This window comes from Nitrospirillum karajorum, assembly GCF_036348415.1.
Lineage (GTDB): Bacteria > Pseudomonadota > Alphaproteobacteria > Azospirillales > Azospirillaceae > Nitrospirillum > Nitrospirillum amazonense_B.
Genome location: NZ_JAZBQB010000004.1, coordinates 400486 through 458156 on the forward strand (window position 1 = coordinate 400486; position 57671 = coordinate 458156).

The following is a 57671-nucleotide window of genomic DNA, read 5'->3' on the forward strand; positions in this document are numbered from 1 at the left end:
GCCAGAGCAGCGGCACGGGCCTGACCAGCACGGACAGCACCCACTACACCCTGACGGCCAGCACCGCGTCCGCCCTGCAGACCGCGCTGCAGGCCCTGGTCTTCACCCCCACCGCCAACCAGGTGGCCGCCGGGTCGACCCAGCAGACCACGTTCACGCTGACGCCCAACGACAACCTGGGTGTCGCCGGCACCGCCGACAGCACCAGCGTCATCACCGTCACCTCCATCAACGACGCGCCGGTTCTGGACGCCAACAAGTCCCCGACCCTGATCAGCGAGCCCTACACCACAACGGCGGCCCCCACAGGTTTGGGCGCCGTGGGCACCCTGGTCTCATCCCTGGTCGCCAACGGCACGGGCATCGCCAACGTCACCGACGCGGACGCCAGCGCCCAGGTGGGCATGGCCATCACCGCCACGGACACGGCCAATGGCACTTGGTGGTACAGCACGAATGGCGGCAGTACCTGGACCAGCGTGGGCAGCGTCGCCGATAACAGCGCCTTGCTGCTGAAGGCGGATGCCAACACGCGCCTGTATTTCCAGGTCACCACCAGCAACTATACCGGGACGGCGACCGTCACTTTCCGCGCCTGGGACCAGACTGGAGGGACGACAGCCGGCACCAAGGTTTCCACCGCCAGCAACGGCAACACCACCGCCTTCTCCTCCGCCACCGAAACGGCCAGCATCACCATCACCGGCCCCAACGCCGCCCCGGTCATCACCAACCTGGGCGGCGACACCGTCGCCTGGGTGGACGCCAGCACCGCCGTCCGGCTGGATTCGGGCACGGCCGCGTCCGTCAGCGACACGGAGAACAACTCCGCCGGCTGGGCGGGCGGCAGCCTGGTGGTGCAGCGCGTGACGTCCGGGTCCGCCGACGCCACCGCCAATGACGTGTTCAGCTTTGACAGCAGCGTCAGCGTCAGCGGCAGCACGGTCACCGTGAACGGGCATGCGCTGAGCTTCACCAACACCGGCGGCGTGCTGACCATCAACCTGACCGCCAGCGCCACCAGTGGCGATGTGGCGACGCTGATGCATGCCATCCAGTACAGCAACGCCACCCCCTACGGCAATGCCACCATCCGCTATGCCCTGAACGACGGGTCCGGCAACACCACCAACGCCGACGTGACGGTGACCAGTTCCACCATCTACGTCACCACCGCCAGCGACCAGAGCAGCGGCACCGCCGCCGATGGCTTCAGCCTGCGGGAGGCGCTGGCCCAGTCCGTCAGCCAGACGGGCGCCGACACCGTCGTCATCGGCGACAGCGTCACCGGCACCATCACCTTGGCCAGCGGCGTCACGCTGGGCGCCGGCGACACCCTGAAATACGCGCCCAGCACGGCGGGCAGCCTGACCATCGCCGCCACCACCGGCGGCCTGACCCTGGGCGGCGCCGGCACTATTTCGGTGGGCAGCGGCGACGCGCTGACCATTTCTGCCGGCCTTTCCGGCACCGGCAGCGCCCTGACCAAGACCGGGGCCGGCACCCTGACCCTGTCGGGCACCAACACCTACACCGGCGCCACCACGGTGTCGGGCGGCACGCTGGCGCTGGGCAGCCTTGGCCAGACATCCGGGCTGACCCTGGATGGCGGCACGCTGCAAGCCACCGCGGGCTTCACCAGTTCCACCGCCATCACCGTCAACGCCGCCGGCGGCACGGTGGATTCGACCGGGCTGCTGTCCTTGAGCGGCACCGTCTCCGGCACGGGTGCGCTGACCGCGAAGAGCACGGCCGGCAATGGTGTCCTGAAGCTGTTGGGCAACAACACATTCAGCGGCGGCGTCACGCTGACCAACGGCATCCTTGACATTTCCAGCAACACCGCCCTCGGTACCGGCACCCTGACCATCAACGGCGGCAAGATCCGCAGCACCACGAACCTTACCTACAACCTGGCCAACAATCTGGTGCTGAACACCGATCTGTTGATGGCCGGCAGCTATGCCCTCGCCTTTTCCGGCACGGTCGATTTGGGCGGCGCCACCCGCACCATCAATGACCAGTTGGGCCACGGCTTCGATCTGACCTTCTCCGGCGTGGTCAGCAACGGCAGCTTGAACATCGCCTCACAGAGCAACGGCAGCCCGGCCACCTACGCCTCGGTGATCCTGAGCAACACCGGCAACACCTACACCAACGCCACCGTCACCTCCGGCACCCTCAGCATCGCCGGCGCCGGCAGCCTGGGCAGCGGCAGCGTCACCCTGGCCGGCGGCACCCTGCTGGTCAACGGCGCCGCCACCATCGCCAGTAACATCGCCGTCACCGCCAGTTCCACCCTCCAGGTGGCCAGCGGCAACGCCGCCACCCTGTCCGGGAACATCACCGGCAGTACCGGAACCCTGACGCTGACCACCGGCACCGGCGCCGGCGACGGCCTGACCCTATCCGGCGCCAACAGCTACAGCGGCGCCGTCAGCATCAGCGCCGGCAAGGTGACCGCCAGCGGCGGCAGCGCCATCGGCGACAGCAGCGCCGTCACCGTCGCCAGCGGCGCCACGCTGGCCCTGGCCGCCAGTGAGACCATCGGCTCCCTGGCGGGTGCCGGCACCGTCAGTCTCGGCAGCTTCAACACCCTGACGGCGGGCAACAACACCAGCACCACCTTCTCCGGTGGCATCACCGGCACCGGCGGCCTGACCAAGACCGGCACCGGCACCCTGACCCTGTCGGGGGTCAACACCTACACCGGCGCCACCACCATCAGCGCCGGCCAGATCACGGTGTCCGGCGGCAGCGCCATCAGCGACAGCAGCGCCGTGTCCGTCGCCCAGAATGCGACGCTGGTGGTGAGCGCCAGTGAGACGGTGGGTTCGTTGAGCGGCGCCGGCACGGTGACCATCAACGGGGCGACCCTGACGGCGGGTGGCGACGCCACCAGCACCACCTTCTCCGGCGCCATCACCGGCACCGGCGGCCTGACCAAGGCCGGCACCGGCACCCTGACCCTCTCGGGCAACAACAGCTACAGCGGCACCACCACCATCAGCGCCGGCACGGTGGAGGCCGCCAGCAACACCGCCCTGGGCAGCAGCACCGGCGGAACGACCATTGCCTCCGCCGGCACCCTGTTGATCGACGACGGCGTGACCATTGCGGACGCGGTGAGCACCGCCGGCAACGGCTCGCTGACCCTGAACACCTCGACCGGCAGCGCCACGGTGTCGGGCAACGTGACCCTGACGGCCGACGCGCGGGTCAACGTCAGCGGCACGGGCACCCTGACCCTGAGCGGCGCCGTGGATGGCGCCTACACGCTGTACAAGAATGTCGGCACAGGCACCTTGGTCCTGAGTGGCGGCAACGGCACCGGCGCCACCAACCTGAACATCGCCAGCGGCACCCTGTCCATCACCGACAACACCAACCTGACCGCCGGCACGCTGACCCTGAACGGCGGCGCCTTGGCGGTGACCGGGTCCGCCGTGACCGTGAGCAAGGCCATCACCCTGGGCAGCGGCGGCGGCACGATCAGCGACGCCAACACGGTGACCCTGTCGGGCGTCATCAGCGGCACCGGCAACCTGACCAAGAGGGGCGCCGGCACCCTGACCCTGTCGAACACCAACACCTACACCGGCTCGACAACGATTTCGGCCGGCACGCTGGCCGTGGCCGGCCTAGGCAGCACCTCGTCCCTGATCTTCAACGGCGGCACCTTGCTGTCCACCGGCGCGTTCACCAGTTCCACCGCCATCACCGTCAACGCCGCCGGCGGCACGGTGGATTCGACCGGGCTGCTGTCCTTGAGCGGCACCGTCTCCGGCACGGGTGCGCTGACCGCGAAGAGCACGGCCGGCAATGGTGTCCTGAAGCTGTTGGGCAACAACACATTCAGCGGCGGCGTCACGCTAACCAGCGGCATCCTCGACATCTCCAGCAACACCGCCCTCGGTACGGGCACCCTGACCATCAACGGCGGCAAGATCCGCAGCACCACGAACCTTACCTACAACCTGGCCAACAATCTGGTGCTGAACACCGATCTGTTGATGGCCGGCAGCTATGCCCTCGCCTTTTCCGGCACGGTCGATTTGGGCGGCGCCACCCGCACCATCAATGACCAGTTGGGCTCCGGCAACGACCTGACCTTCTCCGGCGTGGTCAGCAACGGCAGCTTGAACATCGCCTCACAGAGCAACGGCAGCCCGGCCACCTACGCCTCGGTGATCCTGAGCAACACCGGCAACACCTACACCAACGCCACCGTCACCTCCGGCACCCTCAGCATCGCCGGCGCCGGCAGCCTGGGCAGCGGCAGCGTCACCCTGGCCGGCGGCACCCTGCTGGTCAACGGCGCCGCCACCATCGCCAAGACCATCGCCGTCACCGCCAGTTCCACCCTCCAGGTGGCCAGCGGCAACGCCGCCACCCTGTCCGGGAACATCACCGGCAGCACCGGGACCCTGACGCTGACCACCGGCACCGGCGCCGGCGACGGCCTGACCCTATCCGGCGCCAACACCTACAGCGGCGCTATCAGCATCAGCGCCGGCAAGGTGACCGCCAGCGGCGGCAGCGCCATCGGCGACAGCAGCGCCGTCACCGTCGCCAGCGGCGCCACGCTGGCCCTGGCCGCCAGTGAGACCATCGGCTCCCTGGCGGGTGCCGGCACCGTCAGTCTCGGCAGCTTCAACACCCTGACAGCGGGTGGTGACAACACCAGCACCACCTTCTCCGGCGCCATCACCGGCACCGGCGGCCTGACCAAGACCGGCACCGGCACCCTGACCCTGTCGGGCACCAACACCTATACCGGCGCCACCACCATCAGCGCCGGCCAGATCACGGTGTCCGGCGGCAGCGCCATCAGCGACACCAGCGCCGTGTCCGTTGCCTCGGGCGCCACCTTCCTGGTGAGCGCCAGCGAGACGGTGGGTTCGTTGAGCGGCGCCGGCACGGTGACCATCAACGGGGCGACCCTGACAGCGGGCGGTGACAATACCAGCACCACCTTCTCCGGCGTCATCCAGAACGGCGCCAGCGCCGGCGCGTTGAGCAAGGCCGGCAGCGGCACCTTCACCCTGTCGGGCGCCAACACCTACACCGGCGTCACCACCATCAGCGCCGGCACGCTGGAGGCCGCCAGCAACGGCGCCCTGGGCAGCAGCACGGGCGCCACCACCGTGGTCAGCGGCGCCACCTTGCAGGTGGACGACGGCGTCACCATCGCCGACGCCCTGACCATCGCCGGCAGCGGCACGTCCAGCTCCGGCGCCATCAACCTGTCCTCCGGCAGCGCGACGGTGTCGGGCAATGTCACCCTGAGCGCCGCCAGCAGCATCTATGTCGCCGACACCGCCACCCTGACCCTGGGCGGAACGCTGGCCGGCGCCTTCACCCTCACCCGCAACTTCGGCAACGGCGCGGTGGTGCTGACCGCCAACAACAGCGCCGGGACCACCAACCTGAATATCCAGGTTGGCACGCTGTCGATCACCGACCAGACCAACCTGACCACCGGCACGCTGACCCTGAACATGGGCAACACCGGCGTCGGCGGCCTGCTGGTCACCGGCAACAATGTCACCATCAGCAAGGCCATCACCCTGGGCGCCAGCGGCGGCATCATCAGCAACGCCAACGCCCTGACCCTGACCGGCAACATCACCGGCGGCGTCAGCAGCAACTTCAGCAGCAACGTCAGCCTGACCAAGGTCGGCGTCGGCACGCTGACCCTGTCCGGCACCAACACCTACACCAGTTCCACCGGCGCGCTGGGCGCCACCATGGTGTCCGCCGGCACCCTCAGCGTCACCAACGCCACCAACCTGGGCAGCACCACCATCAAGGGCGCCGTCATCCTGAACGGCGGCGCCCTTGAGGTGACCGGCAGCGCCGTCACCCTCGCCAACAACATCCTCCTCAACGCCGACAGCGCGATCACCGTCGACAATAGCGCCATCCTGTCCGGCGTCATCTCCGGGGCCCGCAACCTGACCCTGGATGGCGTCGGCACGCTGACCCTGTCCGGCACCAACACCTACACCGGCACCACCACCGTCATTGACGGCACCCTCAGCATCGCCGCCGCAACCAACCTGGGCAGCGGCGCCCTGACCCTGAACGGCGGCACCCTGACGGTCACCGGGTCCAGCGTCAGCCTGAGCCAGGCCGTGGCCCTGGGCAGCAATGGCGGCACCGTAAGCACGGTCAACGCCCTGACCCTGTCCGGTAACATCACCGGATCGGGCGATTTGGTGTTGAATGGCGGCGGCACCTTCACCCTGTCCGGCACCAACACCTACACCGGCGATACGGTGGTGCGTGACAGCGCGTTGAGCATCGCCGCCGCCACCAACCTGGGCGGCAGCGCCCTGACCTTGAACGGCGGCACGCTGACCGTCACCGGGTCCAGCGTCAGCCTGGGCCAGAATATCAACCTGTCCGTCAACAACGGCACCATCAACACCGACAACAGCCTGACCCTGTCGGGTATCGTCGGTGGCTTCGGCGACCTGCTGACCGGCGGCGCCGGGTCCGTGACCCTGTCGGGCAACAGCGGCACCTACACCCAAGCCGCTCACGTTGTGTCCGGCACCCTGGTCCTGACCGGCGCCCTGGGCGGCGATGTCAACGTCCAGGATGGCGCCACCCTGGGCGGCACCGGCACGGTCGGCGGCAATCTGGTGGTCTATGGTGGCGGCACCCTGGCCCCCGGCGTCAGCGGCGTGAACAACGGCATCGGCACGCTAACCGTCACCGGCAATGTCAACCTGGGTGGCGCCCTGCAAATCCAGATCGCCGGCGCCTCGGCCAACAATGACGTGTTGAGCGTGGGTGGCAACGTCGTGCTGAACGACGGCGTCGGCAACACCGGCACCCTGACGCTGAGCACCGTTGGCGGCTATACCGTCAGCCTGGGCGACAGCTTCACCGTCGTCAACAACACCGGCAGCGGCACCACCGACACCACCGCCTTCGGCAACCTGGACAGCAATGGCCGGGCGGACGTGGGCAGCAGCGGCAAGGCGCTGATCACCAACAGCGGCGGCACTGGCAACGACATCGTGGCCAGCATCCTGAACGCCGCACCGACCCTGACCACCACCCCGGCCACGGCCCCCAACTTCACCGAGGGCGGCAGTGCCGTGTCGCTGTTCAGCGGCACCACCATCAGCACCGTGGAAGCCGGGCAGAGCATCCACGCCCTGACGCTGACCGTCGGTGGCGTGGTCAACGGCACGTCGGAGGTGCTGACCGTCGACGGCAGCGCCGTCACCCTGACCAACGGCACCACGGTCACCACCAGCACCAACAGCTATGCCGTCAGCGTCTCGGTCACCGGCACCACCGCCACCGTCACCATCACCAAGGGCGGCGACTTCTCCGCCACCGACGCCCAGACCCTGGTCAACGGCCTCACCTACCAGAACAACAGCCAGGACCCCACCGCCGGCACCGGCCGCACGGTGACCCTGACCAGCATCCAGGACAATGGCGGCACCGCCAACGGCGGCACCGACACCACCACCCTGACCGCCAGCACCACCGTCACCATCACCCCGGTCAACAACAGCCCGACCCTGCCCAGCAGCGGCGCCACCTCCACCATCCCGGCCACACCGCTGAACGCCGCCAGCGACGCCGTCAGCGTGTCCAGCGTCCTCACCGACGCCGGCTATGTCGACCCCGACGCCCACGGCCATTCCGGCATCGCCGTCACCGGCCTGACCGGGTCCGGCACCTGGCAGTATTCCACCGACGGCGGCACCAACTGGATCGACGTCGGCACCGTTTCCACCACCGGCGCCCTGCTGCTCGACAGCACCGCCAAGCTGCGCTACGTCCCCAACGGCGCCACCGTGGAAACCGCCACCGTCACCTTCAAGGCCTGGGACGAGACCACCGGCACCGCCACCAGCGGCGCCACCCGCCAGACCGCCGACACCACCACCAGCGGCGCCGCCACCGCCTTCTCCGGCAACAACGGCACGCTCAGCGTCACCGCCCAGGGCGCCACGGCCACGGCCGGCGGCACCAGCGGCTACACCGACGGCGGCGGCGCCGGCGTCATCGACAGCGGCATCACCCTGGCCGACAGCGCCAGCACCACCCTGACCAGCGCCACCGTCACCATCGGCAGCGTCGTGGCCGGCGACGTCCTGGCCTTCGTCAACCAGAACGGCATCACCGGCAGCTACGACGCCACCACCGGCGTCCTGACGCTGACCGGCACCGCCAGCATCGCCGACTACCAGGCGGCCCTGCGCTCCGTCACCTTCAACTCCACCAGCCGGGACCCCACCCTGGGCGACACCCGCACCAGCCGCACCATCAGCTGGTCCGTCAACGACGGCATCGCCCCGTCCGCCCCCGTCACCAGCACGGTCACCATCACCGCTGTCAACGACGCACCGACCCTGACCGTGCCCGGCGCCCAGACCATCACCGACACCCTGGCGCATAGCCTGAGCGTCAGCGTGGCCGACCCCGACGCCTGGACAGGCACGGAGACGGTGACGGTGAGCGCGGGCAAGGGCAATCTGGCCGTCACCGCCTCGGGCGGCGTCAGCGTCAGCGGTACCGGCACGGGCAGCCTGACCATCGCCGGCACCCTGGCCGATGTAAACGCCACTCTGGCCAGCCTGACCTACACCACCACGGTGACGGGCAGCGACAGCGACACCGTGACCGTCACGGTCAACGACGGCGGCAACACCGGCACCGGCGGCGCGCTGTCGGACAGCAAGACCATCGCCGTCACCCTGACTGGCAACGCCGCCCCCACCATCAGCGTTGCCGGCACGCAAAGCTTCACCGATACCAACAGCCACGCCATCACCGGCGTCGGCGTAAGCGACAGCCTGGCCGGCGGCACCGTGACGGCCACCGTCTCGGACTTGCATGGCAACCTGGGCTTCACCGCCGCGGGGTCGGCCAGCGTCAGCGGCACCGGCACGGGCAGCGTCACCATCACCGGCACCCTGGCCGATGTGAACGCCACCCTGGGCACCCTGACCTATGCCACCACGGCGACGGCCACGGGAACGGACACCATCACCGTCACCGTCAACGATGGCGGCGGCAGTCTGATCGGCGGGGCGAAATCCGCGACGCAGACCATCGCCGTCACCCTGACCGGCAACGATGTGCCGTCCCTGGCGCTGGCAGGCGCGCAGAGCTATGTCGACCAGGCCGGCCATGCCATCACCGGCGTCGCCATCACCGACACCCTGCCGGGCAGCACCGTCACGGCAACCGTGTCCGACCTGCACGGCAATCTCAGCTTCACCGCCGCGGGGGCGGCCACCGTCACGGGCGGCGGCACGGGCAGCGTCACCATCACCGGCAGCCTGGCCGATGTGAACGCCACCCTGGCCACCCTGACCTACGCCACCACCCTGTCGACCGCGGGCAGCGACACCATCACCGTCGCCGTCAACGATGGCGGCACCGCGCGCATCGGCGGGGCCAAGTCCACCAGCGGCACCATCGCGGTGGCCATCGCCACCAACGACACGCCGGTCCTGAGCGTGGCGGGGGCGCAGAGCTATACCGACACCAACGCCCACGCCATCTCCGGCGTCAGCATCAGCGACACCTACAACGGCACCGTGACGGCCACCGTCTCCGACCTGCGCGGCAACCTGGGCTTCACCGCCGCCGGGGCCGCCAGCGTTACGGGCGCCGGCACGGGCAGCGTCACCATCACCGGCAGCCTGGTCGATGTGAACGCCACCCTGGCCACCCTGACCTACGCCACCACGGCGACCACCACGGGCACCGACACCATCACCGTCACCGTCAACGATGGCGGCGGCAGCCTGATCGGCGGGGCGAAAGCCGCCGCCCAAACCATCGCCATCAACCTGGCCGGCAACGACACGCCGGTCCTGAGCGTGGCGGGGGCACAGAGCTATAACGACACCACCGTGCATGCCATCACCGGCGTCAGCGTCAGCGACACCCTGACGGGCAACACGGTCACCGCGGCGCTGATCGCCACCCAAGGCACCATCACCGTCAGCGCGGCCGGATCGGCAACCGTGTCGGGCAGCGGCAGCGGCGTGGTGTCCATCACCGGCAGCCTGGCCGACGTCAACGCCACCCTGGCCACCCTCGGCTACGCCACCACCGCCACCACCACCGGCACCGACACCCTGACCATCGCGGTCAGCGACGGCGGCAGCGCGCGCATCGGCGGGGCCAAGTCCACCACCCAGACCATCGCCATCAGCCTGACCGGCAACGACACGCCGATCCTGACCGTAGCCGGGGCGCAGAGCTACACCGACACCAATGCCCACGCCATCACCGGCGTCAGCATCAGTGACAGCCTGACGGGCACCGCGGTCACCGCCACGGTGTCCGCCACCCAGGGCAACGTCGCGGTGACGGCGTCGGGCGGCGCCACCCTGGCCGGCAACGGCACGGGCAGCCTGACCATCACCGGCACCCTGGCGGATGTGAACGCCACCCTGGCCAGCCTGACCTACGCCACCACCGCGACCACCACGGGCAGCGACACCATCACCGTCAGCGCCAACGACGGCGGCACCAGCCGCATCGGCGGGGCCAAGTCCACGACGCAGACCATCGCCGTCAGCCTGACCGGCAACGACACCCCCGTGGTGACCGTGCCGTCCGCCCAGAGCTACAACGACACCAACGCCCACGCCATCACGGGCATCAGCGTCAGCGACACCCTGTCGGGCAACGCCATCACGGTGGCGCTGCTGGCCGGGAAGGGCAATGTCACGGTCACCGCCACCGGCGGGGCGACGGTGTCCGGCAACGGCAGCGGCGTGGTGTCCGTCAGCGGCAGCGTGGCCGACGTCAACGCCACCCTGGCCACCCTGACCTACGCCACCACCGCCACCGGAACCGACAGCGACACCATCACCGTGGCGGTCAGCGACGGCGGCACCAGCCGCATCGGCGGCGTCAAGTCGGCCGTGCGCTCCGTCGCCATCAGCCTGACAGGCAACGACACGCCCGTGCTGACCCTGCCGGGCGCCCAGAACCTGTCGGCCACGGGCAACCAGGCCATCACCGGCATCCGCGTCAGCGACACCCTGAACGGCGGCGCCATCAGCGTGACGGTGAGGGACGGCTTCGGCGGTCAGTTGGTCATGGCGGCGTCCGGTTCCGCGACGCTGTCGGGCAACGGTACGGGCACGGTCACCGTGACCGGCAGCGTGGCTGACGTGAACGCCACCCTGGCGAGCTTGAGCTTGACGCCGGCCACCACCGGCAACGACATCATCACCGTGACCGTCAATGACGGCGGCACGACACGGGTTGGCGGCGCCAAGACGGCCACCGGCACCGTGGGTGTGACCATCAACCCGGTGGTGGTGCCGCAGCCCGCCACCCAGACGACGACCACGACGACGACGACCACCACCACGCCGGTCACGACCACCACCAGCAGCCTGATCGTGACACCGACGGTGGCCGCGACCAGCACGGCGGCGACGACGGTGTCCCTGACCCAGACGGTGGGCACGGGCAACGCCGGTGTCAGCGGCACGTCCAGCGCCGGCCTCAGCGGCAACAGTGTCATCAGCACCAGCGCGGCAACGGCCACAACGAGTACGACGACGACCAGTACCGTCACCTCGCTGACCACCGACACGACCACCAGCAGCCGGACGACAACCACCGGGACCGCCAGCACGACGACGGGGACGACCACCTCTACGGGGACGACCTCGACGGGAACCACGACGGGTACCGTGGCGACGGTCACCACGTCGACGGCGACCAGTGCGAGCACCACCGTCGTCAGCGCCAGCACAGGCGTGGTGTCCATCACCAGCGCCGCCACCGGTACCACCACGCTGACCCTGGCCACCCCGGTCAGTAATCAGGTGCTGGCCACCGGTCAGCAGACAACGTTCCAGCTGCCCCAGGGCACGTTCCAGAGCAGCGACCCCCAGGTTTCGCTGGAGGCGCGGCAATCAAATGGCGAGCCGCTGCCCGCCTGGCTGACCTTCAACCCGGCCACCGGCACCTTCACGGGCCAGCCGCCCGCCGGGGAGAGCGGCACCATCGCCATCACCGTCACGGCGCGCGACAGCAACGGCAACGTCGCCGAGGCGAAGTTCAACATGGCGGTGGGCCAGGACCAGCAGACCGGCACGGGCGCCAGCGGCGGCGGCCAGGCGCCGGGCAACCGCACCCCACAACAGCATGCCGCCAACGACCCGGCGACGGCTGTTCCCGCCGACCTGGAGCCCATCCAGCTGGCCGCCTACACCGGCCAGAGCGGCACGGCCGATGATTTGGCCGCCAAGACGGCCAACGGCCCAGGCCGGATGCCCGCCGGCAAGCTGTCGCTGACGGCCCAACTGCAAGCCGCCGCCCAGGCGCAGAAGGTGTCCAGCCTTCACGCCGGCGGTTTCGGTACCGGCACCTTCGGTGGTGCCGCCCACCACGGCATCGTCGATGACGCCGTGTCCCTTCTCGCCAGCTTGCTGGACGTGTTCGGGGGCGATGCCCCGCGGCACGCGCCGGCCCATCCCACCGTTCACGCTTCGACCACCACTACGACCGCCTGAGGCTCCATGACGTCCCTGCCTTACTCCGCGCCTGTGCGGCGCCCCTCTCTGCGTACCGCGGCGACGCCTCTTGTTGCCGGCGCCTTGGTGGCTTTGCTCGCGGGCTGTTCCGTCACACCCCGTCCGTTGACCACGGACGAAAACCAGACGCGCGCCGCCGATACGATGAAGCTGGTCCGCGACCGCATCGATCCGGTGACCACCACGGTGTCGCTGGACGAAGCCATCGCGCGCGCCATCAAATACAACCTGGACCACCGGCTGGCGCTGATGGACCAGGCCATCGCCAACCGCCAGATCGACGTGTCGCGCTGGGACCTGTTGCCCAAGCTGGTGGTGGACGGCGGCCTGACGGCGCGCAGCAACGAGCTGGCATCGTCCTCCTACTCCATCCTGACCGGCCGGCAGTCGCTGGAACCCTCGATCTCCACCGACCGTCGGTCGGGCACCGCCGACCTGCAGCTCAGCTGGAGCGTCCTGGACTTCGGCATCAGCTATTACCAGGCGCGGCAGAACGGCGACCGGGCCCTGGCCACGGCGGAAAAGCGCCGGTCGGCGGTCAACAGCATCGTGCAGCAGGTCCGCGCCGCCTATTGGCAGGCGGTGGCGGCGGAAAAGATCGGCGACCGCATCAACCCCATCCTGGCCGACGCCCGCCAGGCGCTGGAGGATACCCGGCAGGTGGAAAAGCAGCGGCTGAAGCCCCTGCTGGACGTCCTGCGGGATGAGAAGACGACCATCGACATCATCCGCCAACTGGAGAACCTGCAGGCCGACCTGGCGCTGGCCAAGACCCAGCTGGCGGCGCTGATGGGCCTGCCGCCGGGAACCCCGTACCAGTTGGTGTTGCCGGAGAATCCGACGGCCTTGCCGGAGATGAAGACCGCGATCGCCGAGCTGGAACACACCGCCCTGATCAACCGTCCGGAGCTGCGGGAGCAGGCGTACAACCGCCGCATCGCCACGGATGAGGTGCACAAGGCCTTCCTGAAGCTGTTCCCCAACCTGTCCATCCAGGGCGGCCTGGATTACGACAGCAACTCCTTCCTGGTGAACCAGCGCTGGGCGGAAGGCGGCTTGCGCCTTTCCTGGGGGCTGTTGAACCTGCTGTCCGGCAACGACTTCATGGGCCTGGCGGAAACCCAGCGCGACCAGGCGGAGGTGCGCAACCTGGCCCTGTCGATGGCGGTGCTGACCCAGGTGAACGTCGCCTGGCAGCAACTGGGCCGCGCCCGCACCCAGTACCTGGAAGCGTCCGAGCTGGACGGCATCGAAGGCCGCATTTACGACCAGATCCTGGCCCAGCAGGAGAACAGCGCCGCCGGCAAGGTCGATCGCGTGCGCGCGTCCGCCTCGCGCATCGTGGCCGAGCTGACGCGGGCCCGGGCCTATGCCGACATGCAGAACGCGCTCGCGTCGCTGTACGTCTCCGTTGGCATCGATCCGTTGCCCCAGTCTGTGCCCGACTACTCGCTGAAGACGCTGACCACGGCGGTATCCGCCGTGAACCGACGCATCGAAAGCGGCATGTTCGGGGCGGAGGAGTCGGTTTCCGCCCAGACGCCGACACTGGACGAAATCCCCGCGAAGCAATGACGCGGGTACCCCAAGGGGCCATGGCCAAAACGGCGCCGGGCGGGAATCCTTCCCCCGGCGTCTTGTTTTGGCGGATGGCGCCGGCCACCTTTGATTGCAATGATAGTGAGCGCTGCCTTGTCCCGTTCCTGGTTCCGCCTGATCCTGCCTGCGGCCGTCACCCTTGGCCTGGCCATCCCTGCCCAGAGCGCCGACACGGTGCCCGAGATCCGGGCCCAACTGGTGCCGAAGCGCAGCACGGTGCTGTCGTCGCAGATCGCCGCGCAGATTTCGGAACTTCCCTTGCGGGAGGGGGACAGCTTCAGCGAGGGGCAAAAGCTGGTGGCCTTCGATTGCGGCATCCAGCGGGCGCGCCTGGCAAAGGCCAACGCCCAGGAGACGGCCACCCGCAAGACCTATGAGGTCAAGAGCAAGCTGAACACACTCAACTCCATCGGCGTGCTGGAAGTGGAAACCGCAGCGGCGGAGCATGCGATGGCGGAGGCCGAGCAGCAGATGGCGCGGGAGATCGCGTCCCATTGCGTCGTCACCGCTCCCTTCGCCGGCCGGGTCGGCCCGGTGGAGGTCAAGCGCTTCCAATCTGTGGCCGAAGGGCAGAAACTGCTGGAGATACTGGACCCGACGGAGTTGGAGGCTGAAATGCTGGTGCCGTCGTCCTGGCTGAAGTGGCTGAAGCCTGGCTTCGCGCTGGAAATCGGGATCGAGGAGACCGGCCGCAAGTATCCGGCCAAGGTCTCGCGCCTGTCGCCGCGCATCGACCCCGTGTCGCAGAGCATCCGCGTGTTCGCCGTGATCGACGGCAAATTCCCGGACCTGCTGCCGGGAATGAGCGGCCGCGCCCTGGTCGCCGCCCCTAACTGAGGACCCGGTGATGCGCGTCGTGCCCCCGGCATCTGAAGACATCCCCCAGCGTCCCGATGCGGCCGAGCTGGCCAACCGGCAGCTGTTCGGCCTGACCGCTCTGCTGCAATTGCAGAAGCGGGCGCGCCATGCCCGCAGCGAACAGGAACTGGCCTTCCTGATGGTGAACGACACCTTCGGCCTGGTGCGTTACCGCCAGGCGCTGGCCTGGCAGCGGGCGGAGCGCGGGGGCGGCGCGGTGCTGGCGGTGTCGGGCCTGTCGTCCGCCGACGCCGACAGCCCCTATGCGCGCTATGCCTGCCGGCTGCTGAGCGCCCATGGCGATCCGGCCGGCATCAAGACGCTGACCACCGCCGACCTGCCGGAGGACCTGGCGGCGGAATGGCCGGACTATCTGCCGGCGCACGGCCTATGGCTGCCCTTGACGGCCCCGGACGACCGCCCGTTGGGCGGCCTGTTGCTGGCCCGGGAGGAGCCGTGGGCGGACGGGGAGCGCGTGCTGCTGGAAAACCTGGGCGACGCCTATGCCCACGCCTGGGGCGGGTTGGTCAAGCAGCAGCGGCGATGGCACCGTGACGCCGCCCGGCTTAAATCCCTGCGGACGCTGGGCTATGTGGCGGCGGGCCTGATCGCCCTGTCGCTGTTCCCCGTGCGGCTGTCGGCCCTGGCCCCGGCGGAGGTGATACCGCGTGACCCGACCGTGGTGCGGGCCCCGTTCGACGGCGTGGTCGACAAGTTCCTGGTGACGCCCAATCAGCCGGTGACCCTGGACCAGCCGCTGTTCCAACTGGACCCCGTGCGCCTGCAAAACCGGCTGGACGTGGCCCAGGCCACGATGGAGGCGGCGGAGGCGGAATACCGACAGACGGCGCAGCAGGCCGTGTTCGATGAAAAGGCCAAGGGCCAGCTGGTGGTGCTTCAGGGCAAGCGCGACCAGGCGATGGCCGAGGTCACCTATGTCCAGGATTTGTTGAAGCGCATCGTCGTCCATGCCCCCCGCGCCGGACTGGCCGTGTTCGCCGACGTCAATGACTGGATTGGCCGGCCGGTCACGCAGGGCGAACGCATCCTGATGGTGGCGGAACCCAAGGATGTGGAGCTGGAGATCAAGCTGCCGGTGGCGGACGCCATCGCCATGGACGCGGGCGATCCCGTCTCACTGTTCCTGAACATCGATCCGCAGCATCCGCTGGACGCCACGGTGCGCTTGACCACCTACCAGCCCGAGGTGGGTACGGATGGCGTCGCCGCCTATCGCCTGAAGGCCCGGTTCAATGATGGCCAGGCCCCCGTGCGCATCGGCCTGCAAGGCACCGCCAAGATTTATGGCGAGCGCACCACCCTGTTCTACTACCTGTTCCGGCGGCCGTTGGCGGCGCTGCGCCAGCGGCTGGGCGTCTGAACCATGGACGGCGAAACGGCCATGACCCCGGCGGATCCCCAGGCGCAAATCCTGCGGCTGGCCCCGTTGCGCGAGGAGTTGACGCTGCTGGCCGGGCCGGCCCTGGCCGACGGCTCCCCCACCTGGACCCTTCATGACCAAGTGGCGGGCCGCTTTTACCGCCTGGGCTGGCTGGAGTTCGAGATTCTGCGGCGCTGGCAGCTGGAGGTGCCGGAAGTGATCGCCGCCGACGTGGCGTCCAACACCACCCTGCGCGCCACGGTGGACGACGTCATGGCGGTGTCCCAGTTCCTGGCCATGAACAACCTGCTGCAGCGCCATGGACCGCAGGCGGTGGCGACGCTGATGCGCCAGGCGGAGATGCGCAAGCCGGGCCTATGGCAATGGCTGCTGAAGAATTATCTGTTCTTCCGCATACCGCTGGTGAAGCCGGATCGCTTCCTGGCCCAGGCCATGCCCTATGTGTCCTGGATATTCACCCGCGGCTTCTTCCTGGCGACCCTGGCCGCCGCGCTGGTCGGCATCTACCTGGTGACGCGGCAGTGGGATCAGTTCCGCACCACCTTCGTCAGCTTCCTGTCGCCTTCGGGCCTGATCACCGCCGCCCTCGGCCTGGCGGTGGCCAAGGTGGTGCATGAACTGGGGCACGCGCTGACGGCCAAGCGGTACGGCTGCCGGGTGCAAACCATGGGCATCGCCTTCATGGTCATGTACCCCCTGTTGTACACCGACGTCAGCGACGCCTGGCGCCTGCCCAACCGGCGCCAGCGCCTGGCGATCGGCGTGGCCGGCATGGGGGCCGAGCTGATATTGGCGGCCTATGCCACGCTGGCCTGGTCCTTCCTGCCGGAAGGGCCGGTGAAGGCCGCCGCCTTCCTGTTGGCCACCACCAGCTGGATCATGACCGTGCTGGTCAACACCAGCCCGTTCATGCGCTTCGATGGCTATTTCCTGCTGTCCGACCTGCTGGACGTGCCCAACCTGCATGAGCGCGCCTTCGCCCTGGGTCGCTGGTGGCTGCGCGAGCGGCTGTTCCACCTGGGTGAACCGGTGCCGGAGGACCTGCCAGCCAAGCGCCGCACCCTGCTGATCACACTGGCCATCGCCACCTGGATCTACCGCTTCACCCTGTTCGTCGGCATCGCCGCCCTGGTCTATCACCTGTTCTTCAAGGTGCTGGGCATCCTCCTGTTCCTGGTGGAGGTGTGGTGGTTCATCCTGCGCCCCCCTCTGAATGAGGTGTTGGAGTGGGTGCGGCGGCGGGAATCCATGACCTGGAACCGTCGGTCCGCCACCACCGCCGCCATCGGTTTGGTCCTGGTGGCGCTGGCCGTGATTCCCTGGCGCAGCACGGTGACGGCGCCGGCGGTGCTGCGGGCCGCGCAGGAAATGGAAATTTTCCTGGAGCAGCCGGGACGGGTGGACGCGGTGCTGGTCAAGGCGGGGCAGACGGTCACGGCCGGACAAGTGCTGTTCCGCCTGAGTTCACCGGACCTGGATTACAAGCTGGTCCGACAGCGCCAGAAAATCGAGACGCTGCAATGGGAAGCGGCCTATCGCGGCGGTGTGGACCCCAAGCGCCAGCGCATCGCGGCGCAGGAGCTTGAAACCGCCCAGGCCGAATTGCGGGGCCTTGAGGCGGAGCAGGCCAAGCTGACCGTCACCGCCCCGTTCGCCGGAGTGATGGCCGAAGTGGCGGAGCCGCTGTCGCAAGGCGAATGGCTGCCGGCGCGGGAGCGGCTGGGCCTGCTGCTGGACCCTGGCCATCCCATGATCGAAGCCTATGTCCGCGAGGCCGACCTGCACCGGGTGGCCGTGGGTGGTGAAGGACGCTTCCGGCCCGATCAAAGCGTGACCGGCGCGGTGGACGGCCGCATCCAGGACATCGATGACACCAGCACACGGGTACTGACCCGCCGCTATCTCGCCAGCCCCTATGGCGGGGACATTCCCGCGCGCGAGGACAAGCAGCACCAGATGGTGCCCGAGGAGTCGCTGTACAGGGTGCTGATCACGCCCGTCCGGGACGCCACGCCCGCCACGCTGGAACGGGGCCGCGTGACGCTGGAAGGGGCGCGGGAAAGCCTGCTGGGCAGCCTATGGCGTCGCACGGCGGCCGTCCTGCTGCGCGAGGCGGGTTTCTGAGACCGTACTACCATTCGGGCATGGAGCGGGGCGGTCGCCTGCGCTAGGCTTTTCCGACAATAAGAGATTGGGAGGAGTCCATGGTGCGCCTGTCGCGGATTCGCGTGTTGCGGCGCCTGTTGGTGATGACGGCGGTGGCAGGGTTGGCGATCATGCCGATGGCCACCGGTGCGGCGGAATCCAAGGCGAAAGGGGACCATCATCCCCGTTATGACTATCCCACCGCGGTGCGGGCTGATTACGTCATCGGCTGCCTCGCCTCCAACGGGTTCAAGCACGAACTGCTGGGCAAGTGCGCCTGCGGCATCGACACCATCGCCGACATGATGCCGTACGACGACTATGAGAAGGCGGACACCATCCTGCGCATGCAACAGGGCGGCCTGGGTGATCGGGGCGCCATGTTCCGCGACACGCCCATCGCCAAGGATGAGGTGGAAAAGCTGCGGCGGGCCCAGGCCGAGGTCAACCTGCGCTGCACCTGAGGCTCCCTATCGGCTTGCGTGTCTTGGGCCGAAACGCCACAATCGGTGATCGGTGACACTCAAGGACTTTTTCCGATGTACCATCCCGAGGCGCTGGCGCCCATCATCACCTTCCTGCACGATATCGGTATCGGGGTGGAGGTGGGCGACGGCGGCCGCGGCGGCTTCCTATCCGGGGTGAACATCCATGCCGGCGTGATTCACGTGCATCCGGAAACTCTGGCCGGTTCGGGTGACCTGCTGCATGAGGCCGGGCACATCGCCATCGTGCCCCAGCGTTTCCGCACCCAGTTAGGTTCGGACCTGCAGGTCGATACCGACGCCGCCATCGCGGCGGAGACGGGGTCCCCGCAGCCCGAGGACCCCGTCCTGGCAATGCCCATCCTGCAAGGGGAATTCATGGCGCAGGCTTGGTCCTACGCCGCGGCCCTGCATCTGGGCCTGCCCCCCGCGTGCATCTTCTTTCCCGGATCCTACAAGCATACGGACTACGCGGGCGCCCACCCCATGCAGCAATGGCTGGAGTCCGGCACCCATTACGGCCCGAACGCGCTGGCCCGGGTGGGCATGACCGGCTTCTCCGGCCTGTTCGCGTTCATGGGTGAGAACGGCCTACCGCCCTTTCCCCAGATGACGCGCTGGGTACAGGCATAGCGCCCTTATCCTTTGTCATCCCCCTGGAAGACATGGCTGAAGGTCGCGTCGGTGCTGTCGTGCACGGTGACCGACAGGGGGCCCTTCGGCTGATAGCTGAAGGTGATGGCCGGGTCCTCGCTCAAAGAAATGTCCGCCTCCAGCTGGAAGACCAGGGTATCGCCGCTTTTGACCGTGACGTCGCGGACGAAGCGGGCGGGGGTATAGTTGCGGGTCACCTGGTCCATCTGCATGCCGTTGTAATTGGGGTGGCTGATCAGCAGCTGGGCGGTGATCGCCCCCCTGGGCAGGCCGATCGGCCCTTCGGGCACGGTCTTCAGGCGCATCTGACCCAGGCGTTCCATGGCCAGGGCCGCGTCCTTGGTGGCGGGGGCGGAACAGCCGCCGGCGGCCTTGACATAGCGGTCGGTCACGAACCAGCGGCCATCCGTCGTTTCCGCCACCGCATGCATGTGGGTATAGGCATCGACACGAACGCGGGTCTTCACCTGCACCGGCACGGCGGCGGGGCCGAAATGGAAGGTGCCGACCAAGGGTGCCGGGTTGTTGTCCACCACCAGATACAGAGCCTTGAGCGGCAAACCAGGGTCCAAGGTCACCGTGACCGGCACCAAGGCCGCGTCCATGGCCCTGTCCGGAGCCTCCAGCGCGATCTGGCCCTTGGCGGGGGTCAGGGTGTGGTTGGCGAACAGAATCTGGCGCAAATCCTGCCAGCGGGCGGCATCGGCGGCCGGATCTTCCGCCCGGCCTTGGAGCGGTAGGGCGAGAACCAGGAGCAAGGCCAGGGCGAACAGGCGGGACGTCATGGCGGGTCCTCCCACTCCAGTTGCTTGAAGGCGGTGATGGCGTTGCGGCCGTTGTAGGCTTCAAACAGTTCCCAGCGGCCCTTTTCCGACTGTGCCACCGTGGCGGCGGCGGCATCGATATCCCCGCCCTTTTTCAGCAGGACGCGGACATCGCGAGCCAGCGTGGTGAGATAGCGTTCCTCATCCGCCACCCCGGCCGGCCAGGGCAATTGGGCCGGCCCATGGCCGGGGACGACGCGCACCGCCGGCAAGGCCTTCAATTGGCCCAGCACCTTAAGCCAGCCGATCAGGCTACCATCCAGCGCCGGGATACGGTCCTGGAACAGCAGGTCGCCCGCCCATAGGGTGCGCGTCTGGCCATCATAGACCGTCAGGTCGCTGTCGGTATGGGCGGCGCCATACGCCACCACATGCAGCACGCGGCCGCCCAGGTCGATGTCGGCGGTGGTGTCCACGACTTGGGTGGGCGGCAGCGCGTCCCCAGCCTGGGCCGGATCGCCGCCTAGGATGCGGGCCAGGCCCTGGCGGTAGTAGGCGCCCCGTTCGCCCCAGGCGGCGGCGAAGCGGGCATGGGCCACCACCACCGGATGGTCCGCCGCGAACGCCACGGCACCCAGCACATGGTCAGGGTGGACATGGGTATAGATCAGATAACGGATGGGCAGCGCGGTAATGGCCGTGATGCGCGCCCGCAGCCGCGCGCCGTCAGCAGCCCCGCCGCCCGGATCGATCACCGCCACTGCGTCACGGCCGACAATGAACCCGATATTGGCGATGGCATCATCGTTGGCGGCGGTGGCGTCCGCCACCGCGCCGGGCCGGACGTAAATGCCAGAGGCCACCTGGACCAGGGACATATCCGCCGCCCACGACGACACCGGCGGCAGCGCGGCGGCCACCACGCCCATAAATAGGACAGCGCGGGTCAGGGTTCGGCGGGCCATGCCTCCCCCACGGGTGCCTTGGCGGGCAGAGCCGGCATCGGCCCGTATTGGCGGTAGATGAAGTCCGGCACGGCTTCGCCCCGCGCCTCGATGGCCGCCAGCATGACGCCATGGTCCGGCGACCGGGCGCAGGCCGGATCGGTGCGCCCGGCGTCACCGGTGAGGGCGAAGGCCTGGCAACGGCAGCCACCCCAATCGATCTCCTTCCGGTCGCAGCCCTGGCAGGGCTGCGGCATCCAGGCGGTACCGCGATAGCGGTTGAACGCCTCGCTCTCATACCAGGCCGCCGCCAGGGAGCCGGTGGCGACCGAGGGCCAATCGAAGCCGGGCAACGTCTCGGCCGCATGGCAGGGCAAGGCTAGGCCGGCGGGGGAGATGTTCATGAACCGCCGGGCCCAGCCGCCCATGCAGGCCTTGGGGCGGGCGGCATAGTAGTCCGGTGGCACATAGTCGATCACCATGCGACCCTTCAGCCGCCCGCGCGCCGCCTCCACCACCGCCGTGGCCTGGTCCAGTTGCGACCGGCTGGGCAGCAGGGCGTCGCGGTTCATCAGGCTCCAGCCGTAATACTGCACATGGGCCACCTCGATGCGACCCGCCCCCAGTTCCAGCCCCAGCGCGATCATCTGTGGCAGACGGTCCAAGTTCTGCCGGTGGACGACGAAATTGAGGGTCAGGGGCAGACCGGCGGCGGTGACCAGTCCGGCCACCGCCAGCTTGCGGGCCTGGGCGCCCGGCATGCCGCCGATTCGCTCGGCACTCTCCCCCTCCACATCCTGGAAGCTCAACTGCACATGGTCGAGGCCGGCATCGGCCAGCACGGCCAATGACGCCGTATCCAGCAGCACGCCGGACGTGATGAGGTTGGTGTACAGGCCCAGGGTGGCCGCATGGTGCACCAAATCCGGCAGATCCTTGCGGGCGGTGGGCTCGCCGCCGGAAAAATGCACCTGCAGGATACCCAGCGCCGCCGCCTCGCCTAACAGGCGTTTCCAGGTGTCGGTGTCCATCTCCTCCCCCGCCCGCTGCAGGGCCACAGGGTTGGAGCAGTAGGGACAGCGCAGGGGGCAACGGTGGGTCAGCTCCATGAGCAAGCCCATGGGCGCCTCCACGGCGGGTGCGGCTGGCGATATCACAGCAGCACCACCCCTTTCTCGGCCAGGTCACGCAACATGCCGACCACGTCCGCCGCCATGTCGGCCCGGGGCACGTCGAAGCGGGTGGCGAGGTCGTCCACGATGGCGCCCAGGCTACGATCGCCATCCACCAGCTTCAGGATCTCGGTCGCGGCCTCGTCCGGCAGGAACAATCGTTCCGGTGCCAGAACCATCCAGCTTTTCCGGGTTTCATCAAAACGGAATTTCACGCCCCGGGCAAAGCGGGGCACGACCGCCTCATCCAGCGCTTTCGGGGCGGCGGTCATGACTTGCCACCCTTGGCGATATGGCCTTCCGGCACGAAGGCGCCGGGCGGAATATAGCCGGGATCGACATAGGCGAAATGCAGGGCGTCCAACTGCGCCCACAGGATGTTGCACTTCTCCGTCAGGGCGGCGATGGCGGCGCGCTGCTGTTCCGGTGTGCGCGCATGCTGTTTCACATAGGCCAGGGCGAAATCCACATCCCGCGGCGCCTGGGTCAGGCGCGGGGCGAAATAGGCCAGCGTTTCCTGGGTGATGAAATCATAATTGGCCAGCATGCCGGACACGCGCTCGGCGATGATGGTCGGGGAAAACATTTCGGTGAGGGAGGAGGCCACGGCTTCCAGCACGCTGCGATCCCGCACCAGGGCGACATAGGCGTCGACGGCGAAGCGGGTGGCCGGCAAGATGCCGACGGTGGATTCGACATAGTCGCGATCCAACCCAACGCCGGTGGCCAGGCGCAACCAGCGCTCGATACCGCCATTGGCCGTGCCGGGGGCGCCCCCTCCGCGCCGGGGAAACCGTCATGGTCCTCCAGCCGGCTGCGCCACAGCCGGCGCAAATCCGGCGTGGGGAGACGCGACAGCAACACCCCATCCTTCGCTGGAATACGGCTTTGATAATAATAGCGATTCAGCGCCCATGCCTGGATCTGCCCGCGGTTCAGCTTCCCGCCGTGCAGCAGTTTATGGAAGGGGTGCAGATTGTGGTACCGCTCCGCCCCCACGGCGCGCAACGCCGCCTCCAGCTCTTCCGGTGATAGGACGCGATCCTGCGGTTCAGAAGTCATAGGGTGATTTCCATTCCGTCGAAGGCCACCTCCCATCCCGCCTGGTCCACCACCCGCCGCTGCGGGCTGTCATCCATCAGGATGGGGTTGGAATTGTTGATGTGGATGAAGACACGGCGGCGCACACCGAGGTCGGCAAAGGCGGCAAGGGTGGCATCCACACTCATGTGTCCCATGCGCAGGCCGGTCTTCTGGCCAAGGCCTGCGCGGATCATTTCGTTATCGGTATAAAGTGTGCCGTCGAAAAATACCAAGTCCGCCCCGCGCAAGCGCGCCGCTAGGCCGGGCGTCATGGCGGCACAGCCGGGGATGAAGAAAAAGCGGCGCGCGCCGTCATCCACCGCCACGCCCACGGTATCCTCCCCCTCCACAATCGGGGGGGGCCGTCCTGGCCCTCCAGGTACAGAGGTACCTTGCCCGGGACCGGAAACAGTTCGGCCCACAGGCCGCTATGCCCCGCATCGCTGCCGGCGGCGGCAAGCCCCCCGCCGGTCAGCGGCACCCGTTCGCCCAGGGGCAAAGGGTTGCGGACCACCACGTCACGGGCCAGCACCTCGAAGATAGGGTTGGCATCCAGGATGCCCAGCGTGCGGGCGGTGCCGTGCAGGGTGAAGGGCTGGCGTTCCCGCAGGTTCAGCAGCCCGGCGATGACATCGACGTCCCCGCCGCTAAGCACGACACCGGCGATGGGGGTTGACCGCAACCCTTCCTGCGGATGCAGCGCCGGCGTCCGGGCGATCTGCTGACGCAGGTCCGGCGAGGCGTTCAGCAAAAACCAGTGGCGCCCGTCGTGGCTGACGGCCAGCGAAGCTTGGGTGCGGGCCCGGACGGCGGGATCACCGGCGCGCGCCCGCCGGCAGCCCTCGGCATGGGAGTTCCATTGCGGGAACCCTCCGCCGGCCGCCGCACCGAGGACGAGGATATGCATGGGTCCTGGGACAAATCCTTAGGCCCTGAGCCGAAACACAGGGGAGCCAAAGCACAGGGGGCCAGCACGGGACAGCGGACACGCATCCGCAAGCCCCACGCCGGCCCCAAGGCGTCGAATGGTTATTTCACGTCCGCGCAGGCATAGCAGTTGATTTCCATGCCCAAAGCGATTTCGACGATCTTCGGAGTCTTCCAGCTCATACCATTTCCTCCGGTTTCGGGAGGGGCGGAAGGCCCATCCCTATTTTTAGAATAGTTCTAAAACGTAGCGCCGTCAAGAATGGCGGCATGACGATGATGGCATCATCACGGGCAAGCGATTAAGCCAGAACCGTCAGAAGAAGGCGATGGCGCCGGCGGCGATTGTATCCTCTTGCGCTTTGTTCCCACCGTGCGCCGTGGCGGTCGTATGGGCGTATTCACAGATCAGATTAACCCAACTGGTCAGCTTGTACTTGCACCCGGCCGCCCAGGATTCGTTGGTTTTCACCAGCAAGGGGTTGCTCTCTCCCGTGGCCAGGCCCAGGCGGCTCAACCCATAGCTGCCGGACAAAGTGAACTTCTTGAAGAAGGTGTAGCTGCCCTGGACGTAGTAACCGTCCGAGCTGCGCCGTTGGCCCGACGCGCTGACGGCATCAAAGAACAGGCCGGTGGTGCCCAGCCCGTCGCCGGTGTAGCCATAGGCCACCAGTTCCGCCGCCGCCACGTCCACCTTGGCGCCGAAGTCCCAGCCCGTGCCGCGCACGCTGCGCCCCTGGGCCAGCGCCTGGGACGCCGAAACGCTTTTCAGGTCCTGGGTAACGACGTTGGCCCACAACTGGGCCTTCACCAGGCTGCTGGCGTCGGCCGGCAGTTCATAGTTCACCCCCGCCTGGATCTGCGGCTGGTCATGGGCGGAGAGCGTCCCGGACTGGCCGGAGAAGTTGAAGGCGTCCAAGGGCTGGAAGATGCCGACCGAGGCGGTGAAGCCGCTGAACTTGGGCGTGGTGTAGGTGATCTGGGGCATGAAGTCGGTGTAGACGTAGCCGATGCCGATGCGTCCCAGGGACGTGTTGGAGGGCGCGACGTTGCCCCCGGTGGATCCCACGCCGAACAGCGTGAAATCGTTCAGGATCGCCTGCTGGCCGAACAGGCCGATGTCGCGGCCCACCTTGACCGTGCCCATGGTGGGTGTGCCCACCGTCAGGTATTGTTGGCGAAAGTCGATGCCGGATGTGGCCAGCGCCCGACTGTCGCCGGCCGAATTGGCGCCGCCCGTGCCCGTCACGCTGTTCAGGCCAGGATAGAGGCCGAAGTGCGCGACGATGTCGAAGCCCTCTTGCTGGGTCTTCAGCTCAACGGCGAAGTTGCCGGGCAGCAGGCCGTTGCGGATGGAGGAGTTTTCGCTGCTGCCCACCGCCGCCAGGCCGCCCGCAACCACATGGTTGGGGGCCACGCTATCCGGGCTGTCATGGACATAGAAGCCGTTGATTTCCCCCGACAGGGTGACGTCGACAGGGCCGACGTGCACGCCGATGCCCTTTTCCGTCATGCGCACGGCGAAGGGATCGGGAGGCGGGGCGGCGGCGACCGCCGCGGCGCTGGCGCTGGCCACCGCCGCCGGTGGGGGGGCGGCGGGGTCTCAACCGCCTTGCGCTGCTTCAGCTGATCGTATTCCTGCTGGGACAGGATACCCTTGGCCAACAGCTTGGCCAAAAGATCATCTGTGGTGTCGGCTTTCGCCATGGATCCTGGCAGACACGCCAGGCCGCTGATCGCGGTCACGCCCAGAAACAATGCCATCCGCTTGGATTTCATTCTTGTTTCCTCCCGGCTTATATTCGCAGGGTGTCGTGCCGGTCGCCGGGGCAATAAATAGCCTTACGGCGAAGATATCCGCGCGCCGATCATTTTCCCTGCTGTTTGGCAGGGTCATTCTGGGCCCTACCTTAATTTGACACTTGAAGTCCTTTGCCTTATGGACGCAATAGAACTAAAGAACCGTTGCGGGTCGGCAGGCAGTTGCGCACGCTAAGGCAAGCCTATGAAATCATGGGCGTGGTTCGTACGCGGCCCCTTCCCGACCGCCGGACGGCATCCGGATGGATCCATGAAAACCAAGCCCGGCGACAGCGGCCGCTCCCAACAGGGACAGCGGTTCCCCGCCCAGAAAAGCCCCCCGACAGCCTGCCCCCCGTTGGCCCGCCCGGTGACAGCTGTGTCATTTCCGATGTGAGGCCCAAGGCGTCCCCGCGCGCGTCTGGGCGGCCGCCGGCCGCGCCGGGGGCGCCGTTCCCCCCGCTGCCGCCCTTGCCCCTGATCGCGGCCCGCCCGCGGCCCACGCCCCGGGCCGATGCCATCCCTGCCCCGCCGCTGCGCCGGGGCGGGTCGAACAAGACCGATGCCCGCGCGGCGGTGGCGGAACTGCGCCAGCAGATTGACGGGGCCGGGGCGGCCTGCGTGCTGGTCTTCTTCTCCCCCGCCTATGACCGTGGGGACATGTTGGCGGCATTGAAGGAGGCGTTCGGGTCAACGCCGGTCTTCGGCTGCACCACGGCGGGGGAGATCACCCCCTTCGGTTACATCAGCGGTGGGCTGAGCGGCATCAGCTTTCCGGCCAAGGATTTCGCGGTCCATTCCGCCCTGTTCGAGAACCTCAGCGAATTCCAGATCGCGGACACCATCGATCGCACGCACCAGCTGGTGTCCCGACGGCACGCCGAGGCCCTGGGCCGCCCGGGGTTCGGACTGCTGCTGGTCGATGGCTTGTCGACGCGGGAAGAGCAGTTGGTGAGCGCCATCGGCAACGCGATGGCGGGCTTGCCGCTGATCGGCGGGTCAGCCGGTGATGGCCTGGATTTCAAGTCCACCGTGGTGCTGCACGGGGGGCGCCTCGTCAATGACGCCGCCATCCTGTTGCTGATCACCACCCGCCGCACCTTTTCCGTGTTCAAGACGGAGCACTTCGTCCCCACGGAGCACAAGATGGTGGTCACGGGCGCCGACCTGGAAACCCGCCGGGTGTTCGAGATCAACGCCGAGCCCGCGGCCTTGGAATACGCCCGCCTGGTGGGCCTGTCGCATGAGGCCCTGACGCCCAAGATCTTCGCCGCCCACCCGGTGGTTGTGCGGGTGGCCGGGCAGTACCATGTGCGCGCCATCCAGAAGGTCAACCCGGACAACAGCCTGACCTTTCATTGCGCCATCGACGAGGGACTGGTGCTGACAGTGGCGCGCGGCATCGATATCGTGGAAAATCTGCATGAATTGTTCCGCCGCCTGGAACGGGAGATCGGCCCCTTGGACGCCATCGTCGGGTTCGACTGCGTGCTGCGCAACCTGGAAACCGAACAGCGCAACCTGAAGGCCGCCGTATCCGACCTGTTCGTGGCCAACCGCGTCACCGGGTTCTGCACCTATGGCGAACAGTACATGTCCATGCACGTGAACCAGACCTTCACCGGCGTCGCCATCGGGAGGACATGATCGCGCCCACACCCCAGCCGGCCAACCCCTTGCCCGCCAATCAGGACGCCGAACCAGGCCAGGCCGACGCGGACGCCGCCCGTCGCATCGCCGACCTGGAACAGCAGGTGGCGAAGCTGACGCGCATCAACCAGACGCTGATGGACCGGGTCGAGCGCAATGTGGACGGCCAGGGGTCCGCCTTCTCGCTGTTTCAGACGGCCATCGGGCTGGAAGACCAGGTACGGTCGCGCACCCGGTCGCTGGAAGAGGCGCTGGCCAACCTGGAACGGTCGTATCAGGAGGCGGCCACGGCGCGAGAGCAGGCGGAAACAGCCCGCCTGCGCCTGTTCACCGCCATCGAAGCGGTCAGCGGTGGCTTCGCCCTGTTCGACGCCGAGGACCGGTTGGTGCTGTTCAATCAGGACTACCTCAGCTTCTGGCCGGGCATGGCCGGCGATGTCCACCCCGGCATGTCGTTCCGGGAGATGGTGCTGCTGGCGGTTCAGCGGAAAAGCGTGCTGGACGCCTACCGCGACCCCGATGGCTGGGTGCGCCGACGCCTGCGCCAGCATGCCGACTGCCAAGGCCCCACCGTCCATGCGCTGAGCGACGGCCGCTGGATGCAGATCAACGAGAAGCGCACCAACGACGGCGGCGTGGTCGCCATCTATACCGACATCACGGCGCTGAAGCGCCGGGAGACGCAGCAATGGAAGGCGGCGGTGGCCAAGAAGACCACCCTGCTGCAGGCCACCCTGGACAACATCTTCCAGGGTGTGGCGGTGTATGACGCGGAACTGGCCCTGGTGGCGTGGAACAATGAGTTCGTGCGCCTGCTGGATCTGTCCCCCCGCTGCGTGCGGCGGGGCGCCGTGTTCGGCGACTTCCAGCGTTTCAATGACGGCCTTCAATCCCACGGGATCAGCGAACCCCGCTTTCTCGACCCGCAGAACAATCCGCTGCCCTTGCGGCTGGAACAGACATGGTTCAACGGCCGGGTGCTGGACATCGAGCGCAACCCCATGCCGGACGGCGGCTTCGTCCTGACCTTCACCGACATCACCGAACGCAAGCGCAACGAGGAAGCGCTGCGCGACAGCGAACGACGCATCCGCCTGGTGACGGACGCGATGCCGGCGCTGATCGCCTATGCCGACGCGGATGAGCGCTACCAGTTCGTGAACGCCCCCTATCGGCAATGGCTGAAACGGCCGGAGACCGCCATCCTGGGGAGGCGCATGCGCACCGTCCTGCCCCCCGAGTTCTATGGCCGCAGCCGGGCACACATCCGTCAGGCCCTGGCCGGGGAAACGGTATCGTTCGAGGTGGAATTGCCCCCCACCGATGGTCCCGACACCGGAACCGAACCGCGATACGCCCACGTCACCTTCGTGCCCCATATCGGCCTACCCAACGCGGACCAGAGCCGGGTGATCCTTGGCCTGTTCACCCTGATGCAGGACGTGACGGAACGGCGGCGGGCCGATGCCGCCATCAAGGAGGCGAACGAGACGCTGGAACGGAGGGTGACGGAACGCACCGCCGCCTTGACCGACCTGAACCGCCAGCTGAAGCAGGAGATCGCGGAGCGCCGGGAAATGGAACGCGCCCTGCAGTCCGCCAAGGTGGAAGCGGAGCAGGCGAACCTGTCCAAGACCAAATTCCTGGCCGCCGCCAGCCACGACCTGCTGCAGCCCCTGAATTCCGCCCGTCTGTTCGTGTCCGCCCTGGCGGAACTGGAGCACACCCACAAGAACCGGTCGCTGATCGACAACATCGACGTGTCGCTGGAGGCGGTGGAGGGCTTGCTGGACGCCCTGCTGGACATCTCGAAGCTGGATGCTGGGGCCGTCTCGGCGGAGATTGTCGATTTCCCCATCGGCAGCCTGCTGGGGCCGCTCTATACCGAACATCAGGTGCTGGCCCAGGACCGGGGCCTGGACCTGCGCTATGCGCCATCGCGCGCCGTGGTGCGCAGCGACATCCGCCTGCTGCGCAGCATCGTGCAGAACTTCCTGTCCAACGCCGTCCGCTACACCCAGCGCGGGGGGGTGCTGCTGGGCTGCCGCCGGCGCGGGGACTTCCTGCGGATCGAGGTGTGGGACAGCGGCCCCGGCATCCCGTCGGACCAGCTGGAGGAAATCTTCAAGGAGTTCCACCAATTGCATCGCGGGCCCGTGCTGGGCGCCCCCGTTCCGGGCGGCCGCTCATCGCGTGAGGGACGCGGGCGGTCCGGCACCCGAGGCATGGGCCTGGGCTTGGCCATCGTGCGCCGGGTGGCCAAGGTGTTGGACGTGACGGTGGAAACCCGGTCGGTGGTGGGGCGGGGGTCCGTCTTTTCGGTGGTGGTGCCGCTGGGCGCCACCACGGCCGCCGCCTTCACCCGCCGTCTCGCCGGTGAGGGTGCCGGCCAGGCCATGACTGGAACCATGGTACTGGTCCTGGATGACGAGCCAAGCGCCCTGATGGGCATGCAGGCCTTGCTGTCCACCTGGGGCTGCGAAGCGGCCGTGGCGTCGACGGGGGAGGAGGCGCTGGAGGTGTTGGACCATTTGCCCCGCCCCCCCGATGTCCTGATCGCCGATTTCCACTTGGGCGAGGGCCACATCGGCCCCGATGAGGTGGGCCGCCTGCGCCTGGCCATCGACCGCGCCACCGGCAAAGCGCCACCGGCCATCATCATCACCGCCGACCACACGCCGGAGGTCGAGGCCCAGGTGAAGCAGAACGGCTATTGGATGCTGAAGAAGCCGGTGAACCCGGCTCAATTGCGATCGCTGCTGTCCTGCATCCTGGCAGGATGACCTAACGCCATCGACGTTGACAGGAATTACAACTCCCGGTATGCGGAGTTCCAGGAATTCCTGCTTCACAGAGACTCGGCGGCACATGCGTTCCCTATTGGCCGGGCTGAGCCCCGCCGACATCCGCACCGACCCCTTCCCCCATATCGTGGCGGACACACCCATGGAGGCGGGGTTGTATGAGGCGCTCAGCGCCAGCTTCCCGGACTTCCAGCGCCTAGGCTGGCCGTGCCCGCCAGAACGCATGCCCAACAACCGCCGTTATGAACTGTCGGCCCAGATGATCCTGGATGCGGACGACATGCCGGACTGCTGGAAGGAGTTCGTGGCCTTTCACAGCGGGCCGGCCTTCCTGGCCGAGGTGGAGGCGTTGTTCGAGGGATATTGGGATCCCGCCCTGCTGGCGGCCCTGGACGGGCGCCTGACCGGACACCGCACTGGCCGGCGGAACCTGGTCCAACCAGGGGCCCACCGTATCCATCAGGACGCCCGGATGGAGATCAACACCCCGGTACGGGATCGGCCGTCGTCATGCAGGGGCCCTCACCTGGATACCCTGAACCGGCTGTTTTCCTGCCTGTTCTACATGCGCGCACCGGACGACGACGCACAGGGCGGCGACCTGGAGTTGTATCGCTGGCGCGATGGCCCCACGGGACGGATCAATGCCTACGATTTGCCCGCCGACGCGGTGGATGTCGTGGCCACGGTGCCGTACCGCGCCAATCGCCTGGTGATCTTTCCCCAATCCGTGAACGCCCTGCATGGCGTCACCGTCCGTCATCCCACACCGCACACCCGTCGCTATGTCTTCATCACGGCGGAACTGGGCGAAGATTGGCTGCAATCCGCCGTCCGCGAGGCGAACTGACAGGCGCGTTGTGGGCCAGGGCACGCGATCCACATGATGCGGCCCCCCTGATGCGGCGTTACCGCCAGCGGAACGGCGAAGCGGCCTTAGCGTTCCCTACATCTGGTAGCCGGGTGTCGGGGTCCACAGTTTGATCAGCGGCCCCTCCCCACCCATCACCGGATCGACAGGAGGGAAAGGCACGCGCGCGATACGATCCAACACCGCCGGCGTGGGTGCGTCCCGGCAAACGTCCCACTCCTGACCCTGAGGATAGCCCCCCACCACCAGCAGGTCATCACTGCCATCGAATCGGCAATGGCCAGTGCCGGCGGGCAACACGGCCGCGTCGCCGGCCTGCAGGCGGGCCACGCGCCCCTCGGGGCCGCCCAGCATCACCTCCGCCCACCCCCGGGCGAAGCCCAGCACCTCATGGGCTGTCGAATGATAATGGTGATAGTCATAAATCCCGTCGCGCCAGCGGGCAGGCCAGCCGTTGCGGTCGAACAATCCCTCGAACATCGCGGCCAGATCGCTGTTCCCTTGGCCATCAAGGGCGACCATGCTGCGATACAACAGGACAGGTAGCCGGGCGTTATTGGGCACCCAGCCAAGGCTGTGCAGGATGAAATTCTCTGGCCAGCGGCCCGGCTCGCCCGCCATGCCACCGTAGGCGGCGGATTCCGTGTGATGATCGGCCATGGCGCATCTCCTCAAGGGCAGGCATCCCCGCCTCTCAAGTCGGCCACGGCGTTCTCGGTTCCGCTATCCCTCCGCCACGTCGGCGAAACTGTCCAGGTGCAGGCGGCCCGCCATCACCACGGCCTGCGTACGGCTGTAGACGCGCAGTTTGTGAAGGATGCTGGAGACGTGGGCCTTCACCGTGGTTTCGGCGATATCGAGATCATAGGCGATTTCCTTGTTCAGCTTGCCCGTGCCCAGCAGTTGCAGCACGCGACGCTGCTGCGGCGTCAGGGTCAGAACCCGCTGCAGGAAATCATCATCCGTGGCCTGCCCCTTGGGGTCCGGCGGCGGTGCGGACATGGCCAGATCGTCGGGCCGGTACGTGCCGCCCCCCGCCACCAGCGACAAGGCCGCCACGATCTCGGCCCGCGGGGTGGATTTGGGGATGAAGCCCATGGCGCCCAGGGCCAAAGCCTCCCGCACCAGGCGCGGGTCCTCCAAAGCGGAGATGACCACGACCGGGGTGGCGGGGAATTGGCTGCGGACACGGACCAACCCCTCGAACCCATCCACGCCGGGCATGCGCAGATCCAGCAGCAGGAGATCGGCGGCGCCGATGGACTCCAGCAACTGCATCACCGCCCCCAGATGGGCGCATTCAAGGATTTCCGGCTGGTCAAAAGCAGCCTCCACGGCAAGGGTCAGCGCGCCCCGCACCATGGGATGATCGTCGGCAATGATTATTTGCGGCATGCGTCGCCTCGTTTGCGGGCGATTGTCATTCGGCGTTTCCTCAATATTGACGATAGTCGATCCGCCCCGGCGGGGCTAGTGCCGAAGAAGGTTAGGTCGCACAACCAACCACCGGATTAGGCCGGCCTCCCGCCAATACAGAACAAGATTTTGATTAAGAAAGAGTTTATGGTCAAAATGGCGCCGAGATCGCTTACCGGGGGTTGGTACGACGCAGGGGTTAAACCACCCTTGTACCAAAGTACAATTGGCACCCGCGACGGGCTTCTCGAAGATGGGCATCAAGCTGATCAGCGGTCATCGCCCTTGGGATTTCCCTCTTGGGATTTCAAGGCGAAGGCCGAAAGAACAGCGCCCAGGAGAGGATTAGGCCCCCGGCGAAGGTCCGGTGGGTCAGCGAAGACGCAAAACTGGCAAAGTTCAAGTTCCCGCGTGATCGTGCGCCTGCGGTGTGACCGATGATCGTCACCCCGACTGCCGTTGGCGGACGCCTGCTTGGCAATCAAGCGTGAGCGGCACAACCGGCGGCACCAGGTCCAGGGGTTGCGGAGGCGTCCAAGGCCCAGCGCGGGAGAAAACCAGTCTGAACGGACCTGTCCTTCACCCTTGAGGAGATCCCCATGCGTTGGAAAAAGCCTGTCGTCACCGAGATCGCGCTCGGCATGGAAATCAACTGCTACGCCTGCGCGGACGTCTGACGCCGCCATCACCGGGCGGGCCCGGCGGGGTCCGCCCGGCCTGTTTGTTTTTGGGGCGTTTCGCTGGCTTGCCCAAGCCCCCGCAACCACCCACCTGTTCTTAAAATGCGTCGCCCATCCGCCGGCCAGGCGGACACCAATCGGACCGGACCTACCGGCCAATCCCCAGGGAGGGAAATGATGAATCAGCGGAAGAAGGTGTTGTTGTCCTGGACCGCCTTAGTGGCGGCCAGTCTGCTGTCCAGCCAACCGTCGCTGGCCAACGACGAACTGTCCAAGATGTCCAAGGACCCCAAACAGTGGGTCATGCAATCCGGCGATTATGCCAACCAGCGCTACAGCCCCCTGAAGCAGATCACCACCGCCAACGTCAAGGAACTGCGCCCCGTGTGGACCTTCTCCACCGGCGTGCTGCGCGGCCATGAGGGCGGCCCGTTGATCGTGGGCGATGTCATGTACGTCCACACCCCCTTCCCCAACGTGGTGTACGCGCTGGACCTGAACAACCAGGGCCGCATCCTGTGGAAGTATGAGCCCAAGCAGGACCCCAGCGTCATTCCCGTCATGTGCTGCGACACCGTCAACCGCGGCGTGGCCTATGGTGACGGCAAGATCATCCTAAACCAGGCGGACGCCAACGTCGTGGCGCTGGACGCCAAGACCGGCAAGGAGCTGTGGAAGGTCGCCAACGGCGATCCCAAGAAGGGCGAAACCATGACCGGGGCGCCGGTGGTGGTGAAGGACAAGGTGCTGGTCGGCATCAGCGGCGGCGAGTTCGGCGTGCAGGGCCGTATGACCGCCTACAACCTGAAGGACGGCTCCGTCGCGTGGAAGGCCTACTCCGTCGGGCCTGACGACCAGATCCTGTTCGACCCGCAGAAGACCACCAGCCTGGGCAAGCCGGTCGGCGCCAACTCGTCCCTGTCGACCTGGCAGGGCGACCAGTGGAAGACGGGCGGCGGCGCCACCTGGGGCTGGACCGCTTATGATCCGCAGCTGAACCTGATTTATTACGGCTCGGGCAACCCCTCGACCTGGAACCCCAAGCAGCGCCCCGGCGACAACAAATGGTCCATGACCATCTTCGCCCGCGACGCCGACACGGGCATCGCCAAGTGGGTCTATCAGATGACGCCCCATGACGAATGGGACTATGACGGCGTCAACGAGATGATCCTGGCCGACATCAAGGTGAAGGGCACGCCCGTCAAGGCGCTGGTCCACTTCGACCGCAATGGCTTCGCCTACACCATGAACCGGGAGACCGGCGAACTGCTGGTGGCGGAGAAGTATGATCCGGCGGTCAACTGGGCCACGCATGTCGACATGAAGACCGGCCGGCCCGAAGTGGTGGCGCAGTACAGCACCGACCACAACGGCGAAGACCACAACACCAAGGGCGTGTGCCCGGCCGCGCTGGGCAGCAAGGACCAGCAGCCGGCGGCCTACTCGCCGGAAACCGGCCTGTTCTACGTGCCGACCAACCACGTCTGCATGGACTATGAGCCGTTCAAGGTGTCCTACACCGCCGGCCAGCCCTATGTGGGCGCCACCCTGTCGATGTTCCCGCCCAAGGGTGAGACCCACCTCGGCAACTTCATCGCCTGGGACGCCAGCAGCGGCAAAATCGTCTGGTCCAACAAAGAAACCTTCTCCGTCTGGTCGGGCGCCCTGGCCACGGCGGGCGGCGTCGCCTTCTACGGCACGCTGGAAGGCTACCTGAAGGCGGTCGACATGAAGACCGGCAAGGAACTGTACAAGTTCAAGACGCCGTCGGGGATCATCGGCAACGTCACAAGCTATGAGCATGGCGGCAAGCAGTACATCGCCGTGCTGTCCGGTGTCGGCGGCTGGGCCGGCATCGGCATGGCTGCCGGCTTGGGTGGCGACTCCGAGGGCCTGGGTGCCGTCGGCGCCTACAAGCAGCTGGCCAACTACACCCAGCTGGGCGGTGTGCTCACCGTCTTTGCCCTACCGTAACCCTCTCTATTCCACTCATCCCCCGCCTGGGGCGATCCCCCAGGCGGGGTTTCTTTACCCCCAACCGGGCCACTCAGCCTGAACTGCGCACGCGAAAAACAGTACGCAAAACCACATTCTGTGAAAGAGGTTCGATTGATGCCGAAACGCTTGGCGCTGACCGCTGCCATCACCCTCATGGCCCTGCCGCTCTGTGTTGCCGCCGGCGCCGCCGGTGCCGCGGACGGCAGCGCGCCCACCGCCGCCAAGGCGGCCGAGGCGAAGCCCTACAAGGTGGAAGGCGGCAAGGTCGATCCCGGCACCTACAACGGCTATCGCCGTTATGGCGAATCCTGCATGCGGTGCCACGGGCCCGACGGGGCCGGCAGTTCCTATGCCCCAGACCTGACGGACAGCCTGAAGCACATGGACTATGACGCCTTCGCCGAGACGGTGATCAATGGCCGCAAGAACGTGAACACCGCCAACAACAACGTCATGCCGTCCTTCGGCACGACGGAGGACGTGGCCAATTACCTGGATGACATCTACGGCTACCTCAAGGCGCGGTCCGACGGCGCCCTGGGCCGCGGCCGCCCGCAACGCATCGGGGATTGAGAGCGGCGCCCTCATGAAAACGGCCTTCCGCCTGGCGATGGCGGCCTTGCTGCCGCTATCCCTGACCGGAACACAAGCCCAGGCCCAAACGGCCGAGCTGGTGTCCCGCACCGAATTGCGCATCTGCGCCGACCCCAACGACCTGCCCTATTCCAACCAGAAGGAGGAGGGGTTTGAGAACAAGGTCGCGGCCATCATCGGCCAGGACCTGAAGCTGCCCGTCAGCTATGTCTGGTTCCCGCAGGTGATGGGGTTCGTCCGCAATACCCTGCGCGCCCGCCAATGCGATCTCGTCATGGGCACGGTGGCGGGTGACCCGCTGATGGACAACACCAGCGCCTATTACCACAGCGGCTATATGATCGTGACGCGGGCAGATGCCGGCCTCACCGCGACCTCGCTGGGCGACCCCAGCCTGGCCGACAAGCGTTTCGGCCTGGTGGCGGCGACGCCCCCCACCGATTTGCTGCTGCGCCACAACCTGATGTCCAAGACGACCTCCTACGCGCTGACGGTGGACACCCGTTACGAGTCGCCCTCGCGGGCGATGCTGCAGGACCTGGTGGATCGCAAGATCGACGTGGCCCTGCTGTGGGGGCCCATCGCCGGCTATTACATCAAGAAGGAAAAGCTGCCCCTGAGGGCCGCCTTCCTGGACCCGGAGGGTGACGGCAACCGCCTGGATTTCCGTATCACCATGGGCGTGCGCGCCAACGAACCGGAATGGCGGCGCACTGTGGACCAGGCCCTGCGCCGTCATCGGGCCGAGGTGGACACGCTCTTGGCGGATTATGGCATCCCCTTGCTGGATGAGGAGAACAAGCCCATTCCCGGCACCCTGCCCGGCGCCGGCGCCAAACCATGAGGTTGGGCGCGGCGGCGCGCGCCGCCGGCCTGGCATCGGGCGTGCTGGCATCGGGTGTGCTAGCTGTGGGCCTGCTGGCGGCCAATGCGCTGGCGCAGTCGGCCACCCCGGTGCCTGAACCACCGGGCTATCGTCTGGACGACTATCGGGCGCCGGTGCCCGCGACGGTATCGGGTGGCAAGGTGCTGACCACCGATGCGCTGCGGGACCTGCTGGCCCGGCAGAGCGACCGCGTGATCCTGGTGGACGTGGTGCCGGCCCCCCGCCGTCCGGCGGGGATGGCGCCAGAGTCCCCTGGATGCCCCTGTCCCACGCCGACCTTCCGGGCAGCGTCTGGTTGCCCGACGTGGGCCGGGGGGCGTTAAGCCCCGGTCTGGAAAAGTGGTTCCAGCAACAACTTGCGACTTTAAGTGGGGGCGACAAGAGCCGCCCGCTGGTGTTCTATTGTCTGCCCGATTGCTGGATGAGCTGGAATGCAACCAAACGCGCCGCCAGTTATGGTTACACCAATGTCGCCTGGTACCCAGATGGCGTTGACGGCTGGCGCGCCGCCGGATTGCCCCTGGCCACGGCCACGGCGCTGACCCCCCCGGAGGCCCCGGGGGTTCCCTGAGTTCACGACGACCAGAGAACAGGCAAAGGAGAGTTGAAGTGCGACGTATCGGATTTTGGGCGGCGGTGACCGCCACGATCATCGCGGGTGGATCGGCCGGCACGGCCCTGGCTGCGGGCGACGCGGCCGCCGGCCAGGTGGTGTTCAAGAAGTGCGCCGTCTGCCATTCCATCGACGCCGGCGTGAACAAGGTGGGCCCCAGCCTGCACGGCGTCGTCGGCCGCAAGTCCGCCACCGCCCCCGGCTACGACTATTCCGCGGCGATGAAGGGCGCCAACAAGGAATGGACAGCCAAGGAGCTGGACACCTATCTGACCGATCCGCGCGCCGTTGTGCCGGGCACCAAGATGGTGTTCGTCGGCCTGAAGGATCAGAAGGACCGCGACAACGTCATCGCCTATCTCGAGACGCTGAAGTAAGCGGATACCGCTCCGGAGGCACCCCCGCCTGGAATCACCGGGCGGGGGTGTTTTTGTTTGGACCCGCGGACGCACTGTGGAATGGGGGTTATGGTCGGGCGTATGACGTCGTTTCGCGCTTTACGCCCCGTGATGGACACCGACCTGCCGGTTTTCTTCGCGCAGCAGGCCGACCCTATTGCCGCCGACCAAGCGGTATTTGGCACGGCACGATCGGATGATGAGGGGGCGTTCCTGGCCAAGTGGGCCGTCATCCGGGCCAACCCGGACCTGCTGACACGGACCGTGGAGGCGGACGGTGGCGTGGCGGGCTATGTCGCGCATTTCATTCAAGAGGGCCAGCCCTCCATCAGCTACTGGCTGGGCCGCGCCTATTGGGGCCGGGGCATCGCCACCGCCGCCGTCGCGGCCTTCGTCGCCGGCATCGCCATCCGTCCGCTCTACGCCCGCGTAGCCGTCAGCAACACGGCATCGGCCGGGGTGCTGATCCGCAACGGCTTCCGTCTCGTCGGGTCCGGCCAAGCCCATTCCGCGCGCCTGGACCAATGGGTGGACGAGGGTGTGTTCCGCCTGGACGCGGGCGTTGTGCACAATCAATGACCGCGACCCGGTGGCCCTGGCCCTTGGCAAGCCCCCGCTGCTAGTCTGCGCGCTCATCGGCAAATTCCCCCGTGATGGATGGTCATGCAGCTGATCAGTACCCTGGCCACGATCGGCTTCGTCCTCCCCCTGTTCCTCGCCCTGGTGGGCGTGCTGCTGGCCCGGCGGGATTATGGGGTCGCGGTGGCGTGGGGCGGCGGCGTGATGATGGCGCTGCTGGTCGCGCTGGCGATCCGTGGGGTGCTGCGCGATGACCCGGACCTGCCCCATTTCCCAAGCGGGCATGTCACCCTGGCCGTGGCCTTCTATGGCGGGTTGCTGGCCATCTATCTGCGTGGCGGCCTGAACCGAGATCGCACGGCCGTGCCCGTGATCCTGGCCACCCTGGCCGCGATCGCCCTGCTGGAAGGGGTGTCGCGCATCCTGCTGACGGAGCACACCTGGGTGGATGTCCTGGGTGGCTTCGCCGTCGGGTCGCTGGGGCTGCTGGCCACCGGCTGCCCCTGGGCGGTGGGCCGCATCCGGACAGGCTCGCGCCTATGGCTGGCCGCGACCCTGGCCGTGGCCGCCCCCATCGCCTTCATGACCGTCGGCTGGCTGGACGGGCTGATCCGCCACTGGGTGACGTTGTAACACCGTAGGGTAACACCGTAGGGCGGAGCCCCGGACGAGGCGAGCCGGTCCCCCTATCCGTCCCGCCCGGATGCCCGGGTGCGACACACCGGCACAGGCCCCGGCGTGGCCAACCCCGTCGGTGACTGAACCGTCTCGAACTTCAAATCCCCAATCCTTTCGACAAGATCCCCGAAGGCCATTGGCGCCATTTATGGGCCGCGCCGGCAATCACGACCGGCAGCGATTTTCGAAACCCCGCCAGCCTTCGCAAGGAAAACATCATGTCCATCACGGCCACGCCCACCCCCGGCGCCAAGCTGCTGACCCCCACCGATCACACCCTGATCATGATCGACTTCCAGTCGCAGATGTCCTTCGCGACCAATTCGATCGACGCCATCATGCTGCGCAACAACGCGGCCCTGGTGGCCAACGCCGCCGCCGGCTTCAAGGTGTCGACCATCCTGACCACCGTGGCGGTGAAGAGCTTCTCCGGCCCGATGTACGCCGAGATCACCGACGCCTTCCCGGGCCAGGATCTGCTGGACCGCACGTCCATGAACACCTGGGAAGACGCCGCAGTGATCCGCCAGATCAACGCCATCGGCAAGTCGCGCATCGTGCTGGCCGGCCTGTGGACCAGCGTCTGCATCGTCGGCCCGGCCCTGTCGGCCATCGACCAGGGCTTTGAGGTCTATGTCATCACCGACGCCTGCGGCGACGTGTCGACCGAGGCGCATGAGCGCGCGGTGGAGCGTATGGTCCAGGCCGGCGCCCGCCCGATCACCGCCCTGCAGTACATGCTGGAACTGCAGCGCGACTGGGCCCGGACCGAGACCTACGACATGACCACCGGCATCGCCAAGAAGTTCGGCGGCGCCTATGGCCTGGGCATCACCTACGCCAAGACCATGTTCAACGCCCACGAGGGCTGAGCCGTCGGCGCGGCCGGGCCTGCGTCCGGCCGCGCCCTTCTTCTGGCGGCAGGGAGAACGCCCCCATGAAAGTCTACCTCTTGTCACTGGGCGCCGGGTTGCTGGTGGGCGTGATCTACGCCCTGATCAACGTCCGGTCCCCCGCCCCGCCCGTGGTTGCCCTGGTGGGCCTGCTGGGCATCCTGGTGGGTGAGCAGATCCCGCCCCTGCTGAAAACCCTGTGGGCCAAGGAACCGGCCGCCCTGTCCTGGATGCAGGAACAGGTGCGCCCGCACATGTTCGGCCATTTGCCGCAAGGCGCGCCCAAAGCCGCCGCCGCGGATGCCGCCGCACCCGATACCGCTAAAGGGACCTGAGAAATGACCACCGCTGCTGATGTCCAGACGGCCGACCTGATCCTGCATCACGGGCTGTTCACCACGCTGGATCGCGCCAACCCCACCGCCACCGCCGTGGCCGTCAAGGACGGCCGCTTCCTGAAGGTGGGCGGCGAGCGTGAGGTGATGACCCACGCCGGCCCCGGCACCAAGGTGATCGACCTGAAGGGCCGCCGCGTCCTGCCCGGCCTGATCGACAACCACCTGCACATCATCCGCGGCGGCCTGAATTTCAATATGGAGCTGCGCTGGGACGGCGTGCGCAGCCTGGCCGACGCCATGGCCATGCTGAAGCGCCAAGTGGCGGTCACCCCCGCCCCGCAGTGGGTGCGCGTGGTCGGTGGCTTTACCGAACACCAGTTCGTGGAAAAGCGGCTGCCCACCATCGAGGAACTGAACGCCGTGGCGCCGGATACGCCGGTGTTCATCCTGCACCTCTATGACCGCGCGCTGCTGAATGGCGCCGCCCTGCGCGCCGTGGGCTACACCAAGGACACGCCGGAGCCGCCGGGCGGGCAAATCCTGCGCGACGCCAGCGGCAACCCCACCGGCCTGCTGCTGGCCAAGCCCAACGCCGCCATCCTCTACGCCACCCTGGCCAAGGGCCCCAAGCTGCCCTTCGAATACCAGGTGAACTCCACCCGTCATTTCATGCGGGAGCTGAACCGGCTGGGCGTCACCGGCGCCATCGACGCCGGCGGCGGCTTCCAGAACTACCCCGATGACTATGAGGTCATCCAGAAGCTGGCGGATGAGAACCAGCTGACCATCCGCCTCGCCTATAATTTGTTCACGCAGAAGCCCAAGGGCGAGAAGGACGACTTCCTGAACTGGACGCGGACCTCGACCTACAAGCAGGGCACCGACTATTTCCGCCACAACGGCGCCGGCGAAATGCTGGTGTTCTCCGCCGCGGACTTCGAGGATTTCCGCCAGCCCCGCCCCGACATGGCGCCGGAGATGGAAGGTGACCTGGAAGAGGTGGTGCGCATCCTGGCGCAGAACCGCTGGCCCTGGCGCATGCACGCCACCTATGACGAGACCATCAGCCGCGCGTTGGACGTGTTCGAGAAGGTGAACCAGGACGTGCCGCTGGAGGGCCTGAACTGGTTCTTCGACCACGCCGAGACCATCTCCGACGAATCCATCGACCGCATCGCGGCCTTGGGCGGCGGCATCGCCGTGCAGCACCGCATGGCCTACCAGGGCGAATATTTCGTGGAGCGGTATGGCCTGGGGGCAGCCGCGGCAACGCCGCCGGTGGCGCGCATCCTGGAAAAGGGTGTCAAGGTCTCCGCCGGCACCGACGCCACCCGCGTCGCCAGCTATAACCCCTGGGTTTCGCTGGCCTGGCTGATCACCGGCAAGACGGTGGGCGGCCTGCACCTCTACCCCCGCGCCAACTGCCTGGATCGCGAGACGGCGCTGCGCATGTGGACGGAGAACACCACCTGGTTCTCCAACGAGGAGGGCAAGAAGGGCCGCATCCAGGAAGGCCAGCTGGCCGACCTGATCGTGCCGGACCGCGATTTCTTCGCCTGTGCCGAGGATGAGATCGCCGACACCACCGCCCTACTGACCGTGGTGGGCGGCAAGGTGGTTTACGGCGCCGGCGACTTCGCCAGCCACGACGCCGCCCCCGTGCCGCCGGCCATGCCCGACTGGTCGCCGGTGCGGACCTTCGGCGGCTATGGCGCCTGGAACCTGCTGGAACCGACGAACACCAAGCTGCAGCGCCAGGCGGCCCAGTCCTGCGGCTGTGACAGCGCCTGCGGCGTGCATGGCCACAGCCACGCCACCGCCTGGTCGGCCAAGCTGCCCATCCGCGACCTGAAGTCCTTTTGGGGCGCCCTGGGCTGCGCCTGCTGGGCCGTCTGATCATGGAAGGCTTGGCCGCCCGCGTGTTGACGCCCCCCATCGTGCGATGGGTGGCGCTGCTGGGCCTCTGCGCCGCCTATCTCCAGGGCGGGATCAACAAGGCCCTGGATTTCGGCGGGGCCGTGGCCGAACTGGCGCACTTCGGCATGCCGCCCCTTCCCGCCTTGGCGGCGGCGGTCATCGCGCTGGAGCTGGGGGCCTCGCTGCTGATTCTGGCCGGCCGCCTGCGCTGGTTGGGCGCCCTGGCCCTGGCGGGCTTCACACTGTTCGCCACCTTCGTCGCCAACCGCTACTGGACCATGGCGGGGCCTGAGCGCGCCATGACCGCGAACGCCTTTTACGAACATCTGGGACTGGTCGGCGGCTTCCTGCTGGTGGCCTGGCATGACCTGAAGTCCCAGCATCCTTCACCGTCCGCATCCTGATGGGAGCCTTTCCGATGCGTATCCGTTCTTATGCCGCCGCCCTGCTGATGGGCGCCTGCCTGGCCCTGCCCCTGGCGGCACATGCCGCCGCCCCCGCCAGCCCGGCCATCGCCGTGGCGCCACAGTACGACACCACCCACGTCTATGTGGCGGTGGAGGATGTCGACAAGTTCGTCGCCAGCTTCCTCGCCACCTTCGGCGGGCAGAGCACCAAGCAGGTGGTGGCCACCGTCACGCCCACACCCAGCAGCACCACGTCGCAGCTGTTGCAGACCCCGGTGGGCACCGTCTCCCTGTTCGGGTTCAAGACCCCCGTCCCCTATCCCTTCGGGGCGGAGCGCACGGGCTATCTGGTGACCGACATGGACGTGGCGACCAAGGCCGCCGTCGCCGCCGGCGCTGACGTGCTGGTGGAGCCCTTCCCCGACCCCATCGGCCGCGACACCGTCATCCAGTGGCCGGGTGGCGTGAACATGCAGCTGTACTGGCACACCACGACGCCCAACTACACCGCCTTCGAAACCGTGCCGGAGAACCGCGTCTACGTCTCCGCCCACAAGGTGAAGGAGTTCGTGAAGGACTGGGTGGCCTTCAGCCATGGCAAGGTGGTGTCCGACGACGCCAAGGCCCCGGGCGTGGAAATCGGCCATCCCAACGACACCTACCGCCGTGTCCGCATCGAGAGCGCCTTCGGCAAGATGACCGTGCTGGTCACCGATGGCCATCTGCCCTGGCCCTATGGCCGGGAGATGACGGGCTATGAGGTCAAAAACCTGGATGAGACCCTGGCCAAGGCCAAGGCCGCCGGCGTGACCGTGGTGGTGGAGCCCTACACCGCCGACCACCGCAAGGCCGTGGTGGTGCAGTTCCCCGGCGGCTACATCGCCGAAATCCACAGCACCGCGTCCTAAGTCCCGTCATGATCTGCCGACGGCACCCAGCATCGCCCCCGTGCCGTCGGCACCTGATGGCGTCCATACTCACTCTCGGCACCCTGGCCTGCGCCCTTCCCGGCGGGGCCAGGGCGCAGGAGGATGATACGATAGAGACGCCCGCGGCCCCGGCCGCGACCCGCCCGGCCATCAAGTCCAACCGGTGGCAGGAGGATTGGTCGGCCCTGGCCGATCCGGCGTTGCGCACCGAACCTCTGGACGGGCTGAAGTACATCCCGCTGGACGACACCAACGCCCAGACCTACCTGTCGCTGGGCCTGACCCTGCGCGAGCGGTTCGAGGACAACGAGGCGCCCCTGTTCGGCGTCGGGGGACGCAAGGGCGACAGCTATGTCATCCAGCGCCTGCAGACCCACCTGGACCTGCGCATCGACGGCCATTGGCAGTTGTTCGGCCAGTTCGAGGATGCGCGCGCCTTCGACAAGGCCACCCTGACACCGGCCGACCAGAACCAGGCTGATCTGCGTCAGGCCTTCGTCGCCTACAGCGGCGACCTTGACGATGGCATCACGCTGAAGGTCCGCGCCGGCCGGCAGGAGATGGGCTTCGACCGCCAGCGCTTCGTTTCCACCCGCGACGGCCCCAACGTGCGCCAGGCCTTTGACGCCGTATGGGTCAACGTGGAAAGCGCGCCCTGGCGCGTCATCAGTTTCTGGAGCCACCCGGTGCAGTACCGCACGGGGGAACCGTTCGACGACTATTCCAACACCCACCTGCAATATGGCGGCATCCGCGTGGAACATTCAGGCGTGGGGCCTGGGGAATTGTCCGCTTACTATTCCCGCTACCAGAACGACACCGCCAAATACCTGGACGCCAGCGGGCTGGAGCGGCGCGACATCTTCGACGTGCGCTATGCCGGGGCGGCGGCGGGCTTCGACTGGGACGTGGAGGGCATGGCCCAGTGGGGATCAGTCGGGCCCAAGGCGGTGGGGTCCTGGGCGGTCGGCGCCCTGACCGGCTACACCTTGAATGACGTCCTCTGGACGCCGCGCCTGGGCCTGCAGGCGGATGCCGCCTCGGGCGACGACCGGCCGGGCGACGGGCGGCTGGGCACCTTCAACCCGTTGTTCCCCAATGGCTATTATTTCGCGCTGGCGGGCTACACCGGTTATGCCAACCTGATCCACCTGAAGCCCTCGCTGACGGTGAAGCCGTTGCCGAAGCTCAGCCTGATGACGGCGGCGGGCCTGTTGTGGCGGCAGACGACGGCGGATGCCGTCTATGCCCAGCCCACCATCGCCGTTCCCGGCACCGCCGGCAAGGGCACGCCCTGGACCGGCGTTTACGGCCAGCTACGCGCAGACTATGCCGTCACGGGCAACCTGACAACGGCGGTGGAGGCGGTGCATTACGCCATCGGCGACACCCTGCGGCGCGCCGGCGGGCACGACAGCGATTATCTGGGCATCGAAGTCAAACTGGGATGGTAGGGTCATGAAACAGGGTTTGCCCGTGTTGTTGAGCGTCAACGGCGGCTATGTCGATACCGCCGGCTTCCTGGCCTTGCAGGGGCTGTTCACCGCCCATGTCACCGGCAACTTCGTCACCTTCGGCGCCTCCCTGGTGCTGGGAACGTCGGGGGCGGGGGCCAAGCTGCTGGCCCTGCCGGTGTTCTGCGTGGTGGTGATCCTGTCGCGCTTCCTCTGCGCGGGGCTGGAGCGGCGCCAGGTGCCCATCCTGCGCACCCTGCTGGTTCTGAAGATGCTGCTGCTGGCCGCCGGTGCCGCCCTGGCCATCCATTTCGGCCCCTTCCACGATGGCGACGCCCTGCCCGCCATCGTCACCGGCATGGTACTGGTGACCGCCATGGCCCTGCAGAACGGCATGCACCGCGCCCATATGAGCACCACTCCGCCCACCACCCTGATGACCGGCACCACCACCCAGATCATGATCGACCTGGCCGACCTGATGCGCGGCGTTGGGCCGGAGGCGCGGGCCGCCGCCAAGGGCCGGCTGGGCAAGATGTCGGCCAGCGTCATCGGCTTCGCGCTCGGCTGCGCCGCCGCCGCCGGCCTGTTCCTGGTGGTGCGCGAATGGGCCTTCGTCGTGCCGCCGGTCATCGCCTTCATCGGCGTGCTGGTCGTGGGGAATGAGCCCGCGAAGACGTGAGACGCGCCCCCTCGCGCCCGGCCCCGAGGACCGCTATAGTTAGCGGTAACATGCCGGGCGGCGATAAAGGGGGAATATGAGTGGGACCAAGCGGACGCTGGGTCGATGTGCGGCGGTGGTCGCGTGCGTGATCCCGCTGGCCGGCGGGCCGATGGCGGGAAGTCCCGCCCTGGCGGCCACCGTTGAACGGGCCCCCTGGGGCATGACGCCGGAGGGGGACCGGGCGGAAACGCTGACCCTGTCCACCGGCAACGCCCGGCTGACGCTATCCACGTACGGCGCGCGCATGGTGTCGCTGCAACTGCCCGACCGCAAGGGCCATAGCTCGGACGTGCTGGTCTTCCCCAAGGACCCGGCGACGCTGGCGGGGTTCTGGGTCATGGCCGGCGCCTCCGTCGGGCGGTTCGCCAACCGCATCGCCAATGGCGCCTTCCCCTTGGACGGCCACGTCTATCAGTTGGACCGCAACCTGGGGCCCAACACGCTGCACGGCGGGGTTAAGGGTTTCGACAACCGGATGTGGCAGGCCAAGGCCGTGGCCGACGGGGTGGAATTCCAGTACGCGTCAGCGGATGGGGAAATGGGCTTCCCCGGCACGATGGACGTGCGTGTGACCTATCGCCTGCTGCAACAGGATGGGCAGACCGTCGTGGCCATCGACTATGCCGCCACGACGGACAAACCGACGGTGGTCAACCTGACCAACCACGCCTTCTTCAATCTGGCGGGTGCCGGACAGCCCCTGGACGGCCAGGCCATCACCCTCGCCGCCGACCGCTACACCCCCACCAGCCCCGACGCCATTCCCGATGGCAGCATCGCGCCCGTGGACGGCACCCGCTTCGACCTGCGCCACGCCACCGGGCTCAACGCGATCCTGAAGACCGGCGGCATGGACCAGAACTTCGTCCTGGCCACACCCGGCTCGGTCGCCGCCAGCCTGGCGGCGACCGTGGCGACGGTGACCGACAGCGCGTCGGGCCGTGTGATGCGGGTCTACACCACCGAACCCGGCCTGCAATTCTACCTGCCCGCCAAGCCGCCCGCCCTGAACGGCACGCCCGCCCCCGGATTCTCCCTGGAAACCCAGCACTTCCCGGATTCCCCTAATCATCCGGCCTTCCCCAGCACGATCTTGCGCCCCGGGCAGACCTTCCAATCCACCACCCGCTATGTGTTCACCATCGGGCGGTAAGGGGCACCGACCTCGGAGCCACGGCAAACCGTCACGGGCCCTTCTCACGATCGACGTAAGCAAGCCGCTTTTCGGTGAGAGCCGTCAGAACGGCCTCCCGCAAAGCGGTGACCATCCTTAACGGCAGCAGACCGTATTCAAAACGCCCAGGGATTTCTGGAATGGGACGCATATCGGGCGAAGGCCAGGCATCGATGTTCGCCTCGCTCAAGATGATCCAGGAAGACCGGTCGGCATCCAAGCCCAAGTGACGCTTGACCGGCAGCGGGATTTCCAAGGCCGCAGTGTCCGCACCAGGCGCCTGCGTTGTTATCGGGACGATCAAGACGCGCCGGCTTCCGGCAACCCCATCAACCGACAACACAACGCAAGCGGGGCGTTCCTTTTCAGCGATGTCCTTGCCCGCCAGCGTCTGGCGTTTCCAGACATACTCATAACGAAACACCAAGCCAGGCTTGGCATCCGGCAACGGCATGTCAGTCAGCCATCAAATGGTCGAGCGCGGCCTGTTCGGCGTCGTAATAGGCTTCTTGCAAGGAGCGGAGAAATTCCTCCGGCATCTCTTCGATGGCAATCACCATCTTGTCACGCTGCTTCAAGCGCTCAAACTCATCAACGGACAGAATCACCAGGCGATCCCGACCATGGTAGGTTACGCTTACGGGCTCCCGCAATGCGGCCTCCTGGACCTTGGCCCCATTGCGCTGAAGGTCGAGGGAACTGAACTGTCGCATTCCACCCCTCCATAATATACATAATTTATGATTTTATTCTGATGTGGAGTCAAGATCCCGCCCTGCGGTGATTGGCGGGACTATCCTTCAAATTCGCGCGCATTCCGACAAGAACGGCCGGTCGCCGCTGCCTACCGTGGCCCGCTGTTCGCGCCGATAAACATTTTGTCGACAAACCATCGGAGAATCATGGGCAGCGTTGGGCAGTTCGAATTCATCCTGCTGCTGCTGGTGGCCATCCTGGGCCTGCGGCTGCTGGCCGGGCGCCTGGGTCTGCCGCCAGCGGCGGCGCTGATCATCGGCGGCATGGGCCTGGCCTTCGTGCCGGGCGTGCCGGCCTTCGACCTGGACCCCGACCTGGTGCTGGTGCTGTTCCTGCCCCCGCTGCTGATGGACGGCGCCTATTACACCGTCTGGCGGGAGTTCCGGCGCAACCTGGCCGCCATCCTGCAACTGGCCATCGGCGCGGTGCTGTTCACCACCCTGGCCGTGGGTGTCGTCACCCACCTGCTAGTGCCGGACCTGCCCTGGGCGGTGTGCTTCGCGCTGGGGGCGGTGGTGTCGCCCCCCGACGCGGTGGCGGCCAAGGCGGTGCTGGAGCATGTAACCCTGCCCCGCCGCCTGACCGTGCTGTTGGAGGGGGAAAGCCTGCTGAACGACGCCGCCGGCCTGGTGCTGTTCCGCTTCGCCATCGCGGCCGCCCTCACGGGCACCTTCAGCCTGGGCCAGGCCACCCTGGCCTTCACCGGCCTGGCCGTGGGCGGGGTCATCATTGGCGGGGCGCTGGGCTATCTGTGGGTCCGCGCCCTACATCTGCTGAAGCATGAGCATCTGACCATCACCGCCATCTTCCTGCTGCCCTGGGCCGCTTATATCAGCGGCGAAGCGGCGGGCGTCTCCGGCGTCATCGCCACGGTGGCCGCCGGCCTGGTCCTGGGCTGGCACCAGCATGAGGTGTTCACCGCCAGCGTGCGCCTGATGAGCACCGCCGCCTGGCAGGTCATGGTCTTCGTGCTGGAGGCCCTGGTCTTCATCCTGATCGGCCTGTCGCTGCGCGGCGTGATGAGCCGCCTGGGCGGTGTGGAACACGCGCTGGGCACCCTGGCCGTGCCGGTTTTAGCCGTGCTGGGCACCGTCGTGGCCGCCCGCTTCCTCTGGGTCTTCGCGGCGGAAGGGGCGGGCCAGATCCTGGGCCTGCTGGTGAAGCGACGGCCGCTATGGTCCCCCGCAAGCGCCCTGTTGCTGAGTTGGGCCGGCATGCGCGGTGTGGTCACCCTGGCCGTGGCCCTGTCCATCCCCACCGGGGTGCCGGGGCGCGACCTGATCCTGGCCGCCGCCTTCGCCGTCATCCTGGGCACCGTACTGATCCAGGGCAGCAGCCTGGGCCCGCTGATCCGCTGGCTGGGCCTGGACAAGTCCGCCGGGCACCAGGGCGCGGTGCTGACGGCGCCCCAGGCCATGGCCGCGGTTACCGCCGCGCAGTTGGAAGCGGTGCGCACCCGCGCCCACAATGCCGACGGCAGCGTGCGCCACCCCCGCCTGTTGGAGCAGTACACCCACCGCGCCCGGGTGGCCGAGCGCTATTCCAAGGAGCGGGACGTCCTGAGCGCCGACCGCAGCGAGCATTACGACGTGGTGCTGGCCACCATTGCCGCCGGCCGGGCGGAAATCCTGCGCCTGCACCGCGCCGGCCGCATCCACGACGACGTGCTGCACGTCCTGGAATATGAGCTGGACTTGCAGGAGATGGCGGCCACCACTTCACGGATGAGGTTGGGTTAAATCGCGCGATGGACGGCCGCGCCAGCGATACCCGCCTGAAAAGCGGATTTATTGATCATCCCGATCAAGAAAATTATCCATGCAATTGTTAAAATTTGACTTCAGAGCCCTGAATCTCAAGATCGCCGCCTGCTGATAACTCCACTGATCTTCAGCCTGATCAGCAAGCTGCTCAAGAAATTCAGCAGGAGGTTCGGGAGCCCTGTGCATGGGACATCTGCCCATCGCCCCTAAGCCTCTCAAAAGCTCTCGGCCAGCCTCGCGATAATTGTTGGCTTTCATCCAGCCTTGAGCCAACGCCCAAGAGTTCAGCACCCGATTGAAACGATCCGCATCAATCGTGGGACCAAGAGCGTGTCGAACCTGGCGCTGGTCGGGATCGGCCGAGCAGGCCCCTCGTTCCTCAGCCATAGCCGGTCCCGCCAGGAGCGTCGCGATAAGCGACGCTCCGATGACGGCCTTACGGCCAAATGCGATAGAGTATTCCATTGCGTCCCTTATAAAGAACGAGGTTATACATGAGCGCTGCTTCCATGTTCGCTATCTCAGCAGCATCCGGCATGGGAATATTCATCCTTGACGGATCTTTGCTATAGCTCATTTGTGATACTCTATTATCCTGATATCCCTCAACAAAACCGGATCCACCGCGCTCATAATCTTTTGAATGTCCCGTCTGTTTGGTCTTAAGAAAAAGGTATTGATCTTCCCCACTTTGAACCAGCGAAAAATTAATTCTTTCATCCATCAGGTATTTGATATCCGAACCGCTGAATGATACTCCAGTCGTCCCATCATCATAAGGATGGGTGTGCTGAGTACCTATGACCGTACCACTATCCGGGTCTTTCAATTGTAGGTCTGGATGAAATTCCGCACTCTTTTCTGATTCCGTCCGCGGCAGTCCACCAATGTTCTGAAACTCCAGTGTCCCATCCCGCCGTGCGACGATGGTAGCCCCCTGCTCCACAACCCATTCCTTCCGGCCTTCGGGTAGTGGCCACCTCGGGTTTGCATTCAGCAGAGGCGCCAGACTTTCCCGCCAAAGGGATTGGCTTTCTTGGTTGATCGTCGGCGAGAAGACGAACATAGGCGGCGCATCGAATATCGTTTCTGGAAGAGCAAAATCGGCAGCAGTCGAAACGCGATAAGCCGGTGGCGCTTTCGGGGTATCCGCCGTCTTTTCCCCAAACTGGGCAACCGGCTTGACGGTTGTACGTTGGCTATCAGGCGCGTTCGGCTTCGCTTCAACCGCCCTACCCATCGCTCCCGTGCCATCTTCATTCGTCCAGCGTCCGTGCCCGTCACGCGGCTGGTCGGGGCTGTACTTCGCCAGGTTGTCGTTGGCCTGAGCCAAGCGGACGGCGGCATCCCAGTCCAGTTCGGGTAGACGCAAGTGTACAGCGCGGATCATCGCCTGAGTCAGGTCGCCCCGATTGAGCGCTTCGGCGATCTTGACGAGACCGGCGTGAACATGGGCGCCCGGTTCCCTGCTTTTATAAGCGCGCTTGAGCAGTGTTCCCACTTCGGCCATGGGGCGTGCTTGGAAGCCGCCAGCGCCCTTTATCAACAAGGGCACGCCAGCCAGAGTCAGCTCGTCCGCCGTGCAACGGACACCCAGACTACCCGGTCCGTTGCTCAGACGGTACCGCCGTTGCCAACCATCCATGTTTGCTCTCCCTCTTGATGGAAGAGCAACATATGTTCCTATTTTGTTCTTGTCAATCAGGGGGCGAAGCCGACCCTACATCCTCATCCTCCGCCAGCACCGTGATGGCCTTGCGGCAGAAATCCACCCACAGTGTCTCTACCATCACGCCGGCCTGCAGCACCAGATGCCGCAGTTCCTGCTGGCGGCTGTCGGCGCCGTCGCTGAAGTCGCGCCGTTCGATCTCCTGATACAGCGCCAGCTTTTCCAGGTGCTGGGCCAGGCGGCTTTCGATGTCGCGCACCAGGTCGGTGGGGCCGATCACCGCCTCCGCCCGCAGGCGCACCATCAGCTCATCGCGCAGGGGTTTGGGCTCCCGCGCCTCCCCCGTCCAGCGGCGCAGTTCTTCCCGCCCCGCCGGCAGCACCTGATAGGCGCGCTTGCGGCCCCGGCCGGCCTCCGGCTCCAGGGCCGTGATCCAGCCCAATTCCTCCAGCCGCTTTAGCTCGCGGTAAATCTGCTGGTGCGTTGCCTGCCAGAAGAAGCCGATGGAGCGGTCGAAGCGGCCGGCCAGCTCGGAACCGGAGCAGGGACGTTCCAGCAGGGCGGTCAGCAGGGCGTGGGGCAGGGACATGAAGGCTCGATCCAGGAACGCGGCCCCTGACGGTACCCGGCCAGCCTGGCTTTATGCAACCAGTTGCACAAACGGTCCGCCTGCCCCATTATGCAACAAGTTGCATAATAAGAATGACGGGCGCCGCCATGACCACCCCCTACCCTCACCTGCTGCAGCCGCTGGACCTGGGTTTCACCCAATTGCGCAACCGTGTGCTGATGGGGTCCATGCACACCGGGCTGGAGGACAGCCGCCACACCCTGCCCCGGCTGGCCGCGTACCTGGGGGAGCGGGCGGCGGGCGGGGTGGGCCTGATCGTGACCGGCGGCTTCGCGCCCAATATCGCCGGCTGGACCAAGCCCATGGGCGGCACCCTGGCGCTAACCTCCACCGCGCGGCGCCACCGCCCCATTCCCGAAGCCGTGCATGCGGAGGGGGGCAAGATCGCGCTGCAGATCCTGCACACCGGCCGCTACGGCTATCACCCCTTCGCCGTCGCGCCGTCCCGCATCAAATCCCCCATCAGCCCCTTCACCCCGCATGCGCTGAGCGCCCGGGGGATAGAGCGGCAGATCCGCGCCTTCGTCCGCTGCGCCCTGCTGGCGCGGGAGGCGGGGTATGACGGCGTGGAGATCATGGGGTCCGAGGGCTATTTCATTAACCAATTCCTGGTGACCCATACCAACAAGCGCACCGACGCCTGGGGCGGGCCTTACGAGAACCGCATGCGCCTGCCCGTCGAGATCGTGCGCCGCACGCGCGAGGCGGTGGGCCCGGATTTCATCATCATCTACCGCCTGTCCATGCTGGACCTGATCCCTGACGGCAGCACCTGGGAGGAGGTGGTGCAGCTGGCCAAGGCGGTGGAGGCGGCGGGCGCCACCCTGATCAACACCGGCATCGGCTGGCATGAGGCGCGCATCCCCACCATCGCCACCTCGGTCCCCCGCGGGGCCTTCGCCTGGGTGACCAAGAAGATGAAGGGCGAGGTCGGCATCCCGCTGGTCACCACCAACCGCATCAACACGCCGGAGGTGGCGGAGCACATCCTGGCCGAGGGGTGCGCCGACATGGTGTCCATGGCCCGGCCCCTGCTGGCGGACCCGGCGTTCGTGAACAAGGCCGCCGCCGGCAAGGCGGATGAGATCAACACCTGCATCGGCTGCAACCAGGCCTGCCTGGACCATACCTTCAAGGCCCAGATCTCCACCTGCTTGGTGAACCCCCGCGCCTGCCATGAGACGGAGCTGACCTACGCCCCCGCCGCCGTACGCAGGCGTATCGCTGTAGTGGGCGCCGGCCCCGCCGGCCTGGCCGCCGCCACCGTGGCCGCCCAGCGCGGCCATCACGTCGACCTGTTCGAGGCGGCGGGCGAGATCGGCGGCCAGTTCAACATGGCCAAGCGCATCCCCGGCAAGGAGGAGTTCCATGAAACGCTGCGCTATTTCCGCCGGCAGATCGACCTGACGGGCGTCAGCCTGCACCTGAACCGCAAGGTCACGGCTGAAGACCTGATCGGCGGCGGCTTTGACGCCGTGATCCTGGCCACGGGCGTCACGCCGCGGAACCCGCGCATCCCGGGGCAGGACGCCGCCATGGCCAGCGGCCGGGTGCTCACCTACCTGGACGTGCTGCGCCACAACAAGCCGGTGGGCCGGCGCGTGGCGGTCATCGGTGCCGGTGGCATCGGTTTCGACATCAGCGAATACCTGGTGCAGGACGGCCCCTCCCCCACCCTGGACCTGGTGGCCTGGCAGGCGGAATGGGGCGTGACCGACCCGGCCACAACGCGCGGTGGCATCACGCGACCGGAGATCGCGGCGCCGACGCGCGACGTGACTCTGTTGCAGCGCAAGCCGGGCGGCCTGGGCAAGGGGCTGGGCAAGACCACCGGCTGGATCCACCGCCGGCTGCTGAAGATGAAGAACGTCCAGATGCTGGCCGGCGTGAATTACGAGCGCATCGACGATGCCGGCCTGGTCATCACCTTTGGCGAGAAGCGGGAGAACCCGACGGTGATCGCGGCCGACACCATCGTGCTCTGCACCGGACAGGAGCCACTGCGCGAGCTGCACGAACCGCTGACAGCGGCGGGCGTCGCGGTCCACCTGATCGGCGGCGCCGACGTGGCGGCGGAACTGGACGCCAAGCGCGCGATCAACCAGGGCAGCCGCTTGGCCGCCACCCTCTGACGGAGACCATCATGACCGACCTGCCGCTGCATCCCGCCGTCGCCGCCAGCCTGGAGAAATGGCACGATGGCGTCGCCCGCCGCGACCTGTCCTTCCTGCCCACCATCGTGCATCCGGAGGCGGTGTTCCGTTCCCCCATGGCGTTCACGCCCTATGGCCCGGCGCCGGCCTTGGTCCTCATCCTGGGCACCGTCATCCAGGTGTTTCAGGATTTCGCCTATCACCGCCAGTTCGTCGACGCCGACGGCCTGAACGTGGTGCTGGAGTTCAGCGCCAAGGTGGGCGAGCGCGAATTGAAGGGCATCGACATGATCCGCTTCGACGCGCAGGGTCGCATCGTGGAGTTCGAGGTGATGGTCCGCCCCCTGAGCGGCCTGCAGGCCCTGGGCGAGGAAATGAGCCGCCGCCTGGCCCATGCCCTTCCCGCGCATAAGCAGCAGATCTGACCAAGCCCGGCGCCCGAGGGAGCGGAAAACCATGACACATGCGGTGCCCCAGAGGGTCGGCCTGGACATTCAGGGCGCCATTGCCCATGTCCGCCTGACCCGGCCGGAGAAGCTGAACGCTTTGGATTTGGACACGCTGCGCCAACTGGTGCGCACGGCCGCCACCATCCGGCGCCAGCCGCAAATCCGCGCCGTCATCCTCAGCGGCGAAGGGCCGGCCTTCAGCGCCGGGCTGGACTTCGGCGCCGTCACCAAGCGACCGTGGGAGGTCGTGAAGGCCTTCGTCACCCTGGGCCGCAGCACCAACCTGTTCCAGCGCGCCTGCTGGTGCTGGCGCGAGCTGCCGGTCCCGGTCGTCGCCGTGCTGCACGGCCGCTGCTACGGCGGTGCCCTGCAGGTGGCGCTGGCGGCGGACTTCCGCATCGCCACGCCGGACTGCGAGCTATCGGTGATGGAGGGCAAGTGGGGCCTGATCCCCGACATGAGCGGCAGCGTGTCCTTGCGCGAGCTGGTACCCATCGACGTGGCCAAGCGCCTGACCATGACGGCCCAGGTGATCCGTGGGACGGAGGCCAAGGCCCTGAACCTGGTGACCGAGCTGGCGGACGACCCCATGGCGGCGGCGGAAGCGTTGGCGGCCGAGCTGTGCGCCCGCTCCCCCGACGCGGTGGCCGGCGCCAAGGCCCTGTTCCAGCGCGCCTGGAGCGCCAGCATGCGCGGCGCCTTCGCGGCGGAACGGCGCATCCAGTTCCAGATCATGCGCGGCGCCAACTGGCGCATCGCCCTGCGCGCCGGCCTGGAGAAGAAGCCGCCGCAGTTCAAGGAGCGGAGTTTCCGGCGATAATTTCACCAGCCGTTGAACCGGTCCCAGCGTCGCAGGTCACCACCATCCTTGGGCAGGACGGTATAGGCGTCGAACTGGGCGGCGGTGGCGCAGGCGTGGTTGGGCAGGATGCGCAGTTGGGTGCCTATGGGAAACAGGGCTTCCAGGTCGGCGCCGGCCGCCCCGGTCCAGTGCAGCACGCCATGTTCCTGGTTGGCATCGCGGAAGGCCAGGTCGGCAATAGGGGTGCCGTCGACGGCGGCGACCAGGCCGTAGCCATGGTCCTTGGCCTGGCGCTGGGTCCCCCGGTCCCTGCTCAGGGCCATCCAGCCGCCATCGGTGATGACCCAGCCCGTGTCGGCACGGTGGCCGATGACGGTGCACAGCACCGACAGGGCGATGTCGTCCACGGAACAGACACCCACCCCGGCCATGACCAGGTCGAAGAAGACATAGACACCGGCACGTACCTCCGTCACCCCGTCCAGGTGCCGGGCGCTGAGGGCCGTGGGGGTCGACCCGACGCTGACCACCGGGCAGGCATGGCCGGCGACGCGCAGGCGCTCAGCCGCGCGCACGCAACCCGCCCGCTCCTGCTCCGCCATGGCCGTCAGCGCCTCGGGCGTGTTCAGGCCGTAGGAACTGCCGGCATGAGTCATCACGCCGTTGAGGCGGGCACCGCCGCCCCTCTCCACCGTCAGGGCCGCCGCAACGTCCAGCAACACCGGCGCCTCCGGATGGATTCCGGAACGGTGGCCGTCGGTATCGACCTCGATCAGCACAGTGTGGACATGGCCGTTCTCCCGCCCATGGCGGGATAGGCGCTCGGCCGCCGCCACCGATTCCACCACTAAGGTCAGGCGCACGCCGGCCTTGGCCAGGCGCAGGGCGTGGTCGAACTTGGGCGGCGCGATGGCCACGGCGTAGAGAATGTCGCCATAGCCGGCGGCGAAAAAGCACTCCGCCTCCTTCAAGGTTGAGACCGTCAGGCCCCGGGCACCGGCGGCCACCTGGCGCCGCGCCACCTCCAGGCACTTGGCCGTCTTCACATGGGGCCGGAAGCGCACCCCCAGCGCGTCCAGGCGCCCCTGCATGCGGGCGATGTTGGCGTCCATCTGCCCCTCATCCAGCAGCAGCACGGGGGTTTCAAGATCGGGGGGAAGGACGGAATGGGTCACCAGGGCACTCCCTGCCGGCAATCGACGGCGTGAAAGATAGCGCGGGGACAGGGCGTTCCCAAAAGAAAAGCCCGGTTCGGTCAGCGAACGAACCGGGCGTAAAAGGTGGGTAGGAAGGAAGATGAAGCCCGCGCAGGCTGGAGGGCCACGCGGAGATGTGACAACCCACCCACCCGCTGCGGGTTCCGCGTCCAAGGGTGGTTCTGACGTCCGAACCGTGAGCCCCGCCCCTCGCTCTACCGGTACGAGGCGAAGCTGGGTTCGATGGGGGCCAGCAGCAGATGCTGGCGCATCTCATAGGTCAGAGGGTGGAAAATCTCGCCCAGCAGCTCCGCCCAGCGCAGGGGGTAGGGCGAGGGCTGCCCGTCCGGGCGCAGCACCCCGGTCTGGTCCAGGGGATGGATGGCGGGATGGCGGCGCAACGCGTCCAGCTTCTGGTCCAGCAGGGCCTCCGTCCGCGCCAGCCAGGCGGCGGTTAGGGGCGTGCCCTTCTTGAAGATGAAGGCGCAAAGGCCGATCAGTTCCTTGTGCGACCGGCGCAACAGATCACCGAAATCCCCCGTGACGTGCGGAATGCCGTGGGCCAGTTCCTGATAGCCCAGGGCCATCTTCTCCGGCCCCTCGGCCGTTGGCTGGGCCAGCAGGTCGAAGAACGGGCCCCACCTCTTGGACGTGCTTTTGATGTCGGTATAGCCGCCGCCGTAATGGTGCATCAGGTAACAGCGCAGGTAGTCCGCCTTGTGCGTGGAACTGAGGTAGGGCCAGGCGGGGTGCAGGGGGGCATCCGGCTTGACCCATTCCACCACCGTTTCCTGGGTGATAAAGGCGACGCCGCAGCCGGTGTTGCGGAAGATGGTCCACAGCGCCCGCATGCGGGCGTCGGACA

The 57671-nt window shown here is 67.1% G+C and carries 49 protein-coding genes and 1 pseudogene (2 of these 50 only partly in view); 31 read left to right on the forward strand and 19 right to left on the reverse strand.

Translation table 11 applies throughout. The features are described 5' to 3' along the window. The 7 genes from UCD39_RS27340 to UCD39_RS27370 form a co-directional block, all read left to right on the forward strand. Nucleotides 1-12527 carry the 3' portion of an autotransporter-associated beta strand repeat-containing protein gene (locus UCD39_RS27340; protein ID WP_330498767.1) on the forward strand. The gene continues 2536 nt to the left of window position 1, outside the view, so 12527 of the gene's 15063 nt are visible here — the last part of the coding sequence; its start codon lies beyond the left edge, outside the window; its stop codon occupies nucleotides 12525-12527. 87 nt (nucleotides 12528-12614) lie between these two features. Further along, nucleotides 12615-14123 carry a TolC family protein gene (locus tag UCD39_RS27345; RefSeq protein WP_330498768.1) on the forward strand — a complete coding sequence of 503 codons (1509 nt, stop codon included), beginning with the start codon at nucleotides 12615-12617 and terminating at the stop codon, nucleotides 14121-14123. A 117-nt stretch (nucleotides 14124-14240) separates the two neighbouring features. Then, entirely contained in the window at nucleotides 14241-14984 is a 744-nt protein-coding gene (locus UCD39_RS27350) for an efflux RND transporter periplasmic adaptor subunit (protein WP_330498769.1), read from the forward strand. A gap of 10 nt (nucleotides 14985-14994) precedes the next feature. Beyond that, a complete protein-coding gene (locus UCD39_RS27355; RefSeq protein WP_330498770.1) occupies nucleotides 14995-16386 on the forward strand; it encodes an efflux RND transporter periplasmic adaptor subunit in 1392 nt (463 codons plus the stop codon). Nucleotides 16387-16389: 3 nt separating this feature from the next. Next, nucleotides 16390-18531, forward strand: coding sequence for a site-2 protease family protein (locus UCD39_RS27360; protein ID WP_330498771.1), 2142 nt, complete (start codon nucleotides 16390-16392; stop codon nucleotides 18529-18531). 80 nt (nucleotides 18532-18611) lie between these two features. Next, nucleotides 18612-19016, forward strand: a complete 405-nt coding sequence (locus UCD39_RS27365; protein WP_330498772.1) for a hypothetical protein — start codon at nucleotides 18612-18614, stop codon at nucleotides 19014-19016. Nucleotides 19017-19091: 75 nt separating this feature from the next. After that, complete coding sequence (locus UCD39_RS27370; protein ID WP_330498773.1) at nucleotides 19092-19670, forward strand: hypothetical protein; 579 nt, start codon at nucleotides 19092-19094, stop codon at nucleotides 19668-19670. A gap of 5 nt (nucleotides 19671-19675) precedes the next feature. On the opposite strand, the gene UCD39_RS27375 is transcribed toward UCD39_RS27370, so the two are convergent. The 10 genes and pseudogenes from UCD39_RS27375 to UCD39_RS27405 form a co-directional block, all read right to left on the reverse strand. After that, entirely contained in the window at nucleotides 19676-20476 is an 801-nt protein-coding gene (locus tag UCD39_RS27375; protein ID WP_330498774.1) for a quinoprotein dehydrogenase-associated SoxYZ-like carrier, read from the reverse strand. Further along, nucleotides 20473-21420, reverse strand: coding sequence for a quinoprotein relay system zinc metallohydrolase 2 (locus UCD39_RS27380; protein ID WP_330498775.1), 948 nt, complete (start codon nucleotides 21418-21420; stop codon nucleotides 20473-20475). Before UCD39_RS27380 ends, UCD39_RS27375 begins: the two co-directional genes overlap by 4 nt. Next, nucleotides 21402-22556: a pyrroloquinoline quinone biosynthesis protein PqqE gene (gene pqqE / locus UCD39_RS27385; protein ID WP_442943717.1), complete on the reverse strand. Its 1155-nt coding sequence runs from the start codon at nucleotides 22554-22556 to the stop codon at nucleotides 21402-21404. The genes UCD39_RS27380 and pqqE overlap by 19 nt, the downstream gene beginning before the upstream one ends. Next, nucleotides 22553-22843 (reverse strand): pyrroloquinoline quinone biosynthesis peptide chaperone PqqD, encoded by a 291-nt coding sequence (gene pqqD, locus UCD39_RS27390; protein WP_330498776.1) that lies wholly within the window; start codon nucleotides 22841-22843, stop codon nucleotides 22553-22555. The genes pqqE and pqqD overlap by 4 nt, the downstream gene beginning before the upstream one ends. Beyond that, nucleotides 22840-23307 (reverse strand): thiaminase II/PqqC family protein, encoded by a 468-nt coding sequence (locus UCD39_RS28670; protein ID WP_442943718.1) that lies wholly within the window; start codon nucleotides 23305-23307, stop codon nucleotides 22840-22842. Before UCD39_RS28670 ends, pqqD begins: the two co-directional genes overlap by 4 nt. 116 nt (nucleotides 23308-23423) lie before the next feature. Then, nucleotides 23424-23669, reverse strand: a pseudogene (locus tag UCD39_RS28675) (thiaminase II/PqqC family protein); the annotation flags it as partial. Then, on the reverse strand, nucleotides 23630-24004 hold the full coding sequence (locus UCD39_RS28680) for an MBL fold metallo-hydrolase (RefSeq protein ID WP_442943719.1): 375 nt from the start codon (nucleotides 24002-24004) through the stop codon (nucleotides 23630-23632). The gene UCD39_RS28680 and the pseudogene UCD39_RS28675, both read right to left, overlap by 40 nt. Further along, nucleotides 23923-24561 carry an MBL fold metallo-hydrolase gene (locus UCD39_RS27400; RefSeq protein ID WP_442943720.1) on the reverse strand — a complete coding sequence of 213 codons (639 nt, stop codon included), beginning with the start codon at nucleotides 24559-24561 and terminating at the stop codon, nucleotides 23923-23925. The genes UCD39_RS28680 and UCD39_RS27400 overlap by 82 nt, the downstream gene beginning before the upstream one ends. A 122-nt stretch (nucleotides 24562-24683) precedes the next feature. Continuing rightward, nucleotides 24684-24764, reverse strand: coding sequence for a pyrroloquinoline quinone precursor peptide PqqA (gene pqqA / locus UCD39_RS28685; protein WP_044560716.1), 81 nt, complete (start codon nucleotides 24762-24764; stop codon nucleotides 24684-24686). A gap of 133 nt (nucleotides 24765-24897) precedes the next feature. After that, nucleotides 24898-26157 carry a porin gene (locus UCD39_RS27405; protein ID WP_330498777.1) on the reverse strand — a complete coding sequence of 420 codons (1260 nt, stop codon included), beginning with the start codon at nucleotides 26155-26157 and terminating at the stop codon, nucleotides 24898-24900. 695 nt (nucleotides 26158-26852) lie between these two features. Here UCD39_RS27405 and nosP point away from each other — a divergent pair. From nosP to UCD39_RS27420, 3 genes are all read left to right on the forward strand, one after another. Further along, nucleotides 26853-28028, forward strand: a complete 1176-nt coding sequence (gene nosP, locus UCD39_RS27410) for a nitric oxide-sensing protein NosP (protein ID WP_330498778.1) — start codon at nucleotides 26853-26855, stop codon at nucleotides 28026-28028. Continuing rightward, entirely contained in the window at nucleotides 28025-30814 is a 2790-nt protein-coding gene (locus UCD39_RS27415) for a hybrid sensor histidine kinase/response regulator (protein WP_330498779.1), read from the forward strand. The genes nosP and UCD39_RS27415 overlap by 4 nt, the downstream gene beginning before the upstream one ends. Before the next feature lie 85 nt (nucleotides 30815-30899). Next, complete coding sequence (locus UCD39_RS27420; RefSeq protein WP_330498780.1) at nucleotides 30900-31685, forward strand: 2OG-Fe(II) oxygenase; 786 nt, start codon at nucleotides 30900-30902, stop codon at nucleotides 31683-31685. Nucleotides 31686-31781: 96 nt separating this feature from the next. Here the strand turns inward: UCD39_RS27420 and UCD39_RS27425 are convergent, their stop codons facing one another. Together UCD39_RS27425 and UCD39_RS27430 are read right to left on the reverse strand one after the other, a co-directional pair. After that, nucleotides 31782-32366, reverse strand: coding sequence for a cupin (locus UCD39_RS27425; RefSeq protein ID WP_330498781.1), 585 nt, complete (start codon nucleotides 32364-32366; stop codon nucleotides 31782-31784). A 63-nt stretch (nucleotides 32367-32429) separates the two neighbouring features. Continuing rightward, nucleotides 32430-33101 carry a response regulator transcription factor gene (locus tag UCD39_RS27430; RefSeq protein ID WP_145735162.1) on the reverse strand — a complete coding sequence of 224 codons (672 nt, stop codon included), beginning with the start codon at nucleotides 33099-33101 and terminating at the stop codon, nucleotides 32430-32432. A gap of 620 nt (nucleotides 33102-33721) precedes the next feature. On the opposite strand from UCD39_RS27430, the gene pqqA (UCD39_RS28690) reads away from it, so the two are divergent. From pqqA (UCD39_RS28690) to UCD39_RS27505, 17 genes are all read left to right on the forward strand, one after another. Continuing rightward, nucleotides 33722-33799, forward strand: coding sequence for a pyrroloquinoline quinone precursor peptide PqqA (pqqA, locus tag UCD39_RS28690; RefSeq protein WP_145735224.1), 78 nt, complete (start codon nucleotides 33722-33724; stop codon nucleotides 33797-33799). A 180-nt stretch (nucleotides 33800-33979) separates the two neighbouring features. Further along, nucleotides 33980-35779: a lanthanide-dependent methanol dehydrogenase XoxF5 gene (gene xoxF5, locus UCD39_RS27435; RefSeq protein WP_322481724.1), complete on the forward strand. Its 1800-nt coding sequence runs from the start codon at nucleotides 33980-33982 to the stop codon at nucleotides 35777-35779. Between the two features lie 138 nt (nucleotides 35780-35917). Further along, nucleotides 35918-36376 (forward strand): c-type cytochrome, encoded by a 459-nt coding sequence (locus UCD39_RS27440; RefSeq protein WP_211102249.1) that lies wholly within the window; start codon nucleotides 35918-35920, stop codon nucleotides 36374-36376. Between the two features lie 13 nt (nucleotides 36377-36389). Next, complete coding sequence (locus UCD39_RS27445) at nucleotides 36390-37241, forward strand: substrate-binding domain-containing protein (protein ID WP_330498782.1); 852 nt, start codon at nucleotides 36390-36392, stop codon at nucleotides 37239-37241. Then, on the forward strand, nucleotides 37238-37606 hold the full coding sequence (locus tag UCD39_RS27450; protein ID WP_330498783.1) for a rhodanese-like domain-containing protein: 369 nt from the start codon (nucleotides 37238-37240) through the stop codon (nucleotides 37604-37606). Before UCD39_RS27445 ends, UCD39_RS27450 begins: the two co-directional genes overlap by 4 nt. After that, nucleotides 37540-37854 carry a rhodanese-like domain-containing protein gene (locus UCD39_RS28695; RefSeq protein WP_442943721.1) on the forward strand — a complete coding sequence of 105 codons (315 nt, stop codon included), beginning with the start codon at nucleotides 37540-37542 and terminating at the stop codon, nucleotides 37852-37854. The genes UCD39_RS27450 and UCD39_RS28695 overlap by 67 nt, the downstream gene beginning before the upstream one ends. A 38-nt stretch (nucleotides 37855-37892) precedes the next feature. Further along, nucleotides 37893-38273, forward strand: a complete 381-nt coding sequence (locus UCD39_RS27455) for a c-type cytochrome (RefSeq protein ID WP_330498784.1) — start codon at nucleotides 37893-37895, stop codon at nucleotides 38271-38273. Nucleotides 38274-38375: 102 nt separating this feature from the next. Then, on the forward strand, nucleotides 38376-38873 hold the full coding sequence (locus UCD39_RS27460) for a GNAT family N-acetyltransferase (RefSeq protein WP_330498785.1): 498 nt from the start codon (nucleotides 38376-38378) through the stop codon (nucleotides 38871-38873). Nucleotides 38874-38957: 84 nt separating this feature from the next. Then, nucleotides 38958-39506 carry a phosphatase PAP2 family protein gene (locus UCD39_RS27465; protein ID WP_330498786.1) on the forward strand — a complete coding sequence of 183 codons (549 nt, stop codon included), beginning with the start codon at nucleotides 38958-38960 and terminating at the stop codon, nucleotides 39504-39506. Between the two features lie 263 nt (nucleotides 39507-39769). Further along, nucleotides 39770-40423 (forward strand): hydrolase, encoded by a 654-nt coding sequence (locus UCD39_RS27470; protein WP_145735156.1) that lies wholly within the window; start codon nucleotides 39770-39772, stop codon nucleotides 40421-40423. A 65-nt stretch (nucleotides 40424-40488) separates the two neighbouring features. Further along, the gene (locus UCD39_RS27475) at nucleotides 40489-40779 is read left to right on the forward strand and encodes a XapX domain-containing protein (protein ID WP_145735155.1); all 291 of its coding nucleotides are present in this window, start codon (nucleotides 40489-40491) and stop codon (nucleotides 40777-40779) included. A 3-nt stretch (nucleotides 40780-40782) separates the two neighbouring features. After that, nucleotides 40783-42678, forward strand: coding sequence for an amidohydrolase (locus UCD39_RS27480; protein ID WP_330498787.1), 1896 nt, complete (start codon nucleotides 40783-40785; stop codon nucleotides 42676-42678). After that, the gene (locus tag UCD39_RS27485) at nucleotides 42642-43103 is read left to right on the forward strand and encodes a DoxX family protein (protein ID WP_330498788.1); all 462 of its coding nucleotides are present in this window, start codon (nucleotides 42642-42644) and stop codon (nucleotides 43101-43103) included. Before UCD39_RS27480 ends, UCD39_RS27485 begins: the two co-directional genes overlap by 37 nt. A gap of 14 nt (nucleotides 43104-43117) precedes the next feature. Next, nucleotides 43118-44014 carry a VOC family protein gene (locus UCD39_RS27490; RefSeq protein WP_330498789.1) on the forward strand — a complete coding sequence of 299 codons (897 nt, stop codon included), beginning with the start codon at nucleotides 43118-43120 and terminating at the stop codon, nucleotides 44012-44014. 56 nt (nucleotides 44015-44070) lie between these two features. Beyond that, entirely contained in the window at nucleotides 44071-45489 is a 1419-nt protein-coding gene (locus UCD39_RS27495; protein WP_330498790.1) for an alginate export family protein, read from the forward strand. 4 nt (nucleotides 45490-45493) lie between these two features. Next, nucleotides 45494-46171, forward strand: coding sequence for a YoaK family protein (locus UCD39_RS27500; protein WP_145735150.1), 678 nt, complete (start codon nucleotides 45494-45496; stop codon nucleotides 46169-46171). A gap of 76 nt (nucleotides 46172-46247) precedes the next feature. After that, complete coding sequence (locus tag UCD39_RS27505; protein ID WP_330498791.1) at nucleotides 46248-47366, forward strand: aldose epimerase family protein; 1119 nt, start codon at nucleotides 46248-46250, stop codon at nucleotides 47364-47366. Between the two features lie 31 nt (nucleotides 47367-47397). On the opposite strand, the gene UCD39_RS27510 is transcribed toward UCD39_RS27505, so the two are convergent. Continuing rightward, nucleotides 47398-47841 (reverse strand): hypothetical protein, encoded by a 444-nt coding sequence (locus tag UCD39_RS27510; protein WP_330498792.1) that lies wholly within the window; start codon nucleotides 47839-47841, stop codon nucleotides 47398-47400. Nucleotide 47842: 1 nt separating this feature from the next. Next, nucleotides 47843-48100: a type II toxin-antitoxin system Phd/YefM family antitoxin gene (locus tag UCD39_RS27515; protein ID WP_330498793.1), complete on the reverse strand. Its 258-nt coding sequence runs from the start codon at nucleotides 48098-48100 to the stop codon at nucleotides 47843-47845. A 189-nt stretch (nucleotides 48101-48289) separates the two neighbouring features. On the opposite strand from UCD39_RS27515, the gene UCD39_RS27520 reads away from it, so the two are divergent. Beyond that, nucleotides 48290-49882 (forward strand): Na+/H+ antiporter, encoded by a 1593-nt coding sequence (locus UCD39_RS27520; protein ID WP_330498794.1) that lies wholly within the window; start codon nucleotides 48290-48292, stop codon nucleotides 49880-49882. Between the two features lie 48 nt (nucleotides 49883-49930). Here the strand turns inward: UCD39_RS27520 and UCD39_RS27525 are convergent, their stop codons facing one another. The 3 genes from UCD39_RS27525 to UCD39_RS27535 are packed head-to-tail and all read right to left on the reverse strand — an operon-like array spanning nucleotide 49931 to nucleotide 52164. Then, the gene (locus UCD39_RS27525) at nucleotides 49931-50371 is read right to left on the reverse strand and encodes a hypothetical protein (protein ID WP_145735145.1); all 441 of its coding nucleotides are present in this window, start codon (nucleotides 50369-50371) and stop codon (nucleotides 49931-49933) included. Beyond that, complete coding sequence (locus UCD39_RS27530) at nucleotides 50343-51551, reverse strand: hypothetical protein (RefSeq protein WP_330498795.1); 1209 nt, start codon at nucleotides 51549-51551, stop codon at nucleotides 50343-50345. The genes UCD39_RS27525 and UCD39_RS27530 overlap by 29 nt, the downstream gene beginning before the upstream one ends. Before the next feature lie 52 nt (nucleotides 51552-51603). Further along, on the reverse strand, nucleotides 51604-52164 hold the full coding sequence (locus tag UCD39_RS27535; RefSeq protein WP_330498796.1) for a PadR family transcriptional regulator: 561 nt from the start codon (nucleotides 52162-52164) through the stop codon (nucleotides 51604-51606). A gap of 128 nt (nucleotides 52165-52292) precedes the next feature. Between UCD39_RS27535 and UCD39_RS27540 the strand changes: the two genes are divergently transcribed. The 3 genes from UCD39_RS27540 to UCD39_RS27550 are packed head-to-tail and all read left to right on the forward strand — an operon-like array spanning nucleotide 52293 to nucleotide 55628. Then, nucleotides 52293-54338 (forward strand): oxidoreductase, encoded by a 2046-nt coding sequence (locus UCD39_RS27540; protein ID WP_330498797.1) that lies wholly within the window; start codon nucleotides 52293-52295, stop codon nucleotides 54336-54338. Nucleotides 54339-54349: 11 nt separating this feature from the next. Next, nucleotides 54350-54784, forward strand: a complete 435-nt coding sequence (locus UCD39_RS27545) for a nuclear transport factor 2 family protein (RefSeq protein ID WP_330498798.1) — start codon at nucleotides 54350-54352, stop codon at nucleotides 54782-54784. Nucleotides 54785-54815: 31 nt separating this feature from the next. Beyond that, nucleotides 54816-55628, forward strand: coding sequence for a crotonase/enoyl-CoA hydratase family protein (locus UCD39_RS27550; RefSeq protein WP_330498799.1), 813 nt, complete (start codon nucleotides 54816-54818; stop codon nucleotides 55626-55628). 2 nt (nucleotides 55629-55630) lie between these two features. On the opposite strand, the gene UCD39_RS27555 is transcribed toward UCD39_RS27550, so the two are convergent. Then, a complete protein-coding gene (locus UCD39_RS27555) occupies nucleotides 55631-56785 on the reverse strand; it encodes an alanine racemase (protein ID WP_330498800.1) in 1155 nt (384 codons plus the stop codon). Between the two features lie 236 nt (nucleotides 56786-57021). Beyond that, a protein-coding gene (locus UCD39_RS27560) for a glycosyltransferase family 32 protein (RefSeq protein ID WP_330498801.1) crosses the window boundary here: on the reverse strand, nucleotides 57022-57671 show its 3' portion. Its footprint extends 76 nt past the window's final position; the window shows 650 of its 726 coding nt (coding positions 77-726); its start codon lies beyond the right edge, outside the window; the stop codon is at nucleotides 57022-57024.

Coding starts and splice junctions, on each gene's coding strand:
- UCD39_RS27500 (WP_145735150.1), top strand. CDS start 45,494: ATGAAACAGGGTTTGCCCGTGTTGTTGAGCGTCAACGGCGGCTATGTC.
- UCD39_RS27505 (WP_330498791.1), top strand. CDS start 46,248: ATGAGTGGGACCAAGCGGACGCTGGGTCGATGTGCGGCGGTGGTCGCG.
- UCD39_RS27400 (WP_442943720.1), bottom strand. CDS start 24,561: ATGCATATCCTCGTCCTCGGTGCGGCGGCCGGCGGAGGGTTCCCGCAA.
- UCD39_RS27375 (WP_330498774.1), bottom strand. CDS start 20,476: ATGACGTCCCGCCTGTTCGCCCTGGCCTTGCTCCTGGTTCTCGCCCTA.
- UCD39_RS27365 (WP_330498772.1), top strand. CDS start 18,612: ATGGTGCGCCTGTCGCGGATTCGCGTGTTGCGGCGCCTGTTGGTGATG.
- UCD39_RS27415 (WP_330498779.1), top strand. CDS start 28,025: ATGATCGCGCCCACACCCCAGCCGGCCAACCCCTTGCCCGCCAATCAG.
- UCD39_RS28695 (WP_442943721.1), top strand. CDS start 37,540: ATGCCCCTGTCCCACGCCGACCTTCCGGGCAGCGTCTGGTTGCCCGAC.
- UCD39_RS27495 (WP_330498790.1), top strand. CDS start 44,071: ATGGCGTCCATACTCACTCTCGGCACCCTGGCCTGCGCCCTTCCCGGC.
- UCD39_RS27430 (WP_145735162.1), bottom strand. CDS start 33,101: ATGCCGCAAATAATCATTGCCGACGATCATCCCATGGTGCGGGGCGCG.
- xoxF5 (WP_322481724.1), top strand. CDS start 33,980: ATGAATCAGCGGAAGAAGGTGTTGTTGTCCTGGACCGCCTTAGTGGCG.
- UCD39_RS27545 (WP_330498798.1), top strand. CDS start 54,350: ATGACCGACCTGCCGCTGCATCCCGCCGTCGCCGCCAGCCTGGAGAAA.
- UCD39_RS27520 (WP_330498794.1), top strand. CDS start 48,290: ATGGGCAGCGTTGGGCAGTTCGAATTCATCCTGCTGCTGCTGGTGGCC.
- UCD39_RS27445 (WP_330498782.1), top strand. CDS start 36,390: ATGAAAACGGCCTTCCGCCTGGCGATGGCGGCCTTGCTGCCGCTATCC.
- pqqA (WP_145735224.1), top strand. CDS start 33,722: ATGCGTTGGAAAAAGCCTGTCGTCACCGAGATCGCGCTCGGCATGGAA.
- UCD39_RS27465 (WP_330498786.1), top strand. CDS start 38,958: ATGCAGCTGATCAGTACCCTGGCCACGATCGGCTTCGTCCTCCCCCTG.
- UCD39_RS27540 (WP_330498797.1), top strand. CDS start 52,293: ATGACCACCCCCTACCCTCACCTGCTGCAGCCGCTGGACCTGGGTTTC.
- UCD39_RS27450 (WP_330498783.1), top strand. CDS start 37,238: ATGAGGTTGGGCGCGGCGGCGCGCGCCGCCGGCCTGGCATCGGGCGTG.
- UCD39_RS27515 (WP_330498793.1), bottom strand. CDS start 48,100: ATGCGACAGTTCAGTTCCCTCGACCTTCAGCGCAATGGGGCCAAGGTC.
- UCD39_RS27530 (WP_330498795.1), bottom strand. CDS start 51,551: ATGGATGGTTGGCAACGGCGGTACCGTCTGAGCAACGGACCGGGTAGT.
- pqqD (WP_330498776.1), bottom strand. CDS start 22,843: ATGACCGCCGCCCCGAAAGCGCTGGATGAGGCGGTCGTGCCCCGCTTT.
- UCD39_RS27370 (WP_330498773.1), top strand. CDS start 19,092: ATGTACCATCCCGAGGCGCTGGCGCCCATCATCACCTTCCTGCACGAT.
- UCD39_RS27480 (WP_330498787.1), top strand. CDS start 40,783: ATGACCACCGCTGCTGATGTCCAGACGGCCGACCTGATCCTGCATCAC.
- UCD39_RS27490 (WP_330498789.1), top strand. CDS start 43,118: ATGCGTATCCGTTCTTATGCCGCCGCCCTGCTGATGGGCGCCTGCCTG.
- UCD39_RS27360 (WP_330498771.1), top strand. CDS start 16,390: ATGGACGGCGAAACGGCCATGACCCCGGCGGATCCCCAGGCGCAAATC.
- UCD39_RS27470 (WP_145735156.1), top strand. CDS start 39,770: ATGTCCATCACGGCCACGCCCACCCCCGGCGCCAAGCTGCTGACCCCC.
- UCD39_RS27380 (WP_330498775.1), bottom strand. CDS start 21,420: ATGGCCCGCCGAACCCTGACCCGCGCTGTCCTATTTATGGGCGTGGTG.
- UCD39_RS27550 (WP_330498799.1), top strand. CDS start 54,816: ATGACACATGCGGTGCCCCAGAGGGTCGGCCTGGACATTCAGGGCGCC.
- UCD39_RS27425 (WP_330498781.1), bottom strand. CDS start 32,366: ATGGCCGATCATCACACGGAATCCGCCGCCTACGGTGGCATGGCGGGC.
- UCD39_RS27525 (WP_145735145.1), bottom strand. CDS start 50,371: ATGGAATACTCTATCGCATTTGGCCGTAAGGCCGTCATCGGAGCGTCG.
- UCD39_RS27475 (WP_145735155.1), top strand. CDS start 40,489: ATGAAAGTCTACCTCTTGTCACTGGGCGCCGGGTTGCTGGTGGGCGTG.
- pqqA (WP_044560716.1), bottom strand. CDS start 24,764: ATGAGCTGGAAGACTCCGAAGATCGTCGAAATCGCTTTGGGCATGGAA.
- UCD39_RS27535 (WP_330498796.1), bottom strand. CDS start 52,164: ATGTCCCTGCCCCACGCCCTGCTGACCGCCCTGCTGGAACGTCCCTGC.
- UCD39_RS27355 (WP_330498770.1), top strand. CDS start 14,995: ATGCGCGTCGTGCCCCCGGCATCTGAAGACATCCCCCAGCGTCCCGAT.
- UCD39_RS27440 (WP_211102249.1), top strand. CDS start 35,918: ATGCCGAAACGCTTGGCGCTGACCGCTGCCATCACCCTCATGGCCCTG.
- UCD39_RS27460 (WP_330498785.1), top strand. CDS start 38,376: ATGACGTCGTTTCGCGCTTTACGCCCCGTGATGGACACCGACCTGCCG.
- UCD39_RS27510 (WP_330498792.1), bottom strand. CDS start 47,841: ATGCCGTTGCCGGATGCCAAGCCTGGCTTGGTGTTTCGTTATGAGTAT.
- UCD39_RS27420 (WP_330498780.1), top strand. CDS start 30,900: ATGCGTTCCCTATTGGCCGGGCTGAGCCCCGCCGACATCCGCACCGAC.